Below are 56,397 nucleotides of genomic sequence, written 5' to 3' on the forward strand. Positions count from 1 at the left end.
CACGCTCACCACCTCGACCCTGCTCACCATCCCCTCGCTCGCCCTGATCGGTCTGCTGATCCCGATCGTGGGCCTGGGGGTGCCGCCGACCGTGATCGCGCTGACCTTGTACGGGCTGCTTCCGATCGTGCGGAACGCGATCGTGGGGCTGCGCGGGGTGGACCCGGCGCTGGTGGACGCGGCCAAGGGCATCGGGATGTCGCGTACCGCCCGGCTGTTCAAGGTGGAGCTGCCGCTCGCCTGGCCGCCCATCCTCACCGGCATCCGCGTCTCCACGCAGATGCTGATGGGCATCGCCGCGATCGCCGCGTACGCCTCCGGGCCCGGGCTCGGCAACGAGATCTTCCGCGGGATCGGCTCCCTCGGCAGCAAGAACGCGCTCAACCAGGTACTCGCCGGCACGCTCGGGATCGTCGTCCTCGCGCTGCTCTTCGACGCCGCTTACGTACTGATCGGACGGCTGACCATCTCTAGGGGTATCCGTGTCTGAGGCCACGACGACCACCGCGTCGAACGCCGCTTCGTCCGCGCCGAAGGCCGCCGCGCGGACCACCGGCGCGACCATCGAGCTGGAGAACCTCACCAAGCGCTATCCGGGCAGCTCCGAACCTGCCGTGGACAGCGTGAACATGGAGATCAAGGCCGGTGAGCTGGTCATCTTCGTGGGGCCCTCGGGCTGCGGCAAGTCCACGACGCTGAAGATGATCAACCGGCTGATCGAGCCGACGAGCGGACGGATCCGGATCGACGGCGAGGACGTCACGGACATGGACCCGGTGAAGCTGCGCCGGAAGATCGGCTACGCGATCCAGTCCTCCGGGCTCTTCCCGCACATGACGGTCGCGCAGAACATCGCGCTGGTGCCGAAGATGATCGGCTGGCCCACGGCGAAGATCAAGGACCGGGTCGAGGAGATGCTCGACCTGGTGGGCCTGGACCCCGGCGAGTTCCGCGGGCGCTATCCGCGGCAGCTCTCCGGCGGTCAGCAGCAACGCGTCGGTGTGGCACGGGCGTTGGCGGCCGACCCGCCCGTCCTGCTCATGGACGAGCCGTTCGGCGCGGTGGACCCGATCACGCGCGACCACCTCCAGGACGAGCTGATCCGGCTCCAGCACGAGCTGCACAAGACGATCGTGTTCGTCACGCACGACTTCGACGAGGCCATCAAGCTGGGCGACCGGATCGCGGTCCTGCGCGAGCGCTCGCACATCGCGCAGTTCGACACCCCGGAGGCCATCCTCACCAACCCGGCCGACGACTTCGTCTCCGGTTTCGTCGGGGCGGGCGCGGCGCTGAAGCGGCTCAACCTCACGCGCGTACGGGATGTGGAGGTCCGCGACTACCCGACCGTGACCGTGGACGACCCGCTCCAGGAGATCTTCAACAAGCTCCGCGACGGCACGACCAGCGAGCTGCTGCTCCTGGACAAGCGCGGCCGGCCGTACAAGTGGCTCCGGCGCGGGGACCTGATGCGGGCGCGCGGCTCGCTGGCCCGGGCCGGCACCCTCGTGCACGACACGGTGACCCGGGACGCCACCCTGCGCGACGCGCTCGAAGCCGTGCTCACCGAAAGCGCGGGACGGGTCGCGGTGACCGGGCGGCGCGGCGAGTACACGGGCGTCGTCGACATGGAGACGCTGATGAACTCCGTGCACGAACTCCTGGAGCAGGACCGGCTCGACGCCATCGAGCACCAGCACGACCTCCAGGACCAGCGCGCCGAGCAGACCCATCGCGCACAGGAGGGCGAGGGGGCCGGGTACGGGGAGGACGCCTCGTGAGCCCGTATCCCCCGCCGTATCCGCCGCCCTCGCCGCACGAGCCGCCGCTCGGCCCGCACCCCGCCGAGCCGCGCCGGCCCGACGGCGAGCACGAGGTCAAGGGCCACACCTTCCGCGACACCGGCGAGGCCGAGCACGAGCCGACCCCGCCGCTCACCCCGGCCGCACGCGAACCGCGCCGGCTGACCTGGCAGAAGCTGACGTTCCTGCCGGTCACGCTACTCGTGGTGCTGCTCGTCACCTGGCTGTGGTTCCGCAACGCGGACCTGGACTCGATCTCGCGGAACGCGCTCGCGGACGGCAACGTGTGGCTGCGGCTGCGCCAGCACATCGAACTGACCGTGATCTCCACGTTCTTCGTGCTCCTGATCGCGATCCCGCTGGGCATCCTGCTGACCCGCAAGCGGCTGCGGCCCGCCGCGCCCTTCGCCATGGCCCTCGCCAACATCGGCCAGGCCACCCCGGCGATCGGCCTCCTCGCGCTGCTCGTCATCTGGATGGGCATCGGCATGAAGGCCGCGCTGATCGGCATGATCATCTACGCGGTCCTGCCGGTCCTGTCCAACACCATCGCGGGACTCAAGGCGAACGACCCGACGCTGCTGGAAGCCGCGCGCGGCATCGGCATGTCCCCCATGGGCGTCCTCGCGAAGGTGGAACTCCCCCTCGCCGTCCCGCTGATCCTCGCGGGCGTGCGCACCGCGCTCGTCCTGAACGTGGGCACCGCGACCCTCGCCACCTTCGGCGGCGGCGGCGGGCTCGGCGACCTGATCTCCACCGGCATCACCACGCAGCGCATGCCGGTCCTGGTCCTCGGCTCGATCCTCACGGTCGCCCTCGCGCTCCTGGTGGACTGGCTGGCCTCGCTGGCCGAACTGCTGCTGCGGCCGCGCGGGTTGGAGGTGCGCTCATGAGGCGCCGGTACGCGTACGCGGGCGCGGGACTTCTGCTCGCCTCCCTGGCGGCCGGCTGCGGTCTGCACAGCGGCAGCCCGCTGGTGGCCGATGTCGCCCCCGGCTCGATCGGCAAGGGCAGGCCGCTCGACGGCGTCGATCTCACCGTCACTTCCAAGGAGTTCACCGAACAGCTGGTGCTCGGCCAGATCATGGGCATCGCCCTGAAGGCGGCGGGCGCGGACGTGCTCGACCGGACCGGGATCCAGGGGTCGATCGGTGCTCGCGAGGCAGTCAAGTCCGGTGACGCGGACGGGATGTACGAGTACACGGGCACCGGCTGGATCACGTATCTCGGCAACACCGAACCGGTCACCGGGCCCGAGGCGCAGTGGAAGGCCGTACGGGACGCGGACGCGAAGAACGGCATCGACTGGCTGCCGCCCGCCGAGCTGAACAACACCTACGCGCTGGCGATCAACCAGGCCAACGAGAAGAAGTACGGCACGAAGACGCTCTCGGACGTCGCCGCGCTGTCGAAGTCGGACCCCTCGGCGGCGACGCTCTGCGTCAACCAGGAGTTCGCCTCGCGCGACGACGGCCTGCGCGGCATGGAGAAGGCGTACGGGATGCAGATCCCCTCGTCCCAGGTGCAGACGATGGACTCGGGCATCGTCTACACGCAGGTCTCCGAGGGCAAGGCATGCACATTCGGCCTGGTCTTCACGACGGACGGCCGGATCAAGGCGATGGACCTGACGGTGATGGCCGACGACAAGCACTTCTTCCCGTCGTACAACGCCGCTCCGATGATGAACGCCGAGACGATGAGGGAACACCCCGAGATCGCGGACATCCTCGACCCGATCACGAAGAAGCTGACGAACGCGGTGGCCCAGGATCTGAACGCCAAGGTGGATGTGGAGGGGCAGGATCCGCATGATGTGGCGATGGAATGGTTGGTTTCGGAGGGGTTTGTGACGAAGGAGTAGGGCTGCACGCGGGCGGTTCGACGGGCCGCCTCCGCTCGCTCCCGACTTCCAAAGAAGTAGTTGCAAAGAAACCGTTGCAAGGGAGTCTTTGCATCGGTACGGTCGAAGCATGCCCGAACCGAAGAAGGAACCCCGGATCCGCGATCTCGACCCGCGCTCCCTGCGCGGGCTCGCGCACCCCTTGCGGATGCAGCTGCTCGACGCGCTGCGCCGCTTCGGTCCGGCCACCGCGTCCCAACTGGCCGACCGGCTCGGCGAGTCGAGCGGCGCGACCAGCTACCACCTGCGGCAGCTCGCGGCTCACGGGTTCGTCGAGGACGATCCGGAGCGGAACAAGGGGCGGGAGCGGTGGTGGCGGGCGGCGCATGAGGGGACGCGCTCGGGCCCCGACCTGCTCTACAACCCGGATCCTGTGGTGCGCGGTCAGGTGAACTCCCTGATGCACATGGTGGCCGAGCACCACACCAGGGAGCTCTCGACGTTCATGGGCCGCTTCCACGACGTTCCGGAGGCATGGCACGGCGCGTCCAACATCAGCGACTGGCAGATGCGCCTGACCCCCGAGCTCGCCCGGGAGATGAACGAGAAGCTCACCGAAATCATCGAGGCCTATAAGGCCCTCGCGGTGGAGGGACCCGACGCGTCCCCCTACCGCGTCCACCTGCACGCGTTTCCGCGCGACGACGAGGAGAACTCGACATGACCCCCGAAGCGCACCTCTACCTGCACCGGCAGCGCCTTCTCGAACTCCCGCACCCGCAGGCGGAGTTCAGGAACTTCGAGGAGCCGTCCGGCCTCCGCGTCCGCCTCGGCTGGACCCTCGTCCACATAGGCCTGCGTCTGGTCACCCCGGCGCGGACCGCCCCCGCGCTCAGCAGCTAGGCACGTCCCCGCCCGTGTCCAGCGCCCGCAGCGCCTCCACCGTCTGGTCGAGGGTCGTGACCGGGATCAGCCGTAGGTCCTTCGGGAGTTCGGCCTTGGCGTCGGCGCACTCCGCCTTCGGGACCAGGAAGACCGTCGCGCCGTCGCGCTTGGCGGCCTGGGTCTTGAGGGAGACCCCGCCGACCGGGCCCACCTTGCCGTCCGCGTCGATCGTGCCCGTACCCGCGATGACGCGCCCGCCCGTCAGATCACCGCCCGCACCGTTGCCGTCGAGCTTGTCGACGATGCCGAGGGCGAAGAGCAGGCCCGCGCTCGGGCCGCCGATGCCGGCGAGCTGGAGGTCGACCTGCACCTCGGCGGGGTCCTTGTCCAGGTGGTTCAGGGCCGCCTCGACCGCCGCGTTCTGCGACTTCCGCATCTCGGCGACGTTGTGCTGCTCGACCTCCTCGACGTTGTCACCCGAGGGGTAGACCGCGTCGCGCGGCATCACCGCTCGGTCGGTGCGGAACCAGCCGTCCACCACGTCGGCGAGGTCCACGTCCGCGTCGGGTCCGGTCGCGAGGATCGTGGTCATCCGCAGCTCGCCGTCGGTGTCCCGGGTCGGCGCACCCTTGACGGTGATCACCGGCTTGCCGTCGTGCTCGCCGAGCACGTCCGAGGTCCCGCCGGGCTGCGCCACCGTGAACGGCAGCGGGGCGAGGGCGGCGACGGCGAACAGGGCGGCCACGGGGACGGCGCTGACGGCGAGGGCGGTGCGACGGCTGAGGCTCTTGAGCACGGGCTCAATCTAACGTGACGGTCCGAGTGCGGCGGGCCGGGGGCGCGGCGCAGCCGGCGCCTTCAGGGGCGCGGGGAACTGCGCGGCAGGTGGCCACCGGGCCCGGGCCGCGAACGAGACCCCGCCCTCGCGGCGAGTGGGCGCCGCAAGGCAAGGGGTCCGCCCCTCACCGCAGCAGTCAGCGGACCGACAAGGCTCACCCCACGTACAAGTCCCGCCGCCCCCGAGTGAAGCGCCGCAGGGCCTCCGGTAGCGGGGTGACCCCGATGCCGGGGCCGGTCGGAACCGGGAGGTGGCCGTCCGCCAGGACGAACGGCTCCGTGATGTCCTCCGCGAAGTAGCGGCTCGACGCCGAGGTGTCGCCCGGCAGCGTGAAGCCGGGCAGCGCGGCGAGCGCGAGGTTCGGGGCGCGGCCGATGCCGGTCTCCAGCATGCCGCCGCACCACGCCGGCACCCCGTGCGCGGCGGCGACGTCGTGGATGCGGCGGGCCTCCAGGTAGCCGCCGACCCGCGCCGGCTTCACGTTCACGACCCGGCAGGCGTCCATGGCGATGGCGGAGGCCGTGTCGCGCGCGGTGTGCAGCGACTCGTCCAGGCAGACCGGGGTGGAGATGCGCTGCTGGAGGAGGGCGTGGGCGTGGAGGTTGTTCTCCTCCAGGGGCTCCTCGATGAGCAGGAGGCCGAACTCGTCCAGTTTCCGCAGCTGTTCGGCGTCGGCCAGGGTGTACGCGGTGTTCGCGTCGACCTGGAGCGGCAGCGCATCGCCGAAGCGCTCGCGGACAGCCCGTACCGGCTCGACGTCCCAGCCTGGCTCGATCTTCAGCTTGATGCGGACGTAGCCCTCGGCGAGGTAGCGCTCGACGTCGTCGAGCAGGGCCGGGACCGAGTCCTTGATGCCCACGGAGACACCGGCGGGCACGCGGTCGTGCACCGCTCCGAGATAGGTCGCGAGCGACATCCCGTACGCGCGCAGCTCGGCGTCGAGGAAGGCGGTCTCGACCGCCGCCTTGGCCAGTTCGTGCCCCTTGACCTTGTGCATCGCGGGGGCGAGCGCCGCGCTCGTGGGGCTCGGCAGCGCGGCGATCCGCGGGAGCAGGAACTCGCGGATGACGATCTCCGCGCCCGCCAGGAACTCCGAGCAGTAGTCGGGCGTCGGATCGGCCGCGAACTCCGACCAGCCCTCCGCCTCGTCCGTGATCACCCGCAGCAGGAAGGTGTCCTTGGCCGTCATCGTGCCGAAGGAGGTGCGGAAGGGGGTGACCAGGGGGATGGCCACGTGGTGGAGTTCGACGCGTTCGAGCTTCATGCGCACGCTCCTCGGGCGGTCTGTGCAGGGCGGCTCATGCCTGGGCTCCTCGGGCGGTCTGTGCAGGACGGCTCATGCCTGGGCTCCTCGCGGGGTCAGCGTGTACCAGCCGTCGCGGGACATCGCGGTGGCCTCGTATCCCTGTGAGAACGCCTCGGTGAAGACCTCCCGCACGGCGTGCCGCCAGCGCAGCCCGAGCTCCGGGTCGGCGGCGCGCAGCTTCACGATGTCGTCCGGGACGCGGCACCAGAGGGTGGCGGTCTCCGGGTCGCGGTACGCGAGCGGGGCGCCGTCGGGGGCCGTGGTGAGGAGCTCGCCCGCGGGGGCCGGTGGTTCGCCGGCCGGATCGGGGTCCGGGTCCGGGGCGGTCAGGTCCCAGGTGACGGTGAGGCGGTCGCTCTCGTCTCCGTCGTTGAGCCCGTCGGCCATCGGCCCGTAGAAGTCGACGAGGTACTCCGTGCCGCGCCCGCCCAGCTTGACCAGGTTGAAGCGGGCGTTGCGCCCCACCAGCGGGTCGAAGGTCCAGCGCATGCTGCGGGCCCCGCGCTGCACCGCCCAGTCGCGCTGCGCCCGCTTCACCACGAGGCCGGTGCCCCGGTCGCTGGTGCGCGCGGCCGCCACGAAGGAGTACACGTCGCGCTCGGCCGGCTCACCGAACACGGCGACGGCCGCGCCGAGCAGCTGACCGCCCGTGTCGTACGCGGCGTGCACCGCTCCCCCAGCGTGCGCCAGGCTGTGCAGCACCTCGGCGGGGTAGGGCGGCATGGTGCGCGGGGTCTGCCAGACATCGCAGAAGAAGTCGGCGACGGCGGCGATCCCGGCCACGTCGTGGACGGTGCGGACGGTGACGGTCATGCCCCAATTGTGCCGTCGATCATGAACGCACTCTCGCGGGCCCTACGCGTGCGGCCGGACCGGCGCGGGCGCCGGGGCGAACGGGCCGTCCAGGGCCGCCCATTGCAGGAGCATGATCGTCTTGCCGTCGGCGATCCGTCCGTCCCGGGTCATGGCGAGCGCCTCCGTGAAGGGGAGTTCCAGGACCTCGATGTCCTCGCCGTCCTCCGCCAGACCGCCGCCGGCCCCGGTCCGGTCGGCCGCGCTGTAGGGCGCGGCGAAGAAGTGCAGGCGTTCGGTGACCGAGCCCGGGCTCATGTACGCGTCGAAGACGTGGGTGAGCGGGCCGAGCTCGACCCCGAGCTCCTCGGCGCTTTCTCGGCGGATGGCCGTCACCGGGTCGTCCTCGTCGAGCAGGCCCGCGGCGGCCTCGATCAGAAAGCCGTCGGGGTGGTCGTTCACGTAGGCGGGGTAGCGGAACTGGCGGCTGAGCAGCACGAGCCCGCGTGCGGTGTCGTACGGCAGCACGACCGCGCCGTTGCCCCGGTCGTAGGTCTCGCGCGTCTGGGTCTCCCAGCGGCCGTCGCCGCGCCGGTAGTCGAAGGTGGTGCGGCGCAGGACGTGCCAGCCCTGCGAGGTCAGCTGCACATCGCGGACGCGGACCCGCGGGTTGCGGTCCAGGCCGCGTCCGGCCCGGTCGAGTCCGGTGCGGCCGCGGTGGTCGGGGGTGTCGACGCCGGGGGTGCCGTGGTGCGGGGCGCCGTGGCCGGAGGCTGCCTGGTCGCGTGCCGCCTGGTCGAGGGGGCCGGGGTGCGGGGTGCCGTTCATGGCGCGCTACGATACACGCAGAAACGTGCAAGACCAGGAAAGAATACGGAGTCCTCACGCATGCTGGCTGCTGAACGGCGCGATCACCTGCTCGGTCTGCTCACGAGGGAGGGCAAGATCGTCGCCAAGGATGTGGCGGCCGACCTGGGCATCTCCGAGGACAGCGTGCGCCGCGATCTGCGCGACCTCGCCGCCGAGGGACTGTGCCAGCGGGTGTACGGCGGCGCGCTGCCCGTCTCGCCGGCCGTGGTGGACTACGCCGCGCGGCAGGCCGTGACCCCCGACGGCAAGCGGAAGGTGGCCGCGGTGGCGGCCGCCCTGGTGCCGCCGGGCGGCGCGGTGATCCTCGACGGCGGCACCACCGCGCTCGCCGTGGCCCGCGCCCTGCCGCGCGACCTCGCCTGCACGGTGATCACGCACAGCCCGACCATCACGGCCGCCCTGATCGACCACCCGAAGGCGGAGCTGTATCTGCTCGGCGGCCGGATCTTCAAGCACTCGGCGGTGGCCTGCGGGGCCGCTGCGGTGGAGGCGGCGCAGAACGTGTCGGCCGACCTCTGCCTGCTCGGCGTCACCGGGGTGCACGCCGAGGCGGGCCTGACCACCGGGGACGCCGAGGAGGCCGCGATGAAGCGAGCCCTGGCCGCGCGGGCCGCGGACACGTACGTGCTCGCCTCCTCCGAGAAGATCGGCACGGCCTCGCGGTTCCGCGTGCTGCCCTGGTCCGAGGTCAGCGGCCTGATCACGGACGCCGACCCCGATCACGAGACCGTCGAGGCGGTCAGGGCGCTCGGGGTGGAGATCATGGCGGCCGGTGGGTGACGGAGGCTCGTAGCGGGGCCTGCCCAGCCGTACGACCCGCCCCGCCCCCTACCCGGGTTATGCGCCCTCGGCCCCCAGCCACTCCCCCAACTGCCGCTCGCACGAGCGCAGTTGCTCCACCGGGACGTACTCCCCCGCGGTGTGCGCCAGGGAGGGGTCCCCCGGCCCGAGGTTGAGCGCAGGGATGCCGAGCGCCGTGAAGCGGGCCACGTCGGTCCAGCCCAGCTTGGGACGTGGGGTGACGCCGAGGTGTTCGACCAGAGAGGCCACGGCCGGGCGGTCGAGGCCCGGCAGCGCGCCCGGCGCCACGTCGGTCACGGTGAACTCGTCGTACTCCTCCGGCGGGAACAGACCGCGGACGTACTCCTTGGCCTCCCTCGGTGAACGGTGCGGTGCGAAGCGGGCGTTGACGGTGATGACGCACTCGTCGGGCACGACGTTCCCGGCCACTCCGGCACGTACGGCGACGGCGCTGAGCCCCTCGCGGTACTCGAGCCCGTCGATCAGGACGCGCTCGGGCGTGTGGTCGGCGAGGCGTTGCAGGACCGCGGCCGCGCGGTGGGCGGCGTTCACGCCCATCCAGGCGCGGGCGGTGTGGGCGCGGATGCCGCGGACGGTGATCTCGGCCTCCAGGACGCCCTGGCAGCCGGCCTCCACGCCGGCGTCGGAGGGCTCCATGAGGATCGCGAAGTCGCCCGCGAGCAGGCCGGGGCGGTGGGTGGCGACCTGGTGGAGGCCGTTGCGCTCGCCCTCGACCTCCTCGCATTCGTAGAAGACGTACGTGATGTCCCGTACGGGGGCGGCCAGTTGAGCCGCGAGGCGCAGCGCGACCGCGACGCCGCCCTTCATGTCGCAGGCGCCCAGGCCGTACACGCGTCCGTCCTGCTCGCGGGAGGGCAGGTTGCCCGCGGCCGGGACCGTGTCGAGGTGGCCCGCGATGATCACGCGTTCGGCACGGCCGAGGTCCGTGCGGGCCACGACCGTGTTGCCGAGCCGCTCGACGGTGAGGTGGGGCAGCGCGGTCAGCGCCGCCTCGACCGCGTCGGCGAGCGGGCCCTCGGCGCCGCTCTCGGAGGGGAGGTCGACGAGGGCTCGGGTGAGGGCGACGACGTCGGCGGACAGGTCAAGCGTCACGTGCGGGTGCTCCTGCTGGGTTGTGCCCCCGTGACCGGAGGTCTCGGGGTGGTGCCCCCGTGACCGGTGGTCTCGGGGTGGTGCCCCCGTGACCGGAGGTCTCCGGCCCCGGGCTTACGGCTTCCAGCAGATCACACCGGCGAGGTGGGGTGCGCCGCCTGCCCCACCGCACCCCTGTCGCAGCCCGTCGCGTACCCCACCGCACCGCACCCCTACCGCAGCGCGTCCGCCACCTCGCGGGCCGCGTCGAGGACCCGGGGGCCGACGCGCTCCGGTACGGAGTCCGAGAGCATCACCACGCCCACGCTGCCCTCTATGCCGGTCACACCGAGCAGCGGCGCCGCCGCCCCGCTCGCGCCGGCCTCCAACTCGCCGTGGGTGAGGGTGAAGCCGGGGTCGTCGACCACGCCTTGGCGGGCGGCGAGTATCGCCTTGCCCGCGGCGCCGCGGTCGAGCGGGTGCCGGAACCCCGTGCGGTAGGCGACGTGGTAGTCGGTCCAGGTGGGTTCGACCACCGCGACCGCCAGCGCCTCCGAACCGTCGGCGAGGGTCAGATGTGCGGTGGCGCCGATGTCCTCGGCCAGCGAGCGCAGCGCCGGCAGCGCGGCCTCGCGCACCAGCGGATGCACCTGGCGGCCCAGGCTCAGGACCCCGAGGCCCACCCGGGCGCGGCCGCCCAAGTCGCGGCGCACCAGGGCGTGTTGTTCGAGGGTGGCGAGCAGGCGGTACACGACGGTCCGGTTGACCCCGAGCTTGGTGGACAGCTCGGTGACGGTCAGTCCGTGGTCGGTGTCGGCGAGCAGCTTGAGGACTCTCAGTCCCCGGTCGAGCGTCTGGGAGGTCTCCGCGGTCACGACGCCCTCTCCTTAAGGTGAGTTGCGACGGCCTTGTGCGCGGCGGTGCCCGCTCGCAGCGGGTGACCCCGTCGCCGGTCCCGTCGGCGACGCGCGCCAGAGGCCGCCGGTCATCCGCGCCGCAGAAGGCCTGACTCCTCCGCGGGCTTGGCGCACCGGCTGCGCTCCGCGGCGGCGCTGCCACGGGGCGTGTGCGTTGCCGGGACAGTAGCGAGCGGGTCCGCTCAGCGGAAGACTCCGTCCAGAATCCGGTCACCACGGTTTGTCGGATACGGCGGTACGCGGCGTTTGCGGCGAACGTCCCGCCGCCCGACCGCCATGTCATCCCTGGCCACCGGGTACGCGTGCCCCGCTACCTGCGCCCGATGACCACCATCGCCGCGCCGACACCGAGGAGCATGAGCGCGCCCACGGCGGTCCAAAGTCCCGGCGTCAGGGGCGAGATCAGGAGCACCGCCACGGCGACCGCGGCGCAGAGCGCGAACAGTGCGGTACGGCGGTGCTTCATGGGCGCGGGACCTCGGTCGGCAGGGACGGCCGGGGGCTGCGGGACCGGCCTGACACCAAGGTAATGATCGAATAAGGACCCACGGCCCGGCGGAAGTCCCGGGCCATCGGCCGAAGGTCCCGAAGCCCCGCACCCAAGGTCCCGGATTCGGCGCTACGTGGCACCGGCGGGCGGTCCCACCGACGCGGCGCAGAACCGCACAGCCACACCGGGCGGTACGCGGCACCGCGGCCTCACCGCATCCGCGTGGCCCACTCCTGCACCTTGGCAATGCGCTGCCGCAACTGTCCTGCCGTGGCCTCCGCGCTCGGCGGGCCGCCGCACACCCGGCGCAGCTCCGTGTGGATCACGCCGTGCGGCTTGCCGGACTGGTGCACGTACGCGCCGACCATGGTGTTGAGCTGCTTGCGCAGTTCGAGCATCTCCTTGTGGGAGACCACCGGGCGCCGCTCGGCGGGCAGTTCGAGCAGATCGGCCTCTTCGGCGGGCTTCTTGCGGCTGTGCGCGATCTGCCGCTGCTGGCGCTTCTGGAGCAGGAGCTGGACCTGGTCCGGTTCGAGGAGGCCGGGGATGCCGAGGTAGTCCTGCTCCTCCTCGCTGCCGGGGTGGGCCTGCATACCGAACTCGGCGCCGTTGTACATCACCCGGTCGAAGACCGCGTCCGACTCGAGCGCCTCGAAGGGCAGCATGTCCTGTTCGCCGGTGTCCTCGTCCTGCTCCTTGTTGGCCTCGTCCATCTCGGCCTCGGACTCGGCGTACGGGTCCTCCTCGCCGTCCTTCTTCGGCTTGTCGAGCACGTGGTCGCGCTCGACCTCCATCTCGTTCGCGAAGCCGAGCAGGTCGGGGATGGTGGGCAGGAAGACGGACGCCGTCTCGCCGCGCCGCCGCGACCGTACGAAACGGCCGACCGCCTGCGCGAAGAACAGCGGCGTCGAAATCGTGGTCGCGTACACACCCACCGCGAGACGTGGCACGTCGACACCCTCGGACACCATGCGCACGGCGACCATCCACCGGTCGGTGCTCGCGCTGAAGTCGTCGATCCGCTTCGAGGCGCCCGCGTCGTCGGACAGCACGAGGGTGGCCTTGGTGCCGGTGATCTCGCGGATCAGCTTTGCGTACGCACGCGCCGACTCCTGGTCGGAGGCGATCACCAGACCGCCCGCGTCATGGATGGACTTGCGGACCTCGGTGAGGCGCTGGTCGGCGGCGCGCAGCACGTTGGGCATCCAGTCGCCGCGCGGGTCGAGCGCGGTGCGCCAGGCCTGGCTGATCGCGTCCTTCGTCATCGGCTCGCCGAGCCGGGCCGCGATCTCGTCGCCCGCCTTCGTGCGCCAGCGCATGTTGCCGCTGTACGAGAGGAAGATGACGGGCCGCACGACGCTGTCGGCGAGCGCGTTGCCGTAGCCGTAGGTGTAGTCGGCCGAGGAGCGGCGGATGCCGTCCTTGCCCTCCTCGTACTGGACGAAGGGGATCGGGTTGGTGTCGGAGCGGAACGGGGTGCCGGTGAGGGCGAGGCGGCGCGTGGCCGGCTCGAAGGCCTCCAGGCAGGCCTCGCCCCAGGACTTGGAGTCACCGGCGTGGTGGATCTCGTCGAGGATGACGAGGGTCTTGCGCTGCTCGACCCGGTTGCGGTGCAGCATCGGCCGCACGCCCACGCCCGCGTAGGTCACGGCGACGCCGTGGTACTCCTTGCTGAGCGGACCCGCGCTGTACTCGGGGTCCAGCTTGATCCCTATCCGCGCCGCCGCCTCGGCCCACTGCTTCTTCAGATGCTCGGTGGGCGCCACGACCGTCACCTGCTGCACCACGTGGTGGTGCAGGAGCCAGGAGGCGAGGGTCAGCGCGAAGGTCGTCTTGCCGGCCCCGGGGGTGGCGACGGCGAGGAAGTCCCTCGGCTGCTCCTGCACATACCGCTCGAGGGCCCCCTGCTGCCAGGCGCGCAGCTTGTTGGCGGTACCCCAGGGGGCACGGCCGGGAAAGGCGGGTGAGAGGTGGTGCGAGCTGCTGGTGGCGGTGGTAGTCACGGTCTCCGGTTCGCGGGTCGGCTACGTATGACAGGTCTCGGTCGGCGGGCGCGGCAGGTCCCGGCCGCCTCCGTATGACAACCGGGCCACCTTACCGGTGCGGGTGTTTCGCATCCGGCTGACCGAGCCGGGTCGGGCCTGTGTGCGATATGGGTCACATGGGGTGGGGTGCGGGTCTGGGTGCGTCTCGGGCCGAGTCGGGTGCGGGTCTCGGTAACCGGGGCTCCGCCCCGGACCCCGCATCCGAACTGCGTTCGGATCTGCTCAAACGCCGCAGGGGCTGGAGGGTCGCCTCAAACACCGGCGGGGCTGACGGTACGCAACCGCCCCGCCACCCATATCCCCACCGCCGCCACCAGCACCGACAGTGCGAACACCGAGGCGAATGCCGTTGCCGGGCCGCCCGTCGCCGCCTCCGCGCCGTGGCCCGACAGGGCGCCGCCGCCCAGGGCCGCGAAGGCCGCTCCGCCGCCCGCGAGCAGCAGCGCGTTGGACAGGCCGTCGGATATCTGGAGCGCCGCCGAGTTCGCCCCCGCCTCGGCCGGTGCCGACAGGCTCAGCATCAGGACGCTGGTCGAGGAGATCACCAGGCCCATGCCGAAGCAGCCCCAGGCCCAGGCGACCGCGACGATCCACACCGGGACGGACTCGATCAGGACGGTCGGTGCCGCCGCGATCGCCGCGGCGACGAGCATCATGCCGAGCCGCACCAGCGCTTCACGGCGGTGCTCCAGGCGCGGCCTGGACTGCAGATACGAGCCGAACGCCCAGGTCGCCCCGCCCACCGCGAGGGCGAGCCCGGCCAGGGTCAGGGACAGGCCGCGGCGCGAGACCAGCATCAGCGGGATGAAGGACTCGGCCGCGATGAACGAACCGGCCGCGAGCCCGCGCAGCAGGATCACCGAGGGCAGCCCGCGCCCCGCGCGGAACGTGCCGCGCGGCAGCAGCGCGAGGACGGAGGGCACGAGCACCGCGAGCCCGGCCAGCGCGGGCAGCACCGAGAGCGGCCGCAGGTCCTGGCCCGCGTACTGCAACAGTCCCGCGCCGAGCGAGATGCCGAGCGCGAGGCGGATCCGGCGGGCCTCGAAGCGCGCGGGCTCGCCCTCCGGCGGGCCGCCCGCCATCCTCCGTATCGCCGGCAGGGCGAGCATGAGCGGGACCGCGACGAGTGCGGGGATGCCGATGAACACCCAGCGCCAGCCGAGCTGTTCGGTCACCGTGCCCGCCACCAGCGGGCCCACGATGGCCGGGACCACCCAGCCCGCCGCGAACGCCGCCATGATCGCGGGCCGCAGCCGCTCCGGATACGCCCGGCTCACCACTACGTACAGCGCGACGATCACCAGGCCGCCGCCGAGCCCTTGCACCGCGCGGCCGGCGATGAACAGCCACATCGCCCCCGCCGTGCCGGACAGGAGCAGCCCCGCCGCGAAGGCGCCGATGCCCGCCGCGAGCGCGCCGAGCGGGCCGCGCCGGTCGGCCCACTGGCCGGCGAGGACCATGCCGAAGAGCGAGGTGGTGAAGTACCCGGAGAACGCGAAGCCGTACAGCGCCACGCCGTCCAACTCCCGTGCCGCCACCGGCATCGCGGTGCCGACCGCGGTCGCCTCGAAAGCGATCAGCACGACCACCGAGACGATTCCGATGCTGAGCGCGCGGAACGTCCGCCCCAGGACGCCCTCTTGGGGCACTTCGGGGCTCGGGGTCGCTGCGCTGCGCGATGCGGATTCGACGGCTGCCATGCGAAGAACCGTACGGCCCGCCACTGACAATCGCCCCTGGCCGGGGGCGGGACCTGCCTGGTCCCTTGGTCCTACGCCCGCTCCACAAACCCGGGCCCAAAGGCCCACGCACGGCCGGTCCTCCATGAACGGCGTGTGGCAGTCGTATGGCAGAACCCGCCGCTCCCTTGGCCGCGCGCACACCGCCCGCCTACGGTCGAGGACATGGACGCGGCCGTGTGCCCGAGTGGTTCAGGGGCTTGCCTGCAAAGCAAGTAACGCGGGTTCGATTCCCGCCACGGCCTCCACGGCGAAGGGGCGGCTCCCACAGGGGGCCGCCCCTTCGTCCTTGCCGTCCTCACCCCTCGGCCGCGCTCCGCAACGCCGCCACGTCGATCTTCCGCATCCCGAGCATCGCCTGCATCGCCCGCCCGGCCCGCTCCGGATCCGGGTCGCTCAGGAGCCGCGGCAGCTCCTTGGGGATGATCTGCCAGGACAGGCCCCAGCGGTCCTTGAGCCAGCCGCACTGGCTCTCCTGGCCGCCGTCGGCCGTCAACTTCTCCCACAGCTCGTCGACTTCGGCCTGGTCCTCGCACTCCACGTACAGCGAGACGGCTTCGGTGAAGGTGAACTGCGGGCCGCCGTTGAGCGCGGTGAACTGCTGGCCGGCCAGCTGGAAGCCGACGACCATCGCGGTGCCGGGCGTACCGGGCCCGGCTTCTCCGTAGCGCTGCACCTCGGTGATCTTGGAGTCGGGGAACAGCGAGGTGTAGAACTCCGCCGCCTCCTCGGCCTGCGTGTCGAACCAGAGGAACGTGATGATCTTCTGCGGTGTCGCCATGGCGCCTCCTGGGCGGTACGGGGCCGGCGGACGGCCGGCCCCTGGAGGCGGACCGTCCGCGCCCCGCGAACTCATCGCCCGGCGCCCGGCCCGCCCCCGGTCAGCTCGAGCCGCCACATGATCTCCCCGTCGTGCACGACATCGGTGGAGGCGAGCCCGGCGGCGGCCGCGACGGCCGCGGACGCGTGATGCTCCGGGTGCACATGGGCGATCACGGCGGCGAGCGGCTCCTGCTGCTCCTGCGCGAGGGCGGCGACGAGCGCGCAGGCGGCCTCCCGCGCAAGCCCGCGCCCCTGCCACGGGGTGCCCACGGTCCAGGCGATCTCCGCGATACGGGCCGCGGCCGCGTATCCCGTCAGATGCGCGGGCGGCGGTCCGACCGTCGCCTGCACGGTCCCGACGAGCCGGCGCTCGGCGACCAGCTCGACCACCCAGTTGCACCAGGTGACTTCGGGGTCGGGCGAGCCCGCGGCCCAGCGCTCGTAGCGCGCCCGCAGCTGCTCCTCGGTCTCCGGCTCGCCCCCGATGAAGGTGTGCAGGGCCGGGTCGCCGAGCACCCGCGCCATCTCGGCGGCGTGCTGCGGCTTCAGGGGCAGCAGCCGCAGCCGCGGTGTGCGCAGCTCGCGGGGTATCAAACGGAGGCCCCTGGCGCTTCGTGCAGCCAGCTCGTGAGCAGCACCCGCCGCCCCTTGGACTCGATCCACTCGGCCTCGTCCTCGACCAGGCGGTAGCCGCAGGCTGTCGCGACGGCGCGGCTCCCGGTGTTGTCCTCGTCGATCTGGAGCCGCAGCTCGCGCACCCCGAGGACCTCGTGCGCGTACGAGGTGAGCAGCCGGGTGGCCCGTACGGCCAGGCCCTGACCGCGGTGCTCGGGTCCGATGGCGTAGCCGAGCGCGCAGAGGTTCAGGTTCACCATGACCTCGCCGAGCGGCAGTTCGCCGTCGGTGGTCACGGCGAGGCGCAGATGCGTCCCTGCGGCCCGCTTCTCACGCGCGGCGGCGAGATGGGCCTCGGCCTCGGCGTGCCCGAAGGGCGTGGGCAGCGGCGTGAAACGCGCGACGTCCTCATTGTCGAAGATCTTCACCATCGCGGGCAGATCCTCGTCCCGCCACTCCCGCAGCACGAGCCCGTCACCCTCGATGACCACGGCTTCCCCGCTCACGACAGCCACGCGGCCCCCCTCGCTCTCCTCCATTGCTGCTACGGAGCATACGTGCGCCGGCACCCTGGTGCCCCGGCTCACATCGGGCTCCCTGTCACAGCCGGGGCGCCACCGGCATCCCGTGGTTGTCAGCACCTCATACGAAGCCACGGGAGACCACCATGACCGCACGACTGAACCTCTTCGGCAGCGAGCTCGGCGGAAAGTTCCTCAAGCACCTCGTCTCCGCGGGGAAGATCGTCACCGACTCCTCGCTGCCGACCTCGCTCCAGGAACTCGTCTCGCTCCGCGTCAGCCAGATCAACGGCTGCGCGATGTGCATCGACATCCACACCAAGCACCTCGCCGCCGAGGGCGAGGACGCGGTCCGGATCAACCTGGTCGCCGCCTGGCGCGAGGCCACGGTCTACACCGAACCGGAGCGGGCCGCCCTGGAGTTGGCCGAGCAGGCCACCCGGATCGCGGACGCGGCGGGCGGGGTGCCGGAGGACGTCTGGGCGAACGCCGCCAAGCACTACACGGAGGAGGAGCTCGTGGCCCTGACCGCGCTCATCTCCCTGATGAACGCGATGAACCGGCTGAACGTGACCGTGCAGAACCCCGCGGGGTCGTATGTGATCGGGCAGTTCTGACCGCCGGCCGGTCGCCGGCCGGCAGGCGGGAGAAAGACAGGCCCTAGGCGTTGACCACGGCCGCCTGCGGGCGGATCGGGAGCCGGTTGACCGGGCGGCCCGTCGCCGCCCGCACCGCGCCCGCCACCGCCGCCGGAGCCGTCACGACCGGGACGGCCGAGGCGGCCTTGGCGCCGAACGGGGCCACCACATCGCGCTCCTCCACCAGCTTGACGATCCGGATGTCCGGGGCGTCGAGCGCGGTGGGGAGCGCGTAGCCGGTCAGGTCGGGGTGGCGGACCACACCGCGCGGGGTGCGCAGGTTCTCGGTGAGGGCCGCGCCCACGCCCTGCGTGACACCCGCCTCGATACGGGCCGCCAGCTGGGCCGGGTTGAGGACGCGGCCGACGTCCTGGGCCACGGCGAGTTCGACGACGCGGACCGAGCCGAGCTCCACGTCCACGTCGACCACCGCGCGGATCGCGCAGAACGCGAGCCCCACGAAGGCGTCGCCCTGGCCGGTCTCGTCGAGCGGCTCGGTCGGGTGCGGGCGGCACTGGGCGGTGGCCCAGAGCTCCTTGCCGTCCATGGCCTCGGTGACGGTCGTGGAGAGCACACCGTCGTACGAGGTGATCTTGCCGTCGGCGATCTGGAGCAGCTCCGTGGACATCCCGAACTTGTGGGCCAGCGGCTGGAGAAGCTGCGTACGGACCATCTTGGCCGCGCGCTCGACGGCACCGCCCGAGACCCACGTGTGGCGGCTGCGGCAGCCCGCGCCGGCCGGCGGCTGGTCGGTGTCGACGGCCGCGACGTGGACCTCCTCGATGCCGAGGGTCTCCTGGACGATCTGGCGGGCGAGCGTGGAGAAGCCCTGGCCGGTCTCGACGGCCGCGCAGATCACGGTCGCGACCCCGTCCTGCACCTTCACGGTCGCGGTCGACACCTCGTCCGCACCCTCCGCGCCGAGCATGTGCACCATGCCGAGCGCGTAGCCGACACCGCGCCGCACCGCGCCCGGTTCGCCCGCGCCCTCGGGGCCGCCGGGCAGGATCCACTCCTCCTCCGGGGTGTCCTTGGGCAGCGGCGGAAGGTCGAAGTCCCGTACGGCGCGCAGCAGTTCCGCGACCGGGGCCGGGCACGTGACCGTCTGGCCGGTGGGCAGGATGTCGCCGGTGGCCATGACATTGCGCAGCCGCAGCTCGGCCGGGTCCACGCCCAGCTTCGCGGCCAGCTTGTCCATCTGGGCCTCGTAGGCGGCGCAGACCTGCATCGCGCCCTCGCCGCGCACGTGCCCGGACGGCGGGTTGTTGGTGCGCACCGCCCAGCCCTCGATGAAGGCGTGCGGCACGACGTACGGGCCGCAGGCGAACGCGACCGCGGCGGCCAGGGATTCGGAGGAGGCGTCCGCGTAGGCGCCCGCGTCCAGGAGGATCTGCGCCTCGACCTTGACCAGGCGGCCCTCCGCGTCCGCGTGGTGGCGGTAGCGCAGCAGGGTCGGGTGGCGGTGGGCGTGGCCGAGGAAGGACTCCTCGCGGGTGGCCGTCAGCTTGACCGGGCAGCCGGTCTTCAAAGCGAGCAGCCCGAGCGGCAGTTGGAACCCGGGGTCCTCGCGGTCGGCGGTCGCGCCGGGCACGCCCGTGACCACCACCTTCACACGCTCGGGCTCCAGGCCGTAGCAGGCGGCGGCCAGGTCGCGGTCGGAGTGCGGGTCGGTGGAGGCGACGTACAGCTCGACGCCGCCGTCCGGGCGCGGCACGGCGAGTCCGGCCTCGGCGCCGATGGGCGCGGGGTCCTGGCGGCCGATCCGGTAGAGGCCCTCGACGATGATCTCGCCGCTCGCCTCGGGGTCCCCGTACTGGAGCGGGATGTGCCGGATCAGGTTGCCGTCGGGGTGCAACGGCTCGGCGGAGAAGGCCTGTTCGGGGTCGGTGACCGGTTCGAGCACCTCGTACTCGACGACGATCGCCGCCGCGGCCATCCGGGCCGTGTCCGGGTGGTCGGCGGCGACCGCGGCGATGGGCTCGCCGTGGTGCCGTACCAGCTCGGAGGCGAACATCGGGCGGTCGGCGATCCGCCGCCCGTGCGCCGCGTCCCCGGGCACGTCCTTGTGCGTGACGACCGCGTGCACACCCGGCATCTGCTCGGCGCCGGAGGTGTCGATCGAGGTGATACGGGCGTGCGGGTGCGGCGAGCGCAGGATCGCCGCCCACAGCAGGCCCTCGGCCCACAGGTCGGAGGCGTACGGGAAGGTGCCCTCGGTCTTCGCGCGGGCGTCCGCGGGCGGCAGCGAGGCGCCGAGCCCGTGGCTCTTCTCCTCGGCGGGCGGTGCGGTGACCGTCTCGTTGCTCACGCGCGGCCTCCGTCCTGCGGGTAGTTGACGCCGCCGGCACCGGGGGGCGCCTGATGCGGGATACGGGCCGGATCGTCCTCGTCGGGCACGGCGGCCTGCCGTTCGGCCACCACGTCCTTGACCGCTTCGAGTACGCCCTTGTAGCCGGAGCAGCGGCACAGGTTGCCGCACAGCGCCTGGCGGGTCTCGCGCTCGGTGGGCTGCGGGTTGCCCTCGAGCAGGTCGTGCACGGTCATCGCCATGCCGGGCACGCAGAAGCCGCACTGCACGGCGCAGCTCGCGGCGAGCGCCCGCTGCACGTCGGAGGGCTGTCCGTCCGCGGCGAGGCCCTCGACCGTACGGACTTCGCTGCCGGCGGCCGTCGCGGCGGGCACCAGGCAGGAGGCCACGAGCCGGCCGTCGACCTGCACCGCGCACGCGCCGCACTCGCCCTGCGAGCAGCCGTCCTTGGCGCCCGCGAGGCCGAGGCGCTCGCGCAGCACGTAGAGCAGCGACTCGCCGATCCAGGCGTCGGTGACGGGGCGGTCGGTGCCGTTCACGCGCAGCACGTAGGAGCCGAGGGGGTGTTCGTCGGCGAAGAAGGCGGCGGATTCTTCGGTGTCGCGGCCGGCCTCGGCGCTTTCGGCCGTCTCGTCGGGCTGCTCGGGCCGGTCCGCGGGGTCGGCCTGACGCGCCGGCTCGGTCTGCTCGGTCTGGTCGGTCTGTTCGGTCTGATCCGTCTGCTCAGGAGCCTCGGCAGCCTGCGGCTCCTGGTCCGGTACGGCGGGGTCCTCGGGCTGCGCGGCCACGGGCTCCGGTCCGGCGGCGGCGGCCTCGGCGGGGCCGACCTGCGCGGGCTGCGGTTCCTGTGCGCCGTGCGGCGTCTGCGCGGGCTGCCCGGCCTGTTCCTCGTCCTGCGGCACCAGGTGGGCCCACGGTGCCGGGGCACCGCCCGGCAGCGTCGCGGGGGCGCGGTCCGCCCACTGGTCGGCGAGCGAGGAGGTGAACTCGCCCGATTCGTCCGGAAGATCACCCTGGGCGAGCGGGATCGACCACTGGCCGGTGACGTTCGCGTGGGGACCGCTCGCGTGCGGGCCGTTCCCCTGCGGAGAGTGCGAGGCCTGGGCCGCCTGCCCGTCGGGGACGGGCTCGGGCTGTCCGGCCGGACCGGCCTGCGCGGCCGCCTCCGTGAACGACCACTGCCCGGTCATCCCCGCCTCGTGCGGGGGCGCGGGCTGCTGCGGCGCGTTGGGCTCGGGCCACTGGACGGGGGCGGGCGCGGGAGCCGGAGCGGACGGCACCGGCGACGAAGCGGGCTGCGCGTGGGCGGAGTCGGCGCCCATCTGCGGCACCAGCGAAGGGATCACGAACGTGCCGGTGGCCGCCGGGTCCGCGGCCGCCCCGGGCACCACCGAGATCTGCGGCGGTACGAAGTTGCCGCCGGGCGCCGCGAGCGGGGTGTCGGCGAGCCCTTCGGGCAGCGCGACGAAGGCCGTGGCGTCGCCGTCGTAGTCGCCCTGGCTGGTGGGCTGCCAGCCGCCGTGCCCGTACGCGGCGCCCCCACCGTTCTCATACGGAGCACCCGCGCCGTCGCCGTACGAACCGCCGGTGCCGTCCCCGTACGGACCGCCGGTGCCGTCCCCGTACGAGCCCTCGCCCGTCTGCCCGTTGCTCACGTGCCCGCCGCTTCCGTACCCGTCCCCGGCTCCGTATCCGGGAACGCCGTTGCCGTCCGTACCGCTCATGCCAGCGCCCTCCCCAGAGCCCGCCGGGCCAGCACGGCCACCGTGCGCCGCAGCTGCTGGACCGCGGGCGGCAGCTCCTGCGGGGTGCCGTCCGGCGCCTGGTCGGGGATGCAGGCCGCGGCCACGTAGTCACCGAAGGCGTGCAGCGCCTCGGGCGCGAGCGCGCGCTCCGCGTCCCAGTCGATCAGCGAGGCGATCCAGCGCTCGGCTTCGAGGGGACGCAGCGGCATCGGGGCCACGGCGCCCACCGCGCAGCGCACCCCGCGGCGCGCGGGGTCGAGCACGAGGGCGACGGAGGCGAGGGCGCGTCCGGGGCCGGTGCGCCCGGTCGCCTTCAGGTAGACCTGCGGGGCGTGCAGCAGCGGGACCCGTACGAAACCGATGAGTTCACCGCCGCGCAGCCGCTCCATGCCGGCCAGCAGATGCGAGACCGGCAGCTCGCGGCGCGCACCGCCGGGGCCCGCGACGACCAGCGTGGCTTCGAGGGCGGCGAGCACGGGCAGCGAGTCGCCGGTCGGGGCGGCGGTGGCGATGTTGCCGCCGAGCGTCCCGGCGTTGCGGATCGTGGGCGGTCCGGCCGCGCGCGCGGCGGCGGCAAGGGCCGGCATCAGGGCGGCGAAGTCGGGGCGGCCCATCCGGGCGTGGGTGAGTCCGGCGCCGAGCAGGGCGTGGCCGTCCTGGTACTGCCAGCCGCGGATCTCGGCGATCTTCCCGAGGCCGACCAGACCGGCGGGCCGCAGCAGCCCCTTGTTCACGGCGGCCATCAGATCGGTGCCGCCGGCCACGGGCACGGCGGCGGGCATGGCGGAGAGTGCCGCCACCGCCTCGTCGAGCGAGGTCGGCAACGTCACGGACTGCGCCACCTGCGGTGCGTGCGTGGTCAAGACCGGCTGCCCCTTCCCGTGCCCGACTCATGAGGTGTGTGCCTGCTGCGCCGTACGGTACGTCCTCACAGGCCGGACGTGGCAACTCTGGCACATCTTCCGGGCCTGCCGACGAGCGGGTCCAGTAGGACCCTTTCGCACGGGAATTCGCGTAATGCCCGGATTTCAGGCGCCATTGCTCACAAGGAGCCCGGCCCCACCGGCACCCGCGGGCAGCCGCGGAGACCTCACGCACGCGCCGGGCGCCCACACTCCCAGGGCCGCACCCCCGGGATGTGCGGACCGCCCTCGCCTCACACGTTCGGGGGCGCCCCCTCGATCGGACGTCCGAGTACCCCGGGGCGCTTCTGCCACGGCAACGGACCCGTAGGCGGACGGAAATCGACGCCCAGGGCCTCAAGTCGGCCGTAGTGCGCGGTCATTCGCCGCTCGAATCCGGCGAAGTCGCGCTGCGCCGCGGCGGGCAGGTCGCTCCAGGCCACCTCGGCGAAGGCCGAAAGCCGCGGGAAGGCCTGGTAGTCGACGCGTGCCGCGTTCTCCATCACCTCGGTCCACAGGTTCGCCTGCGTCCCGAGCACGTGCGCGGCCTCTTCCTCGGTGAGCTGCGGCGGTACGGGCTCGAAGCGGTAGACGTCCTCCAGCGTGCGCACGTACCCGATCGGCACCGGCTCGTCCTCGCCGCCGTGCTGCCGGTGGTCCAAGTACACCTGCTGCTCGGGGCACATGACGACGTCGTGGCCCGCCTGCGCGGCGGCGATCCCGCCCGCGTAGCCGCGCCAGCTGGAGACCGCCGCGCCCTCGGCGAGCCCGCCTTCTAGGATCTCGTCCCAGCCGATGAGCCGGCGTCCGCGGGCGCTCAGCCAGCGGTCGAAGTGCCGGATGAACCACGACTGGAGCTCGTCCTCGTCCTTCAGGCCGAGCTCGCGCATCCGCTCCTGCGCGTAAGCGGACTGCTTCCACTGGTCCTTGAGGCACTCGTCCCCGCCGATGTGCACGAAGGGGGCGTCCTGCTCGGGGAAGAGGTCGAGCACTTCCTCGAAGACGCCTTCGTAGAAGCGGAGCACCTCTTCGGAGGGTGCGAGCACGTTGGGGCTCACGCCCCAGTTGTCCCAGACCTCCAGCGCCTCGGTGTCGACGACGTCGCGGTTGCCGAGTTCGGGGTACGCGGCGATCGCGCACTGCGAGTGACCGGGGATGTCGATCTCGGGCACGACCTTGATGTGCCGCTCGCGCGCGTACGCGACGATCTCGCGGATGTCGTCCTGGGTGTAGAACCCGCCGTGCGGCTTCTCCTCCCACAGCGGCGAGGCGCGGTGCCCGAACTTGGTGCGCGCACGCCAGGACCCGACCTCGGTCAGGCGCGGGTGGCGCTTGATCTCGATGCGCCAGCCCTGGTCGTCGGTGAGGTGGAAGTGGAAGACGTTGAGCTTGTGCGCGGCCATCAGGTCGAGGTAGCGCAGGACGCCGCCCTTGGGCATGAAGTGCCGGGAGACGTCGAGCATCATGCCGCGCCAGCCGAAGCGGGGCTTGTCCTCGATCCGGACGGCGGGCAACTGCCAGACGGTGCCGGGCAGTTGGGCGCGGCGGAAGGCGGCGGGGCCGAGCAGCTGGCGCAGGGTCTGCGCACCCCAGAAGAGACCGGCGGGTCCGCCGCCCGTCAGCTGCGCCCCGGCGGAGGTCACCGTGAGCCGGTAGCCCTCCTCGCCGAGTTCGGCGGTGAGCTCCGCATCGAGGGAGAGCCGGACGGTGTTCTCGTCGTCCGGGCCCGCGGGTGCGAGCGCGAGGCCGGTGGCGGCGCCGAGCGTGCTGCGCAGCCAGCGCTCCGTACGCTCCGTGCCCTCACCGGCGGCGATACGGGTCGAGTGGTCGAGGACGAAGGCCGGGCCCTCGTGCTCCTGGACGTGGTGCGGCAGAGGCACCAGATCTGTGTGCGGCATACACGGAGCCTGCCACGGCGCACCCTTACTCAACGAGGCTGCAAAAACAGCCACTTCAGGCGCGGTGCCGCTCCGCGCCGCCCGCCCGGATCAGCGCGCCGCCGGCCCGGATCGGTACGTCGCCCGCCCGGCTCACGCCGCCAAACAGCCGGCTCCGGCGCACGCCTGCGCGCACACCGGAGCCGTACATCCGTCGAACGTCCGTCGAACCGGACGGAGGGGCGGGCTACTTCTTGCCGCCGCCGTTGCCGTCCTTGCCCTTGCCGCCGCCGCTGTCCCCCATGGACTCGTAGATCTCCTTGCACAGGGGGCACACGGGGTACTTCTTCGGGTCACGGCCCGGGACCCAGACCTTGCCGCAGAGCGCGACGACGGGGGTGCCGTCGAGCGCGCTCGCCATGATCTTGTCCTTCTGGACGTAGTGGGCGTAGCGCTCATGGTCACCGTCGCCGTGCGACACCTGGGGTGTCGGCTCTACGAGGGTCCCCGTACCTGTGCCGCGCTCGGGCTCAAGAGTGCTCATACGTCCAAAGGCTACCGAAGCCTTCGGACAAAGGCCCTCGGGCGTCAACCGGCGGCCGCGCAGGGTCGCGCCTGGTCACCGGCACGGTGGGGCGGTCGACTAGTTAAGCGACGGATCATCCGGATATGTCGCAATCATGGCGAGCTCGCTGCGCTGCCTCCTCAGCACCGCGCGCCACAGCTTCTCCGGCGCGGGCGAGGACACGTCCCCCGGCTCGGACTCCACCACGTACCAGGCGCCGTCGGCCAGCTCGTCCTCCAGCTGGCCGGGGCCCCAGCCCGAGTACCCGGCGAAGATCCGCAGCGAGCCGAGCGCCGCGGCCAGCAGCTCCGGCGGCGCCTCCAGGTCCACGAGCCCGATCGCGCCGTGCACCCGGCGCCAGCCGAGCGGCACGCGCTCGGCGGAGTCCCCGGGGATGACGGCTACACCGAGCGCCGAGTCGAGTGAGACGGGTCCGCCCTGGAAGACGACCCCGGGCTCACCGGCCAGCTCGGCCCAGCCTTCGAGGATGTCGCCGACGCCCACGGGGGTGGGCCGGTTGAGGACCACGCCGAGCGAACCCTCCTCGTCGTGGTCGAGCAGGAGGACGACCGCGCGGTCGAAGTTCGGGTCCGCCAGGGCGGGGGTGGCCACGAGCAACCGCCCTGTGAGCGAGGACACCTCGGTCATGGTCCACATGATCCCGCATCTTCGGCCGCGGTGGACAGACACCGGCCTGGTCCGCCCCATATCCGGTGGTGGGAGGGGTAGCTGGGCGGTCACGGGGCAGAAGAGGCCCCGCGTGCGCCGCCCGCGCATCCGGTGACCGTGCGCAGCTGCGAAGACACGGCTCGTGTTGTGGCGGAACCATGACGGTTCCGAAGCGCCTCCGGGCTTCCGGAACAGGGGTGTGAGGCCATTACGCTTGCACCTTCGGACCCCCCTGCCCGACTCATCGGAACGCGAGATACATGACCGTCAACGGCACCGACGACGTCCTCCTTGTCCACGGCGGAACTCCCCTCGAGGGCGAGATCCGTGTCCGCGGGGCGAAGAACCTCGTGCCCAAGGCGATGGTCGCCGCGCTGCTCGGTCACGAGCCGAGCCGGCTGCGCAATGTGCCCGACATCCGCGATGTTCGCGTGGTGCGCGGCCTGCTGCAGCTGCACGGTGTGACCGTCCGCCCCGGCGACGAGCCGGGCGAGCTCGTGATGGACCCCTCCCACGTGGAGAGCGCCAACGTCGCGGACATCGACGCGCACGCGGGATCCTCCCGTATCCCGATCCTGTTCTGCGGCCCGCTCCTGCACCGCCTCGGCCACGCGTTCATCCCGGGTCTGGGCGGCTGCGACATCGGCGGCCGGCCGATCGACTTCCACTTCGAGGTGCTCCGCCAGTTCGGCGCGACCATCGAGAAGCGCGCCGACGGCCAGTACCTGGAGGCCCCGCAGCGCCTGCGCGGCTGCAAGATCCGGCTGCCTTACCCGTCCGTGGGCGCCACCGAGCAGGTGCTGCTCACGGCCGTCCTGGCCGAGGGCGTCACCGAACTCTCCAACGCCGCAGTCGAGCCCGAGATCGAGGACCTCATCTGCGTGCTGCAGAAGATGGGCGCGATCATCGCGATGGACACCGACCGGACCATCCGGATCACCGGTGTCGACAAGCTCGGCGGCTACAACCACCACGCGCTCTCCGACCGCCTGGAGGCGGCCTCCTGGGCCTCCGCCGCGCTCGCCACCGAGGGCAACATCTACGTTCGCGGCGCACAGCAGCGCACGATGATGACCTTCCTCAACACGTACCGGAAGGTCGGCGGCGCCTTCGAGATCGACGACGAGGGCATCCGCTTCTGGCACCCGGGCGGTGCGCTCAAGGCCATAGCGCTGGAGACGGACGTGCACCCGGGCTTCCAGACCGACTGGCAGCAGCCGCTGGTCGTCGCCCTCACGCAGGCCTCGGGCCTCTCGATCGTCCACGAGACGGTGTACGAGTCCCGGCTCGGCTTCACCTCCGCGCTGAACCAGATGGGCGCGCACATCCAGCTCTACCGCGAGTGCCTCGGCGGCTCCGACTGCCGCTTCGGCCAGCGCAACTTCCTGCACTCCGCGGTGGTTTCGGGCCCGACGAAACTCCAGGGCGCGGACCTCGTGATCCCCGACCTGCGCGGCGGCTTCTCGTACCTGATCGCGGCGCTGGCCGCGCAGGGCACGTCGCGGGTGCACGGCATCGACCTCATCAACCGCGGCTACGAGAACTTCATGGAGAAGCTCGTGGAGCTGGGCGCGAAGGTCGAACTGCCGGGCGGTGCGCTCGTCTAGATCTTCTGCCTGTACGTTTCCGGGGCGGCCGCCATCTCGCATGGCAGCCGCCCCGATTCGTTTTCGTACGGGCCCCTTGTCGCGCAGGCCCTTGCCGTGCAGGCCCTTTGTCGTGCAAGCCCCTGGAGGTCGACGTGCCCACGCTGCCCATCCCCGCCGCGCTGCTCTGCGACATGGACGGCACGCTCGTGGACACCGAGCACGCGTGGCTCGATGTCGTACGGGAATTCCTGGCCGCGGAGGGGCGGTTGGCGTCCGCCTCGGTCCTGGCGCCGTTCGCAGGCGCGACGATCGCTGCGGCGGCGGACCTGCTCGTACGGGACCAACTGACCGCGCGCTCGCGGGAGGAGACGGCGCGCGCCCTGGACAAGGCCTTCACGGAGGCCGTGGCGGCGGATCTGCGGGTGCAGCCCGGGGCGTTGGCGCTCCTGGACCGGGTGCGGGAACTGGGCGTCCCCACGGCCCTGGTGACGTCCTCGGAGCGGCACGTGGCGGACGTCGTCCTGTCCGCCCTCGGCCGGCACCGCTTCGATGTCTCCTTCGCGGAGGGCGAGTCGGAGCGGGGCAAGCCGCATCCGGACCCCTACCTGAACGCGGCCTCGGCCCTCGACGTCGCCCCGTCCGCGTGCCTCGCGGTGGAGGACACGCCTACAGGGGCGGCGGCGGCCCTGTCTGCGGGCTGCGCCCTGCTCGCGGTCCCGTCGGTCCCGGGCATCACCCCGGGCCCGCGCACGACGATCGTGTCGTCGCTGACTGAAGTGGCGTTTTGAGGGGGTTGGTTCGGGGGGGCGGGTGCTTCGCGGGGCGGGTGCTTCGCGGGGCGGGTGGGTTCGCGGCTGCCGGGTGGGGGTGGGCTGAGGTGGGGCGCCTGCGGCGGGCGGATTCCCCTACCCGCCCCTTCCCGAAACCGGGGGCCACAGCCCCCCGGACCCCCTGGGTGGGCACCCACGCGGGGGCTTCGCCCCCTGCACCCCCCTTTGGGGCTTCGCCCCTTGCCCCCGTATCGCGCCTGAACGGCGCTCGTCCTCAAACGCCGGACGGGCTGACAGTTGCCCCGCCTGCTGAGGGTTGCCCTCGTCCGCAAACCTCGGACGGGCTGGAGAGTTGTCCGCGCCCTCGAACGCCGGACGGCCTGCCGGGGTGCCCCACGTTCTGAAGAGTGCCCCACCTGCGGGGGTGCAGGGGCGGAGCCCCCGCCGGGGTGCAGGGGCGGAGCCCCGCAGAGGGGCGTGGGGGCGTCAGCCCCGCTACTCACCCACCGCCGCGGAGCGGCGGAGCTACCCGCGGCCGCAGGCCCAACTGCTCGCCGTGGGAACGGCGAAGGGGTCACCGGGCGGACCCGGTGACCCCTTGCGCGCAAAGCCGAAGGATTACTTGCCCTTGGCGGCTTCCTTGAGCTTCGAGCCCGCGGAGACCTTCACGCTGTAACCGGCGGGGATGTTGATCGGCTCGCCGGTCTGCGGGTTGCGGGCGGTACGAGCGGCACGGTGGGTGCGCTCGAAGGTGAGGAAGCCGGGGATGGTGACCTTCTCGTCGCCCTTGGCGACGATCTCGCCGACGGTCTCGGCGAACGCGGCCAGCACGGCGTCGGCGTCCTTGCGGGTCACCTCGGCGCGGTCGGCCAGCGCGGCCACCAGCTCACTGCGGTTCATGTTGTTACTCCCGTGTTCTTCTTGCTGTTGAGGCGGTGCCACGCGGCAAAGCCTGTCGGGCACAGCGAAGCCGATGCTGCCAGGGTCCTCGGCGGTCCCGTGACCCGGGTCCGTCGCCGGACCCTCGCGCCCTCAGGGTGCGCCCCTCGGACGGAGCCCTTGGGGAAGCATCCTGCCCCCACCTCAGGCGGGAAAGCCAATCCGGCGCCCCGTCAGAGGAGCAGTAGTCACACGAAAAGCACCCATCGTAGGCAACGTGCCCCGAAATGGTGACGCTCCGTCGGCTCCCGGCATCGCACCGCAGGGCATAGAAGGCGTGGTTTCCGCCCGCAACCCTAGAGCGCACCCGTGCACGTCGCGTTCCACGACGCGCCGCGTTTCAGGCCGTGGTTCCGGTCACATCGGGCCGCGTTCAGGCCGAGGGGGCCGAACCCGCCGCCGCGCCCGCCGCCTTCGCCGCGTTGCGCACCGCTCCGGCCACCGCGCCCGCGACCTTGTCGTTGAAGACCGACGGGATGATGTAGTTCGGGTTGAGCTCGTCCTCGGAGACCACGTCCGCGAGAGCCGTGGCCGCCGCGAGCATCATCTCCGTGTTCACCGTGCGCGACTGGGCGTCGAGCAGACCGCGGAACACACCCGGGAACACCAGCACGTTGTTGATCTGGTTGGGGAAGTCCGAGCGGCCGGTGGCCACAACTCCGGCGGTCTGGCGCGCGATTGACGGGTCGACCTCGGGGTCGGGGTTCGCAAGCGCGAACACGATCGCGTCGTCCGCCATGGCCGCGACGTCGTTGCCGTCAAGGACGTTGGGCGCCGAGACGCCGATGAACACGTCCGCACCGACGACCGCTTCCTTCAGCGTGCCGGTGACGCCCTCGGGGTTGGTGTTGTCGGCGATCCAGCGCAGCGGCGAGTCGGCGGCGGCGTCGACCAGGTCGGCGCGGTCCGCGTGCACCACGCCGTGGATGTCGGCGACGACGGCGTGCTTGACGCCGGCCGCGAGCAGCAGCTTGAGGATGGCCGTACCGGCGGCGCCTGCACCGGACATGACCACGCGCACGTCGCCGATCGATTTGCCCACCACACGAAGGGCGTTGGTGAGCGCGGCGAGCACCACGATGGCGGTGCCGTGCTGGTCGTCGTGGAAGACGGGGATGTCGAGGGCCTCGCGCAGGCGGGCCTCGATCTCGAAGCAGCGCGGCGCGGAGATGTCCTCGAGGTTGATGCCCGCGAAGCCGGGGGCGATCGCCTTGACGATCGACACGATCTCGTCGGTGTCCTGGGTGTCCAGGCAGATCGGCCAGGCATCGATGTCGGCGAAGCGCTTGAAGAGGGCCGCTTTGCCCTCCATGACCGGCATGGCGGCCATCGGGCCGATGTTGCCGAGGCCGAGCACCGCGGAGCCGTCCGTCACCACCGCAACCGTGTTGCGCTTGATGGTGAGGCGGCGCGCGTCCTCCGGGTTCTCCGCGATGGCCATGCACACGCGGGCCACACCCGGCGTGTAGACCATGGAGAGGTCGTCACGGTTGCGGATGGGGTGCTTCGACGCCATCTCGATCTTGCCGCCGAGGTGCATCAGGAAGGTACGGTCCGAGACCTTGCCGAGGGTGACCCCCTCGATCCCGCGCAGCTGCTCGACGATCTCGTCCGCGTGCGAGGTGGAGGTCGCCGCGATGGTCACGTCGATCCGGAGCTTCTCGTGACCGGATGCGGTCACGTCGAGGCCCGTGACGGAGCCTCCCGAGGATTCGACGGCCGTGGTGAGCTGCGAGACGGCGGTTCCGCTCGCGGGCACCTCGAGTCGGACCGTCATCGAGTAGGAGACGCTGGGCGCCGTTGCCATGCCGACTTCTCTCTTTCACCTGTCTTGCAAAAAAACTGCCATCGCGTGCGTCATCCGATCGTCGCACCTACCTGCCGGTACGAGGTAGCCGTCCCGGGTTTAGAACGTTTTGCTCGCGGACGAGGGGCATTTTCGGAAAACTACTTCCACCATACGAGAAGCGCCGGGCGGCGCGGAACCCCTTTCAGGGGGCACGTACCGACTCTGTGGCTACATACAAAAGAGGTCCACGCCCCGAAGGACGTGGACCTCTGGTGAAGCTCAGTGACACCGACCCGCCATGCTCGCCTCGCGGCAAGTGGTCGCTCGTAGCGACGAAGGTTGGGCCCGGGGGCTTGGATCGAGCCGGTGCCACGTCCAAGGTAACAAACGATCCCCGTAAGGCAATTCCCGTACCAGGCGATACGTTTTCGGTCACTACGCGAACGGCCCAGCGGACCCCTCAGGGGACGAGCACCACCTTGCCGGCCACCGTGCCGGACTCCGCGAGGCGCAGGGCTTCGCCGGCCCGCTCGAGCGGCAGCTCCGCGGCCACGCCCGCGCCGATCTCGCCGCGGCGCAGCGCGTCGAGCACCTGCCCGAGGTCGGCGCGCAGCCGCGCGCGGAAGGCCTTCGGGCCGAACTTCCGGCCGGCCCACACGTTGTAGAAGTACGCCTGCCGCCCGTTGGGCAGCGCGTTCCACGCCCACATGCGGCCGAGGATCTTCAGGACCGGCCACATCTTGCTGCCCTCGGCGTCAAGGGTGGCGGCGCTCCCGTACGAGACGAGGGTGCCGCCGGGCGCGAGCAGCCGCCAGGAGTCGACGACGCTGCGGCCGCCCACGTGGTCGAAGACGGCGTCCACCCCGCCGGGCGCGAGCGCGCGGACCCGCGCGGGCACGTCCCCGGTCCGGTAGTCCACCGGCTCCACACCCCGGGCGCGCAGCGCGGCGTGGTGGCGCGGGGACGCGGTGCCGATGACGCGGACCCCGGCGCCGCGGGCGAGCTGCACGAGCAGGGAGCCGACCCCGCCGCCCGCGCCGTGCACCAGGATCGTCTGCCCGCTGCGGACGCGGGCCTTGCGGTGCAGCATCTGCCAGGCGGTGATCCCGTTGAGCACCGCGGTCTCGGCCTCGGCGGCGCCCACTCCGTCGGGTACCGGCACGGCGTCCTCGGCGTCGACCAGGACATGGCTGGCCCAGGCGCCGGTCTTGGTGAGGGCGGCGATACGGCACCCTTCGAGGTCCCCGGGAACACCGGGCCCCAGGGCGGTGACCCGCCCGACCAGGTCGTAGCCGGGCACGAAGGGGAACGGCGGCTGGTCGAAGTAGCGCCCGCGCCGCATCTGCTGCTCGGCGAAGGAGACGCCGGTGGCCTCGACGGCGACGAGCACCTGGCCCGGCCCCGGCACGGGAACGGGTCCGCGCCGGACCCGCAGGCCCTCGGGCTCGACCTTGCCCGGGAGGACGATCTCGGTGAGCTGCTGCTGGGTGGTGTTCATGGGAGTCCCGCCTCTGCGTCTCGTATGCCGATAGCTCTTCTCGCTTCTGTTATAGGTTGTAACTCAATCGCAGAGTTGGAGTCAATAGCTTCAGTGATAGGGTCTAACGCATGACGACGCCGAGGGAGCGCTACCGGGCCCAGGTCCGGGCCGAGATCAAGGAGAAGGCCTGGGAGCAGATCGCCGCTTCGGGCGCGCCCGGCCTCTCCCTGAACGCCATCGCCAAGCAGCTGGGCATGACGGGCCCCGCCCTCTACCGCTACTTCGCCTCACGCGACGAGCTGATCACCGAGCTGATCAGGGAGGCGTACGGATCCCTGGAGACGGCTGTCGACGCGGCGGGCGAGACCGGTCCGGCAGGCCTGGCGGGGGCGTTGCGGACCTGGGCGCTGGCCGACCGGCAGCGGTACTTCCTGATGTACGGGACGCCGGTGCCTGGGTACCACGCGCCGGAGGACACCCGCGAGACGGCGCGGCGCATCATGGCGCGGCTCGTCGCCGCGTGCGCGCAGGCCGGCCCCGGCGCCGAGGCCCGCGCCCTGCGCTTCTGGACCCGCCTGCACGGGGTGCTCTCGCTCGAACTGGCCGGGCACTTCGCGGGCATGGACCTCGACCCGGCCGAGCTGTACGCGGCCGAGGTGCGGTCACTGGAGCAGCCGGAGCTCCCATAGCGGAGCCCCGGCGAAGTGCGGCGCTCAGTCCCGCAGCAGGTCCGGCACCCCCGCCGCGTCCGGCGCGTCCGCCGCCGTGGAGACCACGGTGAGCTGCTGGGTGGCGCGGGTCAACGCCACGTACAGCACGCGCAGACCGGCCGGTGACTCGTCGGCGATCTCCGCCGGGGAGACCACGACCGTCGCGTCGTACTCCAGGCCCTTGGCTTCGAGGGAGCCGAGCGCGACCACGCGCTCGCCGAGGTCCGCGAGCCAGCGCGCGGCCTCGTCGCGGCGCCGCATGGCGACCACCACGCCGACCGTGCCGTCGACCTGGTCGAGCAGCCGGGCCGCAGCCGCCCGTACGGTCGCGCCGAGACTGCCCCGCGCCCCCGAGCGCTCGTCGTCCACGACCGCGAACCGGGGCTCCAGTCCGGTGGAGCGCACCGCCTTCGGCGAGGGCATGCCCGGCATCGCCAGGGCGAGCACCTTGGCCGCGAGGTCGGCGATCTCGGACGGGTTGCGGTAGTTGACGGTCAGCTCGAAGCGGCGGCGCGGGCGGGTGCCGAGCGCCTCGTCGCGGGCCGCGGCCGCGTCGTCCGGCTCGGACCAGGAGGACTGGGCCGGGTCGCCCACCACCGTCCAGGTGGCGTGCCGGCCGCGGCGGCCGACCATCCGCCACTGCATGGGGGTCAGGTCCTGGGCCTCGTCGACGATCACGTGCGCGTATTCGACCCGCTCCTGCGCGAGCCGTTCGGCCCGCTCGCGCTGGGTCTCCTCGCGCTGCGGCATCAGCTCCTCGAGGCCCGTGAGCTGGTCCAGCGGGTCGAGTTCGCGCTTGCGCTTGGGGCGGGCCGGGGTGCCCAGGATCGAGTTGAGCTCGTCGAGCAGGGCCACGTCGTGCACCGAGTACCCGTCGCGCCGCAGCGAGCGGGCGACCTTGCGGACCTCGCCGGGGTTGAGGACGCGGCGGCCCCAGCGGGACAGGCGCTTCTCGTCGGCCATCGCGGCGAGCACCGCGCGCGGGGTCAGCTCGGGCCACCAGGCGTTCAGGAAGCCGGTGAAGCCGTCCTCGTCGCTGACGTCCTCGTCGAAGGAGGAGCGCAGCTCGGCCGCGAGCTCCGGGTCCGTGTGCCGGGCCCCGGCGCCGGACTTGGCCCACAGGGCGTCAAGGAGCAGCTTGCGGGCGCGCGGGCGCAGCAGGTTGACGGGCGCGGTGCCGCCCAGGGCGATCTGGCGGATCCGGCGCAGCTCGTCCGCGTCGAGTTCGAGGCGGCGGCCGAAGGCCACCACGCGAAGCAGGTCGGTGCGGACCGCGGTGCCTGCCTCCTGTACGGAATCGACGGAATCATCCTCGTCCAGGGACAGCTGACCGCCGGCAGAAGGCTGCGGGGTGTCGAGCACCCCGCGAGCCGCCTTGCGCAGCACCTTCAGCATCCGCGAGGCGCCCTTCACGCGGGCCACCGCCGGGTCGTCGTACAGCGTGGCCTCCACGCCGTCGACCAGCGAGCCGACCGCGCGGATCGCGACCTGGCCCTCCTCGCCGAGCGAGGGCAGCACGCCCTCGGTGTACGCGACGAGCAGCGGGGTCGGCGAGACGATCAGGATGCCGCCGGAGTAGCGGCGGCGGTCCTGGTAGAGGAGGTATGCGGCGCGGTGCAGGGCGACGGCCGTCTTGCCGGTGCCGGGGCCGCCCTCCACGTACGTGACGGAGGCGGCGGGGGCGCGGATGACCAGGTCCTGTTCGGCCTGGATGGAGGCGACGATGTCGCGCATCGAGTGGCTGCGGGCCTGGCCGAGCGCGGCCATCAGGGCGCCGTCGCCGAAGGCAGGGAGCTCCTCGCCGTTCAGGTACGCGGTGAGGGCGGGGCGCATCAGGTCGTCCTCGACGCCGAGCACCTTGCGTCCCTTGGAGCGGATGACGCGGCGGCGGACGACACGGCCCGGGTCGACCGGTGTGGAGCGGTAGAAGGGTGCGGCGGCGGGCGCGCGCCAGTCGATGACCAGCGGCGAGTAGTCCGCGTCGAGCACGCCGATGCGGCCGATGTGCAGGGTCTCGGCGATGTCGGCGGTGTTGTCGGGGCGGATGGCGTCCTCGGCCGGCTCGACCGAGGTGTACGCGCCGTCCGGGCCCTTCTTGCCGTCCTTGCCGAGCAGCAGATCGATGCGGCCGAAGAGGAAGTCCTCGAACTCGTTGTTCAGGCGGTTCAGATGGATGCCCGCGCGGTAGACCTGCGCGTCGCGCTCGGCGAGCGCGCCGGGCGTGCCGACCTGGGAGCGCTTGGCCGCGTCCTGCATCAGGAACTCGGCCTCGTGGATCTTCTCCTCGAGGCGTGCGTAGACCCGGTCGAGGTGGCGCTGCTCGATGGCGAGCTCGCGCTCCCGCGTGCCGGCCGGCTCTCCCGCGCCTGCGGTACCGGACGGCTCTCCTGTACCGGACGGCACTCGCGTGCCTGACGGCGAGGCGGCATTGACGTCGGCCACCGGGGTCCCCTTCTCACGTGCTGCTGCTCGACATGAGCAGCCGTCCACCGTAATCGAAAGGGACCCCCGTGCGCACTACGCCTTCACATCCACCAGCTTCTTCCCCTCGAAGGTACGAACCTCGAAGCGGTCGATCTCCTCCGGCTCCAGGGCCGCTCCGCCGTGCACGTACAGCGGGTTGCTCGCCCACTTGTCCGTGCTGCCCTCGATCCCGTACCCGCGCTCGGGCACGGCCCACGAGGTGACGGTCTCCTCCTCGCCGTTCTTGCCGACCGCGATCAGGGAACACTTGAGCGGTCCCTTGACGTTCTTCAGCTCCAGGACGGTGTGGGTGCCCCAGCCCTTCTTCTCGACCCCGACCGTGGCCGTTACATCGGTGTCCGCGTCGGTGGCCGTGAACTTCTTCTCCATGTGGTGGAAGAAGGCGTCCTCGGCGGGGCTGGTGGAGTGGGCGTGCGGAGTCGTCGTACCACCGCCGTCGTTCACCGCGACCACCGCGAGCGGGCCGCCGATGATCAGCGCCGCCGCGGCCGCCACCAGGTAGAAGCCGCGCCGCCGCTTCATGGCGCGCTTCTGGGCGACCTCGCCGACCAGGTTGTCGAGCAGGCGCGGGCTCGGCTGCGTGGACAGCTGCTCGCCCACCTGCCGTACCGCACCCGGGTCGCGCAGCGGCTGCTGCGGCAGGTCCGCGAGCGCGGCGAGCATCGGCTCCATGCCCGCGAGTTCGTCGAGCTGGGCCGCACAGAAGTCGCAGCCGGCCAGGTGCGCCTCGAAGGCCGTGGCCTCGGCGTCGTCCAGGATCCCGAGGGCGTAGGCGCCGACGGTCTCGTGGATGTCGGGCGTCTCGCGCATCCCCTGTGTGTCCGGTCCGTAGTAGCCGCTCATGCCGACACCCCCCGCTCCTGCAGCGCCAGCTTCATGGAACGAAGTGCGTAGAACACCCGGGAGCGGACGGTGCCGCTGGGTATGCCGAGCACTTCGGCCGCCTCGTTGACCGTACGGCCCTTGAAATACGTCTCGACGAGGACCTCCCGGTGCGCGGGGGTCAGATCGTCGAGCGCGTCCGAAAGTGTCATCAGCCAAAGCGCCTTGTCGATCTCATCCTCCGCGGGGATGACCTCCAGTGGGGCCGGGTCGACCTCCTGCGGCCGGGCCTGCCGGCTGCGGTGTCCGTCGATGACGATACGCCGCGCGACCGTCACCAGCCAGGGGCGGACGGAACCGGTGGCGCGGTTGAGCTGCCCGGCGTTCTTCCACGCCCGGATCAGCGTCTCCTGCACCACGTCCTCGGCGCGCTGCCGGTCCCCGGCGACCAGGCGCAGCACGTAGGCGAGCAGCGGACCCGCGTGCTCTCGGTAGAGCGCGCGCATCAACTCCTCGTCCGGCGCTGGTTGTTCCGAGGGCGAGGGCACCCGGTGCCTGGCCCGCGGAGGTCGTTCGTCGGCCACTGCGGAATCCTTGCGCACGCCTGCCTCCGGTGTCCCCTGGTCGACGGGGCTGCCCCCACTGCTTTTATCACAGGGGAGTTACGGGGCGGGCGGGCCGCGTGTTCAACGCTTCCGGAAGTTTTCTCCTGAACGGCGGTTCAGGAGCGGACCTGAGCGTTTCCGCACCTGCCGGCGCTCATGTCACGGCCGTACGGCGGCGGTGCCGGGCCACGCGCTCCCGGTTGCCGCAGACCTCGCTGGAGCACCAGCGCCGGCGGCGTCCGCGGGAGGTGTCGAGGTAGATCCGCGGGCAGTTGTCGCCCTCGCACTGGCGGATACGCGAGGCGGCGACGGGGTCGGTGAGCAGCTCCACGACATCGCGGGCGATCGCCGCGAGCAGCGCCCCGCAGTCGGGCTCGGTGTGCAGGACGCGCAGCAGCCTGCCGTCCCCGTCGGGCACGGCCCGCGGTGCGGGCGGCGGCAGCGCGGCCGCCTCGTTGACCCGGGCGAGCGCGAGGGCGGCAGGCTTGCCGTCGGGCGAGGGCGCCCCGCCCACCAACTGCCGGATGTCCTCCCGCAATTGACGAAAACGATGAACGCAATCGAGCCCGATCCGCCCGAGACCGGTCCCCGCCGGCACGAGCCCGGCGCCTCTCAGCCACTCCCCCAACGCCTCGGCGCTGTCGAGCCGTTCCTCCGGGTGGGACGTGGCGAGCAGGTCGAGACCGACCCGCCCGGCGTCGAACCGCGGCTCGTACGCGGCCGTACTCGCCACCATGCGCCTGTCACCGCCTTGTGGGGTTGCCGGTGATTCCCTCACAGAGTGCCCGGCCTGGGGCGCGGCCGGAAGACCCCGTGCCTGCGCCGGGGCCGGTCCGGCGGCTCGGCTCTAGAGCGGCGGCGGGTCGTCGTGCAGGATCCGCTGGAACAGGAAGTGGTCCCGCCAGGCGCCGTTGATGTGCAGATACCTGGGCGCGAACCCGATCTTCTCGAAGCCGCACTTGGCGAGAACGCGCTGGGAGGCCACGTTGTCGGTGAGCGTGGAGGCCTCGACCCGGTGCAGTCCGAGGCCGTCACGCGCGTACGCGAGCATCGTCTCGGCGGCACGCACCGCGAGTCCGCGCCCCAGGTACTCGCCGTCCACCCAGTACCCGAGCGAGGCGGTGCAGAAGGGCCCCCGCACGATCCCGGAGAGATCCGCACGCCCGATGACCCTGTCACCGTCGGTGATGACCCAGCGCACGTTCCCGTCGTTCATCCGCGCGATCTGCCCCTCGACGGTGAAGTACGCGTCGGCGCGCGCGGGTTCGGTGCCGGCCAGATGCTCCCTGTTGCGCAGCTGCGCCGCCACGAGCGCGGCGGCGTCGTCCGGGGTCGCGGGCCGGATCTCGAACTTTTCGTCGATCATTGGGGCACGGTACTAGGGGTGGTCGGGGCCGGGCCATAGATCGGCTCCCCAGCTGTGGCATGACCTGGCGCATGGAGCGGGGCCGTTGTCAGACCCGGCTGGCACGCTCGGTGCATGGGATTCTTCGACGATCTGGTGCTCCCCGAGGAGCCCGCTGCCGAGCGGACGGCACTGGTGCGGCTCGGCCCTCCGGGCGAGGACGAGGGACGGTACGCGCCGCCGGTGGACCGCTATGCGCCCGCGTTCGTGCGGCAGTTGGGGGTGGCCGGGGACGGGCCGGAGGCCCGGGTGGTGGTGACCGGGTGGTCGATGTGGCCTCGGTCGGCCACGCTGCACCTGTCGGTGTTCCGGCGGACGCGGTGGCAGGGTTCGGGTCCGCCGCGGAAGTCCGGGCTGCGGGTCGGTCTGCTGTTCTCGGACGGTCGTCGGGTGACGTCGTTGGACCCGACGGTGATGCGGGACGTGTCGTACACCGATACGGAGGGGCAGCAGCGGCGCGTGTTCACTCCCCAGGCGACCGGCCTGATTCCCTTGGACCCGGGCATGGGCCCGCTGCGCCGGTCGACCTTCAAGACCGATGTCGACCTCTACCTGCCGGAGCTTCCGCCGCCAGGGGAAGCCCGGTTGGTGGTCGAGTGGCCGGATGAAGAGATCGGCGAGACGAGCACGGCGGTGGACGTGGCGGCTCTACGGGCCGCGGCATCCACCGCCATGGAGGTGTGGCCCGGGCTTGAACCGCCGGACCCGGCCACGCAGCCGACCACCTTCGTGACAGCGGAGATGAGCGGCCCGCCGAACTTTCTCGCGCCGCCGCTCTCCGAGCATGAGTTGAGCGTCTTGCGGCGCGAGGACGAGGCGCGGCAGCGCTACGTACCGCGGGACGACTGGCAACAACTCGGCTACCACGACTGGGAGGACGCCGCCCTGGTCCGCGTCCGCCTCGAAGAGGGCGCACCGGTCGACGCGCGGGTCGGCTGGCCGGAGGGCACCCCGCTGCACCAGTGCGCGGCACGAGGAGCGGCGGATTCAGTCGCCGTACTCCTGGCCCATGGAGCGGCGGTTGACGCGTCGGACGAATTCGGACACACCCCGCTCTGGCACGCCGTGTGCAGCGGGAGCGAGCAAAGCATCCGCGCGCTGATCGACGCCGGCGCCGATGTGTGGACCGAGCAGACGGGACCGTGGTCGCCCGGCCTCCTTCTGCTCACCACTCCGCTCGCGCCGCTCGTCGCGGGGCTGCCGGGTGCGCGGGAGCTGCCGGCCGAGGACGCCGCCGCGTTCCGGGCGGCCGACGAGCTGATCGCCGCGTTCGGCGAGGAGGAGCTGTGGACCGAGGGGCTGGGCATCGCCTTCGTCCGCGGCCTCGACGAGGACGAGGTGATCCGGCGGCTCGGCGCGGCCCCTGCGGACTGTCCGCTCGCCGACCTCGAGCACGCCCCGTTCGCCGATGAAGACTTCGAGGAGTCCCTGCGCTGGGTCGGCGTGACGAGCCTGCCCGGCGCCCCGGGCGGCTGCGTGATCACGCAGGAGGGATACCTGCCGAGCGACGAGGCCGTCCTCGCGGAGCTCACGCACGGCACCGCCGCGTACGGCATCTACTACAACCCCAAGGGCGGCATCTTCGGGACCCTGGCCCGGGACGGGAGGGCGGTCGGGCACGAGGAGATCGGCCTCACGCCCGACGAGGCGGAACCAGCGGCCGCCTGGCACTTCCGGTGGTGGCAGCGCGGCGCCTTCTCGTACGGCGCGGACACGCTCGCGTACGCCTGCAGCCAGGCCGGCCTCCGCATCACCGACGCCGGCACAGCAGCGGACCGCCACGCACCGCGCCGGTGGGTGCGACTACCGGACCGCCTGCAGCGCTAGGAGCGCCCAACTCCCCGCCTAGCCCGCATACTTCGCATCCGACGAAGGATCCAACGCCAGTCGGTACCCCCGCTTCACCACCGTCTGGATCAGCTTCGGTGTGCCGAGGGCCGAGCGCAGTCGGGCCATCGCCGTCTCCACCGCGTGTTCGTCCTGGCCCGCGCCCGGCAGGACGCGCAGGAGGTCCGCGCGGGAGACCACCCAGCCGGGGCGGCGGGCCAGGGCGCGCAGCAGGGACATGCCCGCCGGGGGGACCGGGCGGAGTTCGCCGTCGAGTACGGCCGCGTGGCCGCGGATCTGGAGGTGGTGGCCCGCTACGGGCAACGTGGGGGTGCGGGCGGGGAGTTCGAGGCAGAGGAGCTGGACCAGGGGGCCGAGGCGGAAGCGTTCGGGCTGGATGGTGGGCAGGCCCTGGGCCTGGAGCGGCAGGGCGGTGACCGGGCCCACGCAGGCCGCGAGCACGTCGTGTTCGAGGGCGGTGAGGAACGCGGCGTCCTGGCCGCGTTCCGTCGCACGGGTCAGGAGCGAGACCGCCGCGGGGGCCGAGGTGAAGGTGAGGGCGTCCACGGTGCGGGCGAGGACGGCGTCGATCAGACGGTCGACGGGGGTGAGGTCCTCCGGGGGCATCCAGCGGTAGACGGGCACACCGACGACTTCGGCGCCCGCGGCCCGCAGCGACTCCACGAAGCCCGGCAGCGGTTCGCCGTGCAGTTGCAGCGCGACCCGGCGGCCCGCGACCCCTTCGACGAGCAGCCGGTCGAGCACCTCGGCCATCGACTCGGAGGCCGGCGACCAGGACTCGGTGAGCCCGGCGGCGCGGATCGCGCCCTTCACCTTCGGTCCGCGCGCGAGGAGTTCGACCTCGCCCAGGCAGGACAGGAGCTCGTCGCCGATGCCCCAGCCGTCGGCCGCCTCGATCCAGCCGCGGAAACCGATCGCGGTGGTGGCGACCACCACGTCGGGCGCGTGGTCGAGCAACTGCTTGGTGGCGGCGAGCAGTTCGCTGTCGTCGGCGAGCGGCACGATCCGCAGCGCGGGCGCGTGCAGCACGTTCGCCCCGCGCCGTTCGAGCAGCGCGCCCAGCTCGTCGGCGCGCCGGGCGGCCGTCACCCCGACGGTGAAGCCCGCGAGCGGCTGCCCGGCGAGGGGGGTCCCCCCTGCTCTGGGGGCACCTCCCTGCTCGAAGAGCTTGGGGGAGAAGTGGAGAGCTTGGGGCGGGGTCTGTGTCTGGTCTGCCATGGCGAAAAGTCCCATCGTGCGGTCGACCGAGCCTGCCAAGGGTGCGTGACAGGCTCGGTTCGCCCTGATTGCGCAGGTGTTACGCGGCCTCCGTGCCGGGTCGTGTGGCTCACACGCCGTACGGGGTCATGCGGCGTGCACCCGCGCCGAGTGGATCACACCTGCGCGTAGCTCGGCTGCGGGGCGGGTTCGGGTTCGCCCGCGGTCGCCGGTGCGGGGGCAGCCGCCGGGGCGCGCAGGTACACCGCCCAGGTCACCACGAAGCAGAGCGCGTAACAGACCAGGAAGGCCGTGAAGGCGGCGGTGCCGGTGCCGGCGGTCAGGAAGGACTGCCGGAAGGCCAGGTTGATGCCGAGTCCGCCCACCGCGCCGACCGCGCCGATCAGGCCGATCGCCGCGCCGGACAGACGGCGGGCCCAGGCGTCGGCGGCCTCGCCGGCCAGGCCCCTGGCCAGTGCCTTGGCCTGGAAGATGCCGGGGATCATCTTGAACGTCGAGCCGTTGCCGAGTCCGCTGAGCACGAACAGCGCGGTGAACCCGACGAGGAAGACCGGCAGCGACTCCCGTACGGAAGCGAAGATCACCACGCCGGTCGCCGCCGCCATCGCCGCGAAGTTCCACAGGGTGATGCGGGCCCCGCCGAAGCGGTCGGCGAGCAGTCCGCCGACGGGCCGGATCAGGGAGCCGAGCAGCGGTCCGATGAAGGTGAGGGATGCGGCCTGGAGCGGGGTGCGGCCGAACTGGGTCTGGAGCACGAGGCCGAAGGCGAAGCTGTATCCGATGAAGGAGCCGAAGGTGCCGATGTAGAGGAAGGACATGATCCACGTGTGCGGGTCGCGCACGGATTCGCGGACGGCCCCGGTGTCGTTGCGTACGGGCGCGAGATTGTCCATCCGTACGGCGGCGAGCGCGGCGGCGATCACGATCAGCGGCAGGTAGATCGCGAGCAGCACCCGCGGGTGCCCGGCGCCCGCCACGCCGATGACGAGCAGACCCATCAACTGCACCACGGGCACACCGATGTTGCCGCCGCCCGCGTTCAGGCCGAGCGCCCAGCCCTTCTTGCGGAGCGGGAAGAAGGCGTTGATGTTGGTCATGGAGGAGGCGAAGTTGCCGCCGCCGACGCCGGTGAGCGCGGCCACCAGCAGGAAGGTGGTGTACGAGGTGCCGGGCTCCATGACCGCGAAGGCCGCCAAGGTGGGCGCGAGCAGCAACAGGGCGCTGATCACCGTCCAGTTGCGGCCGCCGAAGCGCGCCACCGCGAAGGTGTAGGGCACCCGGATCACGGCGCCGACCAGGGTGGCCGTACCGATGAGGAAGAACTTCCCGGCCGGGTCGATGCCGTACTCGGGCCCCATGAACAGCACGAGCACCGACCACAGCGTCCAGATCGAGAAGCCGATGTGCTCGCTGAGGACGGAGTAGAGCAGGTTGCGGCGGGCGGTCTTCTCGCCGGTGCGCGCCCAGAACTCCTCGTCCTCCGGGTCCCACTGCTCGATCCAGCGGCCCCCCTTGCGTCCGCCTGTGGCAGCCGGTGCCGATGTCATCACGCCTCCACTCCCCACGCGTCGTCCGAGTCGTGGACGACGCTAGGGAGCGGTGATTTCGGGGCGGTGCCCGATCTGATGACCGCGGCGCAACCTTGCTCTCACCCGCGGGACGGCGCGCGTGTGAGCGCGCGGCGTCCCGCGGCGAGCAACTGCGCGGCCGGGGCCAGCGGCTGTGCGAGCGGCGTCAGCGGCTGTGCGAGCCGGTCTTCTTCCTGCTGCCGTCGGGCCAGAGGCGAGGCTTGCGTTGGGCGGCGATGTCCTCGACCCAGCCGACGGCCAGGATCATCAGGCCGATCAGCGGCCAGACGAGGACGAACATCCAGATCGTGTACGTGGTCTCGAAGGCGGGGCCGAAGTTCTCCCAGAAGCCGGGGATGTCCCACGCGAGGTCCAGGATCGGGATCGTCGCCATGATCAGCGCGTTGTGCCACAGGTAGATGGTGACGGCACGGTTGTTGGAGAGCGTGATCAGCTTGTCGAAGCTCTTCAGTCGGCCCGGCAGTTCCTGCCACGAAGGGGCGTACTGCAGCAGGATCACCACGCAGCCGAAGGACCAGGTGGCCTGGGCGAGCGGGATGTCGTTGAGGTCCCAGCCGTCCGGGCCGAGGTGGTTCGAGGCCCACCACAGGCCGAACGCCATCAGGAGCGAGGCCAGCGAGACGGTCACGTACCGCGGAAACCTCTTGAGTGTGCCCTCCTGGTGTGCGAAGCCGAGCACCCAGCAGGAGCCGTAGACCGCGAAGTCGGTGACGGCGTTCCCGGTCTCGCCGGGGATCTTCACGATGCCCGTGCCGACGACCGCCGTGAGCGCGAGCGGCGCGAGCAGCGTCACCCAGGGCAGCCTGCGGAAGGCCCACAGGAGCAGGGGCGAGGCGATGACGAACCACAGGTACGCGCGGATGTACCAGAGCGGGCCCGCCGCCTGCACCGCCCAGGTGTCCTCGAGCAGCCCGGAGGGCGAGCCGTTGTGCCACGGGTAGGGCGGGGCCCCCACCGGGAAGAGGTAGTTGAGCACCTGGAGGAACCACGTGCCGCCGAGGTCCTTCGCCGGGTTCCACCCCTGCAGGAACATGAGCGGTACCACCGCGGCGCCGAACAGCCAGACGGGCGGCAGGAGCCGCCGGATACGGCCGCGGATCACACCGAGCGCGGGCCGCTTCAGGGAACGCGCCATGAGCGAGCCGGCGAGCGCGAACATCACGCCCATCGAAGGGAAGACCACCGTCAGCCAGGCCCAGCCGAAGATGTGGTACACGACGACGCGGACCAGCGCGAGCGTGCGCAGCAGGTCCAAGTACCGGTCGCGGCCCGGCTTGTGGGCCGCCTTCGGCGGATCGGTGGGGCCCGGCTCCTGGGGCTGGGCGGGCAGGGTGGCCGTGTGCTGCGGTTCCTGCGCCGCCCACGCCGGCTGCGGGTCCTGCGTCCAGGCCGGCTGGGTGCCGTACACGTCGGTGCCGTGCGTGCCGGCCGCGCGGGCATCGGCGGCGTACGGCTCGGTCCCGTAAGGATCGTTCCCGTACGGGTCACTCCCGTACGGATCGGTCCCGTAAAGCTCCGCGCCCCGCTGCTCCGGCACCCCGTAACCCCTCCACCCCGAAGCCTCGTCCGGCCGCCCGGCGCTCCCCGACGGGTCGTAGCGATGCGTGCTCATCCCACCGGCCTCCGCTCGCCGCTGTACGGCTGGGCGGGGATGCCGGGGGCCGAGCCCACCACGCCGGTGCGGCGCAGCTTCTGCCAGCGCAGGCGGCCGCCGGTGAGGGCGGTGATCCAGGACTGGAGCAGCACCACGTACATCAACTGCCGGTAGAGGATCTGCTGCAGGGGCAGCGAGATCAGATGGGTCATCTTCTCGCGGTCGAGCCGGAAGGCGTACGCCGCGCAGACGGCCTGGATTGCGAGGACGCCCAGCCACGCGATGATCGTCTTCTGGGTCGGGCCGAACACCAGGCCGTACAGGAGGAAGACGTCGATCAGGGGCGCGAGCAGCGGCGCGAGCACCATGAACGCCGAGACCAGCGGCAGGCCGACCCGGCCGAAGCGGCCCGAGGGCCCGCTCTCGATGAAGGCGCGCTTGTGCTTCCAGATCGCCTGCATCGTGCCGTACGACCAGCGGTAGCGCTGGGACCAGAGCTGCTGCACGGTCTCGGGGGCCTCGGTCCACGCGCGGGCGTTCTCCGCGTAGACCACGCGCCAGCCGTCGCGGTGCAGGGCCATCGTGATGTCGGTGTCCTCGGCGAGCGTGTCGTCGCTCATCCCGCCGACCCGCTCCAGGGCGGAGCGGCGGAAGGCGCCGACCGCGCCGGGGATCGTGGGCATGCAGCGCAGCACGTCGTACATGCGCCGGTCGAGGTTGAAGCCCATCACGTACTCGATGTGCTGCCAGGCGCCGATCAGCGAGTCCTTGTTGCCCACCTTCGCGTTGCCCGCGACGGCGCCCACGCGCGGGTCGCCGAAGGGCTGCACGAGCTCGCGGACGGTGGACGGCTCGAAGACGGTGTCGCCGTCCATCATCACGATCAGGTCGTACCGGGCGTTGGCCACGCCGCGGTTGAGGGCGGCGGGCTTGCCCGCGTTGTGCTGGCGGATCACGCGGACGCCCGGCAGGCGCAGGCTCTCCACCAGCCGCGCGGTGCCGTCGGTGGAGCCGTCGTCGATCACGATCACTTCGATGGGGTGGTCGCTGCCGATCAGTGAACGGACCGTGTTCTCGATGCACTTGGCCTCGTTGAACGCGGGCACGAGCACCGAGACGGGCTCGGTCACGGGCGGCCCCCAGCTGAAGCCGCTGCGGCGGGTGCGCCGCGCGTGCATCACCGAGAGCAGCAGCATCAGCCCGAAACGGCCGATGACCAGGGCGCCGATCACGGCGAGACCCACGACCAGGACGCCCGTCACGTGCTCGGAGGCCTGGACGGCGTAGACGAACGCCTTGCCCTTCCACAGGTCGAGGCCGGTCACCGGGCTGTGCGCGCTGGTCACACCGAGGGCGCCGGTCAGGTGCGTGAACTCGTAGCCCTTGTCCTGCAGTTGGGGGATGAACCGGTCGAGGGCCGCCACGGTCTGCGAGCGGTCGCCGCCGGAGTCGTGCATGAGCACGATCGCGCCCTTGCCGCCCTTGGGCGTGGCCCGCTTGATGATCGCGTCGGCGCCGGGGCGCTTCCAGTCCTCGCTGTCGGTGTTGTTGACGACGGTGATGTAGCCGCGGGAGCCGATGTACTCGGTGACCGGCCAGTTCTTGTTGTCGAAGGCGTCGGCGAAGGAGGAGTACGGCGGCCGGAACAGCGTGGTGCGGATGCCCGCCGAGCCGGCGAGCGCCAGCTGGTTCTGCGAGAGCTCCCAGTCGATACGGCTCCTCGACTGGTACGACAGGTCGGGGTGGTTGAAGGTGTGCAGGCCCACCTCGTGGCCCTCGTCGACCATGCGCCGCACGAGGTCGGGGTGGCGCGAGGCCATGGTGCCGGTGACGAAGAAGACGGCGTGCGCGTCATGCTCCTTCAGGACGTCGAGCACGCGGGGCGTCCACGTGGGGTCGGGTCCGTCGTCGAAGGTCAGCACCAGCTTCTTGCGCGGCACTTCGCGGGTGGATATCTGGCCGCCGCGCGCGTCGATCACGGGGCCGCCGCCGAGCACGCGGTGCGGCACCTGGTCGGTGGGCGCGGGCGGGCGCACCCGGTGGTCGGCGAGGATCTCGCTGTGCGTGTAGCCGCGCAGCATGAGCATCGCCATCAGCGCGACGAGGAAGAGCAGCGGCAGCAGGTACCGCAGGGGGACGCGGCGGCGGCGTGCCGCGCCGGTGGTACGGGGGGTCATAGTGCGGCGCCTGCCAGGAGGAGGTGGCTCTCGGCCGGCTCTGCGGGGCCGGATTCGAGGGGTGCGGTGTCGGTTCCGGTGCGGCCCTGGTCCGTGTCGGAGGAGACGGGCTGCTGCTGTCCGCCGCCGACGCCGCCGACCACGTTCCCCTCCGTGGGGTCGACGGGGCCGGTCGGTTCGGGGTCCACCGGGTCGGTCGGCTCGGGGTCCGGGTCGGGGTTCTGCGTGCTCGGGTCCGGGTCCGGGTTCTGCGTGCTCGGATCCGGGTCCGGGTCCGGGTTCTTGGTGGGCTTGCCGGAGGGCTTGCCCGAGGTGGAGGGCTCGGTGGCCGGGTCGCTCGTGGAGGTGCCGGGCAGCAGCGGGTCCTGCGAGCCGACGATGCTCTCGCCGGGGCCGGGGGTCTTCTCCGCCTCGGCGGGGGCGCTGGAGTCGGCGGGGCTGGGCGAGGGCTTCACCTTGGTGGACGAGTTGCTGTCCTTGCCGAGGCCGGGCATCCAGGGTGCTTCGGAGTTGCCGGAGGCGAGGGTGCCGATGAGCACGACGGCGTACACCGCGCATACGGCGCCGAGTATCCAGCCGATCTTGCGCAGCTTTCGCCCGCGACTGCCCGATTCGTCCACGAACACCGGCCGGTCCGCGGCATCGCGGCTCTCCGCGACCGGCAGCTCGCTACCCGACAGACGGCCCAGGCCGTCGATCTGGATGGTGACCTCGTTCGGGTCATGCGTGTGCCCGGACAGGGCGTCTTCCCGCCAATTCTCCACTGCTGTACGCCTATTCCCCCAAGGAACCGGTGGACGCACGCGAGACCGGGCACTCGCCGCCGGACCGGACCCCACCCGGTCCGAGCGCCCCCCTCTTCACTCTGCGCCCGTATGACGAATGTAGCGCAGAAGAGTGACACCCGTCGGTTCAGGTCAGTTCTGCATCAGCGCTGGGGACACGGCGCGCCGCCCAAGTGGTTCCCATTTGGGGTAAAGCTTTGCCCATACGGGCCGGAGCGGCGCCCCGCACCGACTCCGGCCCGCACCTCACTGACCTCAGCAGCCCCTCGACTTGCTCCAGGAACACTCGATGTCGGTACGGCCCTCGGCCGCACGCCGGTTGGCCGGCCGCACGGCCTCGGCGCCGTCGGCGTCCGAGGCCGCGAGTGTGACCACGATCGCATCCTCGATGCTCTTCACGGACGAGGCGAGGTAGTTGTTGAGCACGATCGAGTAGACGAGTTCACGCCCGTCCTTGTCCTTGACATACCCGGACAGACCAGACGCACCGGTCAAAGACCCGGTCTTGGCGCGGGCGTTGAGGGCGGCGGGCGTCCCGCACATCCGGGACCTGAGCGTGCCGCCCACGAACCGGTCGGGGTCGCAGGCCACCGGCAGGGACCGCGCCCAGTCCGCGTACCAGGGTTCCGCGCGCACGGCGAGCAGCAGCTCGACGAGTTGCTCCGCGGGGAAGTTGTTCATCCGCGACAGCCCCGAACCGTCCACCTGCCGCAGCTGCGCGCTGTCCACACCGGCCCGCTTCAGGTACGCGTCGACGGCGGCGAGTCCGGCCTGCCAGGTCCCCTCGCCGGAGGCCTCGTATCCGATCGCCTTGATCAGCGCCTCAGCGTGCATGTTGTTGGAGAGCTTCATGAACGGGACGAGCAGTTCCTTCAGCGGCATCGACCGGTGCACGCCCAACTCCCGTGCCCCGTCCGGGGTCCGCACACCGAGCCGGGTCCCGCCGACGACCCGGACGCCCTCCTGCGCCAGCGCGCGCCGGAAGACGTCGGCCGCGTAGCCGGTGGGCTCCCAGACGGTCACCCACTCCTTGGCGGCGTCCTCGCCGGCCGCGATGCCGCCGCTCACGACGATCTCGTTGGTCCCGTGCCGCCGCTCGACGGTGAGGTCGCCGTCCTGGCCGGCCGGCAGGGTCTCGGCCCGGTTGACGATCTCCACGTACCCGGTGCGCGGCGTCACGGCGACGCGCGGCCGGTCCCCCGCGCCGGCGCCCGGGAACACCTCGACGACCACGGTCCCCGCGTCGTAGTCCGTGTCGGGGGCGACGGTCAGGGCTGAGATCTGCGCCGAGTAGTACGAGGACTCGTCGTCCGCGGCCCAGCTGCGCCCGAGCCGCTGCGCGTCGAACCGGGTGTCGTCGGCGACGAGCCGCCCGGTCACCGTCCGGATACCGCGCTTCGCCACCTCGGCGGCGAGCTTGCGGTAGTCCTCCGCGAGGGCGGTGGGGTCGCCGCTCCCCCGCAGATACAGGTCGCCGCGCAGCACGGAGCCCTGCTGCGCTCCCGCGGTGAGCGCCTCGGTGGTGAACCGGTGGTCGGTGCCGAGCAGTTCGGCCGCCGCCGCGGAGGTGACGAGCTTGGTGTTGGAGGCGGGCATCAGACGGTCCCCCGCCTCGTGCCGGTACAGCACCTCGCCGCTGTCCGCCTCGGCGACGAGGACACTGGCCGCGCCGCCGTCCATCCGCGGATCGGCGAGGATCGTCTCGATGGCCTCGGCGAGGCCGGGCCGGGCGGCCGCGTCCGGGTCCGCACCGGCCGGCGCGCTCCAGGTGAGCACGGTGGCGGCGAGACCGACGACGAGGGGCAGGGCGAGAGCTCGCGTACGCATACGTCCCAGAGGTCTGCTCATGCCACCGCAGCATCCCGGATCCGCCGCGCGGGCAACAGAAGGCGTGCGGGTCCTCCCGTCGGCAGCCCACCCGCAGCCGGACCGCCGCCCCACCGCGCGCCATCCGTTACAAACCGTCCCTATTGCCGCAACAGCCCCTTCCTACGCTGGAAGCACGTCACCGACGGCGCCCCGGCCACCCGGCCCCCGGATATCCGGCCCCCGGACACTCCCGCGCCCCGGCCACCGAAGGACAGCACTACGGAGCACGCCCATGACTACTCACCCCGCCTCCCTGCCCAGGCCCTCCGCACCCGCGATGCCGGACACCTCCGGGGCCCTGTTCAGCCACGCCGCCCACGTGCTGTGCCTGCTGACGGGCTTCCCGTACCTGGCCTGGATCCCGGCCCTGTGCCTGAAGGCCACGGCGAGGGACGCCCACAACCGCGCCCACGCCACGACGGCCCTGAACTTCGCGCTCACGCAGCTGATCGTCTGGAGCGTGTGGGCGGTGTGCCTGGTGGGGGCCCTGGTGACCTCGACGGCCTCGCCGATCGCCATGACGGCGCTGATCGCCCTGGCCGCGGGCGGCCTGCTCTATTTCGCCCTCGGCGCCCGGGCGACTTTCCACGCCCTGTTCCACGCCTATCGCGTCGAGCCGTACACCTATCCCGTATACGTGGCGTTCCGCATGGTGCACTGAAGGCAACCACGGAAAGCGACCACTGAAAGAAACCGCAATGCGGCGTCCGAATTCCGCCAGCACCGATTGCGCCCCGCACGGATGCTGACATCCATGACGACGACGCAGACAGTCGAGATCAGGGCGATCGACGCGACCGTGCTCAAGGAACTCCGCACCCGCGACGACGCCGGGCAGCTCCGCGAGCCGGTCACCGACACCGAAGGCGGCGCACCCCTGCGCTGCTGCCTGCGCCGCAGCACGCCCGGCGAGCGCATCACGCTCGTCTCGTACGCGCCGCTGCGCCGCTGGGCCCGCGAGACCGGCGCCGAGCCCGGGCCCTACGACGAGTGCGGCCCGGTCTTCATCCACGCCGACGACTGCCCCGGCCCGCCGCCCGGCCACAGCTACCCGGCCGCCCTGCACGGCCCGCGCCGCGTCCTGCGCTCCTACGACGCCGACGGCCGCATCCTCGGCGGCCGCCTGATCGAGATCCCGCGCGAGCAGGCCACCGACATGGAACAGGCCCTCACCGAGGCCCTCACGGACCCCGCGGTGGCGGTCGTGCACGTCAGGGCGGTGGAGTTCGGCTGCTTCTTCATGGAGGTGCGGCGTCGCGCGTAGCCACGGTCCTGCGCGGACAGCGCCCGGGAAAATCGAGACAGGCCGACTCCGGGGTTCGGCGCGCATTTGCATCCCGTAGACCGAAGCCGAACCTTCCGGGTGGCCGCCTGTCCGCTGAACCGGTGGCTTTCGCCGGAGGCACGATGGACAGCGGAGGCTACGCGCACGGGTCCTGACAACGTGATCGAATGGTCGATCACCTGGCTTTCGGCACCAGCAGGCCGCGGATCCGGGCGGTGCACTCGCGGACGGTGCGCGGAGCCGTCGCCGTCGCCTGCGCGCTCCTGCTCTCCGCCCCCGCCGTGGCAGACGAAGACCCCGAAATCCGGCGGAGCCCTGTTGTTTCCCTGGCCCCCGGGGAGAGCGACCGGGTACGTGAGGGCAAGGCGGCCCGTGTGGTGCCGAGCGCTACGCAACTGATGTGGCAGCGCCAACAGTTGACAGCATTCGTGCACTTCACGACCCGCACGTTCGTTGACAAGCCTCAGCCCGACGGGCGCCTGTCCCCCACCGTCTTCAATCCGTCGGACCTGGACACGGACCAGTGGGCCCGCGTGCTCCGGGCCGGCGGGTACCGGCACGTGGTCCTCACCGTCAAACACGGGGACGGCTTCCTCCTGTACCCGAGCGCATACAGCACCTACTCGGTCGCGCGCAGCCCGTACCGCAATGGCAAGGGCGACGTACTGCGCGAGTTCACCGACTCCATGCGCCGCGCCGGCCTCTCGGTCGGCTTCTACTTCTCGCCTCCCAACCGCCATGAACTCAACGTCGAACGAAGCCGCTGGAAGAAGGGATATCCCCGCTACGGCTACAGCGAGGTCAAGGGCAACCGCGCCTGCCCTGTACCTGAGCGACGGGCCCCGGGGCGGCCCTCCTTCACCTTCCGTACCGACGAGTACAACTGCCTTTTTCTGCGCCAGCTGTACGAGATCTTCACCCAGTACGGGCCGGTTAGCGAGTGGTGGCTCGACGAGTACGTCACCTCGCACACCCCCCGGAACGATTCACGGGACGCATTCGTCCCGCCCCCGGGCGTGACCGGCGACCCGACCCAGCGATTCGACACCACAGCTTGGTGGTCCTTGGCAGAGGCACTCCAGCCCGGCATCCCGGTGTTCAACGGATGGGGCCTCCGGTGGGTCGGCAACGAACAAGGCTTCGCGCGAGTCGGCGGCGAGTGGTCCACCATCGCGGTCCGCAACCAGCCCGGCACCGGAGTTCCTCAGTTCACCGCGGGAGCACCGGGTGACCGCGAGACCTGGGACGGCGCGACCCATCTGGTCTGGATGCCGACCGAGGTGGACGTGCCGATGTCCGCGGGCGGCAACTGGTCCTGGAATCCAGGAGAGCAACAGAAGTCACCGGAACAGCTCTGGCACATCTACGTCGCGTCGGTGGGCCGCAATGCGAACCTGCTCCTGAACTTCGGGCCTGACCGTTCCGGGCGCATCCCCGAGGACCAGGAGGAACGGGCCCTTGGGCTGAGGCAGCGAATCTCCCGGGTCTTCGGGAATGACGTGGCGGGCACCGCCCGCACCTCGGTCTCCGCGGACGGCAGGATCATCGAACGCCGGCTGGCCCGCCCCACCACCTTCAACTGGATCGGTCTGCGTGAGGACGTCGCCCGTCACGGGCAGCGCGTGGAGTCGTACAGGATCGAGGCCTGGGACAGCCGTCAGGGCAGCTGGCGTCGGCTCACCACCACCACATGGAACGAGAAAGGAAGGGTGATCCCTGACATCGACGCCCGGATCGGATTCCAGCGCTACCAGCACCTGGAAGAGCCCACGACGACCCGACGGGTACGTGTCGTGGTCACAGAGTCAAGGAGAGAACCGCATGTCAGCGCACTGACGCTGCACCGGGACTGAAGCTTGGATACGCCCTCGCCCTCGCACCCAAGACACGCAAAAAGCCCCTGACCTATCGACAAAGTCGGAGGTCAGGGGCCACATGGGGTGGTGGAGATGGCGGGAATCGAACCCGCGTCCAACGGTGCAGAATCAGGGCTTCTCCGTGTGCAGTTCGCTGTGATTTTCTCGGCCCCGGCGATCACGCGAACAAGTCGCCGACGGGCCCAGTCACTGTTTGATTTCCCATTTCTCCCCGTGACCGGGAGAAATGGTTTAGTTCCCTAGATTATGCCAGGATCCGGGTCGGGAACATCCCCGGGCTGACACCCATTTAGGGTCCTTCAGTCGCTGTTATCAGGCAGCGAGGGCGAAGGACTGGGAATCGCGCTTGGTGTTGGCGATTATTGGTTGCGACATATGGTTAACGAGATCATTGCCGCTTCCTCGACACGCTTCCCCTGCTTCGACATCCGCTGTCGAAACCGATCATCCCCATGTTGATTTTTCAAGGTGGATCCGGAGATCCGCGCACCCGCTGTGGGGTGCAGACCCATCGTACGTGACCAACGTCGGCCGAGGCCAACTTATTTCCGCGCCCGACGAGCGGTCCCCGGGAGCTACTCCCGCTCCCTGCGCTTCGCCGCCGACATCGCGCGGTCCGCCTCGCGCCGGTCCTGCTTCTCGCGGAGCGTCTGGCGCTTGTCGTACTCCTTCTTGCCCTTGGCGAGCGCGATCTCGATCTTGGCGCGGCCGCCCTTGAAGTACAGGACGAGCGGCACGATCGTGTGCCCCGTCTCCTGCAGCTTGGACGCGAGCTTGTCGATCTCGGCGCGGTGCAGGAGCAGCTTGCGCTTGCGGCGCGCGGCGTGGTTGGTCCAGGTGCCCTGGGCGTACTCGGGGACGTGCACGTTGTGCAGCCAGGCCTCGTGGTCGTCGATCTGCACGAAGCCGTCCACGAGCGAGGCGCGCCCCTGGCGCAGCGACTTCACCTCGGTCCCGGTGAGCACGAGGCCGCACTCGTAGGTGTCGAGGATGTGGTAGTCGTGCCGCGCCTTCTTGTTCTGCGCGACGAGCTTGCGCTCGGGTCCCTTGTCCTTCGCCTCGGACTTCCGGGTCTGCTTCATCTTGGCCATAGTGCTGGCCATTTTCGCACTACGAGGGGGGTCCGAGGCCAGTCAATACTGTGCGGGCCCTCGCCTCCGCGTCCTCGTCCGCGACGAGGTCCGGCGTGATGCCCCGGCCGTCGACGCCGCGGCCGGACGGGGTGCGGTAGTGGCCCACGGTCAGCTCGGCCACGGAGCCGTCGGGCAGCCGGGTCGGCATCTGGACCGACCCCTTCCCGAAGGTGCGCGAACCCACCACGACCGCACGTCCGCGGTCCTGAAGGGCTCCGGCGAGCAGTTCGGCCGCGCTCATCGTGCCGCCGTCGACGAGCACGACCAGGGGTCTGGAGGTCTGTCCGCCGCGGATCGCGTGCAGGGCGCGCTGTTCGCCGCGTACGTCGTACGTGGCCACGAGCCCGCCGTCGAGGAAGGCGGAGGCCGCGTCCACGGCCTCGGCCACCAGGCCGCCGGAGTTGCCGCGCAGGTCGAGCAGGATGCCGTGCCCGGCGGGGGCGGCCTCCACGGCCTTGCGGACCTCGGTGCCCGACCCCTTGGTGAAGGCGGACACCTTCACCAGGCGGGTGCCGTCCTCGAAGTCCCGTACGGACACGGTCTGCTTGGCGAGGGTCGCCCGGCGCAGGGTGCTGGTCCAGGTGCGCTTGCCGCGCTCCAGGCCGAGGGTGACCTCGCTGCCGGGGCCCGCGTCCTCCGCGCCGCGCAGCAGCCGTACGACCTCGGCGGGCGAGCTGCCGTCCACGCGTCGGCCGTCGACGGAGCGCAGCCGGTCGCCCTCGTGGATGCCCGCCTTGTCGGCGGGGCCGCCGTGCTGGACCGCGGCCACTTCGATCCGGCCGCCGTCCCCGCGCCGGGTCCACAGGCCCACGCCCGTGTACTCGCCGTCGAGCGCCTGCTCGAACTCCGCGTACTCCTCCTCGTCGTAGACCTTCCCCCAGCGGTCGCCGCTGCGGCTGACCACCTCGCGGGCGGCATCCGTGGGCGACTTGCCGTCGGCCAGCGCCTCGGCGGCGGCCTCGGAGACGTCCTGGGCTACGGGGGCGGAACGCGCGGGCGGGGCGGGCGGATGGTCCGGCTCGGAGCCGAAGGAGCCGGTCGCGGCGCCGGCGGCGAGCACCCCCGCGAAGAGGAATGTCAGGCCGGCCCCGCGGCGGATGCTGCGGGGCCTCTTGAAGAGGCTCTCGGGGCCGGACATGTCGGCGAGTCTAGGACAACGCAGGGCGCCGTACGGCCGGTTGACCGTACGGCGCCCTGGACATGTCTCACACCTTCAGGTACTTGCGCAGCGCGAGGAACGCGGCCAAGCCGGGCATCAGCAGGCCGATCACGATGACGAACGGCAGGACGGCGAACACGTCGTTCAGACCGACGAAGTTCACCAGCGGCATCTTGTCCGCGAGGTTGAGTCCGTGGTCGATCATGAAGTAGTGGCCGCCGCCCAGGAGCACGCTCGCCAGGAACGCGCCGAGGACGCCCGCGAACGCGGCCTCCATGATGAACGGCAGCTGGATGTAGAAGCTGGAGGCGCCGACCAGGCGCATGATGCCGGTCTCGCGCCGGCGGCTGAACGCCGAGACGCGGACGGTGTTCACGATCAGCATCAGGGCGACGACCAGCATCAGGCCCATCAGCGCGAGCGCCGCCATGTTCATGCCGTTGAGCAGCTCGAAGAGTTTGTCGACGGTGTCTCTCTGGTCCTGCACCGACTGCACGCCCGGGCGGTCGGTGAAGGCGCTGGAGATCACCTTGAACTTCTCCGGGTCGTCCAGCTTCACGCGGAACGACTCCTGCATCTGGTCCGGCGTGAGGCTCTGCGCGAGGGGCGAGTTGCCGTACTGGTCCTGGTAGTGGTTGAAGGCCTCCTGGCTGTCCTCGTGGATGACCTGCTCCACGGGCTCCAGCTTCTTCAGGTCGGTCTCGATGGCCTTCTTCTGCGCCGCGGTGACGGCGCCCTCGGTGCAGTTGGGGTCGGACTCGGCGTCGCCCTTGTTGCACAGGTAGATCGCGACGTTGACCTTGTCGTACCAGTAGCCCTTCATCACGCTGACCTGCTTGAGACCCAGCAGGGCACCGCCGAACAGCGCGAGCGACAGGGCCACCGACACGATCACCGCGATGGTCATCGTGAGATTGCGGCGGAGACCGACGCCGATCTCCGACAGGACGAATTGGGCGCGCATGGCGTCCTTTCAGTGCTCTTCTCAGTGCCCGGGGGGGCGCGTGTGTCTCAGTGCTGGTAGCCGTAGACGCCGCGCGACTGGTCGCGCACCAGGCGTCCGCCTTCCAGCTCGATGACGCGCTTGCGCATCTGGTCGACGATGTTCTGGTCGTGGGTCGCCATCACCACGGTGGTGCCGGTCCGGTTGATGCGGTCGAGCAGCTTCATGATGCCCACGGACGTCTG

51 protein-coding genes, 1 tRNA gene and 1 other RNA gene (2 of these 53 running past the window's edge) are annotated in these 56,397 nt (G+C 71.6%); 16 read left to right on the plus strand and 37 right to left on the minus strand.

The features are described from left to right. The 6 genes from BLT97_RS23730 to BLT97_RS23755 form a co-directional block, all read left to right on the plus strand. Nucleotides 1–490, plus strand: partial view of an ABC transporter permease gene (locus BLT97_RS23730; RefSeq protein WP_093613471.1) — the 3' portion only. Its footprint begins 158 nt before the window's first position; only the last 490 of its 648 coding nucleotides appear in the window; its start codon lies off the left edge, out of view; the stop codon is at nucleotides 488–490. Further along, complete coding sequence (locus BLT97_RS23735) at nucleotides 483–1,781, plus strand: betaine/proline/choline family ABC transporter ATP-binding protein (protein ID WP_093613473.1); 1,299 nt, start codon at nucleotides 483–485, stop codon at nucleotides 1,779–1,781. Before BLT97_RS23730 ends, BLT97_RS23735 begins: the two co-directional genes overlap by 8 nt. Beyond that, nucleotides 1,778–2,695 carry an ABC transporter permease gene (locus BLT97_RS23740; protein ID WP_093613475.1) on the plus strand — a complete coding sequence of 306 codons (918 nt, stop codon included), beginning with the start codon at nucleotides 1,778–1,780 and terminating at the stop codon, nucleotides 2,693–2,695. Before BLT97_RS23735 ends, BLT97_RS23740 begins: the two co-directional genes overlap by 4 nt. After that, nucleotides 2,692–3,666, plus strand: a complete 975-nt coding sequence (locus BLT97_RS23745) for a glycine betaine ABC transporter substrate-binding protein (RefSeq protein ID WP_093613477.1) — start codon at nucleotides 2,692–2,694, stop codon at nucleotides 3,664–3,666. The genes BLT97_RS23740 and BLT97_RS23745 overlap by 4 nt, the downstream gene beginning before the upstream one ends. Before the next feature lie 109 nt (nucleotides 3,667–3,775). Further along, nucleotides 3,776–4,369: an ArsR/SmtB family transcription factor gene (locus BLT97_RS23750; protein ID WP_093613479.1), complete on the plus strand. Its 594-nt coding sequence runs from the start codon at nucleotides 3,776–3,778 to the stop codon at nucleotides 4,367–4,369. Then, the gene (locus BLT97_RS23755) at nucleotides 4,366–4,548 is read left to right on the plus strand and encodes a hypothetical protein (RefSeq protein WP_093613481.1); all 183 of its coding nucleotides are present in this window, start codon (nucleotides 4,366–4,368) and stop codon (nucleotides 4,546–4,548) included. The genes BLT97_RS23750 and BLT97_RS23755 overlap by 4 nt, the downstream gene beginning before the upstream one ends. Here the strand turns inward: BLT97_RS23755 and BLT97_RS23760 are convergent. The 4 genes from BLT97_RS23760 to BLT97_RS23775 all read right to left on the minus strand — a co-directional run bounded on the left by BLT97_RS23760 (nucleotide 4,538) and on the right by BLT97_RS23775 (nucleotide 8,294). Next, nucleotides 4,538–5,326: a S16 family serine protease gene (locus BLT97_RS23760; RefSeq protein ID WP_093613483.1), complete on the minus strand. Its 789-nt coding sequence runs from the start codon at nucleotides 5,324–5,326 to the stop codon at nucleotides 4,538–4,540. The two genes, BLT97_RS23755 and BLT97_RS23760, sit on opposite strands and share 11 nt — an antisense overlap. A gap of 196 nt (nucleotides 5,327–5,522) precedes the next feature. After that, nucleotides 5,523–6,632: an o-succinylbenzoate synthase gene (menC, locus tag BLT97_RS23765; protein WP_093613485.1), complete on the minus strand. Its 1,110-nt coding sequence runs from the start codon at nucleotides 6,630–6,632 to the stop codon at nucleotides 5,523–5,525. A gap of 72 nt (nucleotides 6,633–6,704) precedes the next feature. Continuing rightward, on the minus strand, nucleotides 6,705–7,487 hold the full coding sequence (locus tag BLT97_RS23770) for a chorismate synthase (protein ID WP_093613487.1): 783 nt from the start codon (nucleotides 7,485–7,487) through the stop codon (nucleotides 6,705–6,707). 42 nt (nucleotides 7,488–7,529) lie between these two features. Beyond that, nucleotides 7,530–8,294 carry an NUDIX domain-containing protein gene (locus tag BLT97_RS23775; RefSeq protein WP_093613489.1) on the minus strand — a complete coding sequence of 255 codons (765 nt, stop codon included), beginning with the start codon at nucleotides 8,292–8,294 and terminating at the stop codon, nucleotides 7,530–7,532. 60 nt (nucleotides 8,295–8,354) lie between these two features. On the opposite strand from BLT97_RS23775, the gene BLT97_RS23780 reads away from it, so the two are divergent. Beyond that, nucleotides 8,355–9,116: a DeoR/GlpR family DNA-binding transcription regulator gene (locus BLT97_RS23780; RefSeq protein ID WP_093613491.1), complete on the plus strand. Its 762-nt coding sequence runs from the start codon at nucleotides 8,355–8,357 to the stop codon at nucleotides 9,114–9,116. 57 nt (nucleotides 9,117–9,173) lie between these two features. On the opposite strand, the gene dapE is transcribed toward BLT97_RS23780, so the two are convergent. The 5 genes from dapE to BLT97_RS23800 form a co-directional block, all read right to left on the minus strand. Continuing rightward, the gene (gene dapE / locus BLT97_RS23785) at nucleotides 9,174–10,250 is read right to left on the minus strand and encodes a succinyl-diaminopimelate desuccinylase (protein ID WP_093613493.1); all 1,077 of its coding nucleotides are present in this window, start codon (nucleotides 10,248–10,250) and stop codon (nucleotides 9,174–9,176) included. A gap of 212 nt (nucleotides 10,251–10,462) precedes the next feature. After that, nucleotides 10,463–11,104 carry an IclR family transcriptional regulator gene (locus tag BLT97_RS23790; RefSeq protein ID WP_093613495.1) on the minus strand — a complete coding sequence of 214 codons (642 nt, stop codon included), beginning with the start codon at nucleotides 11,102–11,104 and terminating at the stop codon, nucleotides 10,463–10,465. Between the two features lie 352 nt (nucleotides 11,105–11,456). After that, the gene (locus tag BLT97_RS37970) at nucleotides 11,457–11,612 is read right to left on the minus strand and encodes a hypothetical protein (RefSeq protein WP_176953874.1); all 156 of its coding nucleotides are present in this window, start codon (nucleotides 11,610–11,612) and stop codon (nucleotides 11,457–11,459) included. Nucleotides 11,613–11,845: 233 nt separating this feature from the next. After that, entirely contained in the window at nucleotides 11,846–13,639 is a 1,794-nt protein-coding gene (locus BLT97_RS23795) for a DEAD/DEAH box helicase (protein ID WP_093613497.1), read from the minus strand. Between the two features lie 293 nt (nucleotides 13,640–13,932). Continuing rightward, nucleotides 13,933–15,381 (minus strand): MFS transporter, encoded by a 1,449-nt coding sequence (locus tag BLT97_RS23800; RefSeq protein WP_093613499.1) that lies wholly within the window; start codon nucleotides 15,379–15,381, stop codon nucleotides 13,933–13,935. A gap of 212 nt (nucleotides 15,382–15,593) precedes the next feature. Here BLT97_RS23800 and BLT97_RS23805 point away from each other — a divergent pair. Beyond that, nucleotides 15,594–15,668: transfer RNA gene (locus tag BLT97_RS23805), tRNA-Cys, on the plus strand. Between the two features lie 50 nt (nucleotides 15,669–15,718). On the opposite strand, the gene BLT97_RS23810 is transcribed toward BLT97_RS23805, so the two are convergent. The 3 genes from BLT97_RS23810 to BLT97_RS23820 form a co-directional block, all read right to left on the minus strand. Then, entirely contained in the window at nucleotides 15,719–16,201 is a 483-nt protein-coding gene (locus tag BLT97_RS23810) for a VOC family protein (RefSeq protein WP_093613501.1), read from the minus strand. Between the two features lie 71 nt (nucleotides 16,202–16,272). Continuing rightward, on the minus strand, nucleotides 16,273–16,836 hold the full coding sequence (locus BLT97_RS23815) for a GNAT family N-acetyltransferase (RefSeq protein ID WP_425442754.1): 564 nt from the start codon (nucleotides 16,834–16,836) through the stop codon (nucleotides 16,273–16,275). Further along, nucleotides 16,833–17,372, minus strand: coding sequence for a GNAT family N-acetyltransferase (locus BLT97_RS23820; RefSeq protein WP_218137321.1), 540 nt, complete (start codon nucleotides 17,370–17,372; stop codon nucleotides 16,833–16,835). The genes BLT97_RS23815 and BLT97_RS23820 overlap by 4 nt, the downstream gene beginning before the upstream one ends. A gap of 152 nt (nucleotides 17,373–17,524) precedes the next feature. Between BLT97_RS23820 and BLT97_RS23825 the strand changes: the two genes are divergently transcribed. After that, nucleotides 17,525–17,995 carry a carboxymuconolactone decarboxylase family protein gene (locus BLT97_RS23825; protein ID WP_093613505.1) on the plus strand — a complete coding sequence of 157 codons (471 nt, stop codon included), beginning with the start codon at nucleotides 17,525–17,527 and terminating at the stop codon, nucleotides 17,993–17,995. Between the two features lie 43 nt (nucleotides 17,996–18,038). Here the strand turns inward: BLT97_RS23825 and BLT97_RS23830 are convergent, their stop codons facing one another. From BLT97_RS23830 to BLT97_RS23855, 6 genes are all read right to left on the minus strand, one after another. Next, nucleotides 18,039–20,324, minus strand: coding sequence for a xanthine dehydrogenase family protein molybdopterin-binding subunit (locus tag BLT97_RS23830; protein ID WP_093613507.1), 2,286 nt, complete (start codon nucleotides 20,322–20,324; stop codon nucleotides 18,039–18,041). Continuing rightward, complete coding sequence (locus tag BLT97_RS23835; protein ID WP_093613509.1) at nucleotides 20,321–22,048, minus strand: 2Fe-2S iron-sulfur cluster-binding protein; 1,728 nt, start codon at nucleotides 22,046–22,048, stop codon at nucleotides 20,321–20,323. The genes BLT97_RS23830 and BLT97_RS23835 overlap by 4 nt, the downstream gene beginning before the upstream one ends. Next, a complete protein-coding gene (locus BLT97_RS23840) occupies nucleotides 22,045–22,932 on the minus strand; it encodes an FAD binding domain-containing protein (protein ID WP_093613511.1) in 888 nt (295 codons plus the stop codon). Before BLT97_RS23840 ends, BLT97_RS23835 begins: the two co-directional genes overlap by 4 nt. A gap of 293 nt (nucleotides 22,933–23,225) precedes the next feature. Then, a complete protein-coding gene (locus BLT97_RS23845; RefSeq protein WP_093613513.1) occupies nucleotides 23,226–24,869 on the minus strand; it encodes a beta-N-acetylhexosaminidase in 1,644 nt (547 codons plus the stop codon). A 226-nt stretch (nucleotides 24,870–25,095) separates the two neighbouring features. Next, nucleotides 25,096–25,392: a DUF3039 domain-containing protein gene (locus BLT97_RS23850; RefSeq protein ID WP_093613515.1), complete on the minus strand. Its 297-nt coding sequence runs from the start codon at nucleotides 25,390–25,392 to the stop codon at nucleotides 25,096–25,098. A 99-nt stretch (nucleotides 25,393–25,491) separates the two neighbouring features. Next, nucleotides 25,492–26,061 carry a YqgE/AlgH family protein gene (locus BLT97_RS23855; RefSeq protein WP_093613517.1) on the minus strand — a complete coding sequence of 190 codons (570 nt, stop codon included), beginning with the start codon at nucleotides 26,059–26,061 and terminating at the stop codon, nucleotides 25,492–25,494. Nucleotides 26,062–26,342: 281 nt separating this feature from the next. On the opposite strand from BLT97_RS23855, the gene murA reads away from it, so the two are divergent. Together murA and BLT97_RS23865 are read left to right on the plus strand one after the other, a co-directional pair. After that, entirely contained in the window at nucleotides 26,343–27,689 is a 1,347-nt protein-coding gene (gene murA / locus BLT97_RS23860) for a UDP-N-acetylglucosamine 1-carboxyvinyltransferase (RefSeq protein WP_093613519.1), read from the plus strand. Nucleotides 27,690–27,823: 134 nt separating this feature from the next. Then, nucleotides 27,824–28,459, plus strand: a complete 636-nt coding sequence (locus BLT97_RS23865) for an HAD family hydrolase (RefSeq protein ID WP_245769514.1) — start codon at nucleotides 27,824–27,826, stop codon at nucleotides 28,457–28,459. A 600-nt stretch (nucleotides 28,460–29,059) separates the two neighbouring features. Here the strand turns inward: BLT97_RS23865 and BLT97_RS23870 are convergent. The 3 genes from BLT97_RS23870 to BLT97_RS23880 form a co-directional block, all read right to left on the minus strand. After that, nucleotides 29,060–29,341 carry an HU family DNA-binding protein gene (locus BLT97_RS23870; RefSeq protein WP_016645140.1) on the minus strand — a complete coding sequence of 94 codons (282 nt, stop codon included), beginning with the start codon at nucleotides 29,339–29,341 and terminating at the stop codon, nucleotides 29,060–29,062. Nucleotides 29,342–29,753: 412 nt separating this feature from the next. After that, a complete protein-coding gene (locus BLT97_RS23875) occupies nucleotides 29,754–31,187 on the minus strand; it encodes an NAD-dependent malic enzyme (RefSeq protein WP_093613521.1) in 1,434 nt (477 codons plus the stop codon). Nucleotides 31,188–31,629: 442 nt separating this feature from the next. Then, nucleotides 31,630–32,667 carry a medium chain dehydrogenase/reductase family protein gene (locus BLT97_RS23880; protein ID WP_093613523.1) on the minus strand — a complete coding sequence of 346 codons (1,038 nt, stop codon included), beginning with the start codon at nucleotides 32,665–32,667 and terminating at the stop codon, nucleotides 31,630–31,632. 110 nt (nucleotides 32,668–32,777) lie between these two features. Between BLT97_RS23880 and BLT97_RS23885 the strand changes: the two genes are divergently transcribed. Beyond that, entirely contained in the window at nucleotides 32,778–33,338 is a 561-nt protein-coding gene (locus tag BLT97_RS23885) for a TetR/AcrR family transcriptional regulator (protein WP_093613525.1), read from the plus strand. 24 nt (nucleotides 33,339–33,362) lie between these two features. Here BLT97_RS23885 and BLT97_RS23890 read toward each other — a convergent pair whose 3' ends face one another. From BLT97_RS23890 to BLT97_RS23910, 5 genes are all read right to left on the minus strand, one after another. Further along, nucleotides 33,363–35,762 (minus strand): HelD family protein, encoded by a 2,400-nt coding sequence (locus BLT97_RS23890; protein WP_093613707.1) that lies wholly within the window; start codon nucleotides 35,760–35,762, stop codon nucleotides 33,363–33,365. A 114-nt stretch (nucleotides 35,763–35,876) separates the two neighbouring features. Beyond that, on the minus strand, nucleotides 35,877–36,686 hold the full coding sequence (locus BLT97_RS23895; protein WP_093613527.1) for an anti-sigma factor family protein: 810 nt from the start codon (nucleotides 36,684–36,686) through the stop codon (nucleotides 35,877–35,879). Next, entirely contained in the window at nucleotides 36,683–37,267 is a 585-nt protein-coding gene (locus BLT97_RS23900) for a sigma-70 family RNA polymerase sigma factor (protein WP_093613529.1), read from the minus strand. The genes BLT97_RS23895 and BLT97_RS23900 overlap by 4 nt, the downstream gene beginning before the upstream one ends. 157 nt (nucleotides 37,268–37,424) lie before the next feature. Further along, nucleotides 37,425–38,006, minus strand: coding sequence for a CGNR zinc finger domain-containing protein (locus BLT97_RS23905; RefSeq protein ID WP_093613531.1), 582 nt, complete (start codon nucleotides 38,004–38,006; stop codon nucleotides 37,425–37,427). A 111-nt stretch (nucleotides 38,007–38,117) separates the two neighbouring features. Continuing rightward, the gene (locus BLT97_RS23910; RefSeq protein ID WP_093613533.1) at nucleotides 38,118–38,636 is read right to left on the minus strand and encodes a GNAT family N-acetyltransferase; all 519 of its coding nucleotides are present in this window, start codon (nucleotides 38,634–38,636) and stop codon (nucleotides 38,118–38,120) included. A gap of 114 nt (nucleotides 38,637–38,750) precedes the next feature. On the opposite strand from BLT97_RS23910, the gene BLT97_RS23915 reads away from it, so the two are divergent. Beyond that, entirely contained in the window at nucleotides 38,751–40,502 is a 1,752-nt protein-coding gene (locus BLT97_RS23915; RefSeq protein ID WP_093613535.1) for an ankyrin repeat domain-containing protein, read from the plus strand. An 18-nt stretch (nucleotides 40,503–40,520) separates the two neighbouring features. Here BLT97_RS23915 and BLT97_RS23920 read toward each other — a convergent pair whose 3' ends face one another. From BLT97_RS23920 to dacB, 6 genes are all read right to left on the minus strand, one after another. Next, entirely contained in the window at nucleotides 40,521–41,741 is a 1,221-nt protein-coding gene (locus BLT97_RS23920) for a uroporphyrinogen-III synthase (RefSeq protein ID WP_093613537.1), read from the minus strand. A gap of 155 nt (nucleotides 41,742–41,896) precedes the next feature. Beyond that, nucleotides 41,897–43,288, minus strand: coding sequence for a nitrate/nitrite transporter (locus BLT97_RS23925; RefSeq protein WP_093613539.1), 1,392 nt, complete (start codon nucleotides 43,286–43,288; stop codon nucleotides 41,897–41,899). A 187-nt stretch (nucleotides 43,289–43,475) separates the two neighbouring features. Next, the gene (locus tag BLT97_RS23930) at nucleotides 43,476–44,942 is read right to left on the minus strand and encodes an acyltransferase family protein (protein WP_093613541.1); all 1,467 of its coding nucleotides are present in this window, start codon (nucleotides 44,940–44,942) and stop codon (nucleotides 43,476–43,478) included. Beyond that, the gene (locus tag BLT97_RS23935) at nucleotides 44,939–47,101 is read right to left on the minus strand and encodes a bifunctional polysaccharide deacetylase/glycosyltransferase family 2 protein (protein WP_093613543.1); all 2,163 of its coding nucleotides are present in this window, start codon (nucleotides 47,099–47,101) and stop codon (nucleotides 44,939–44,941) included. Before BLT97_RS23935 ends, BLT97_RS23930 begins: the two co-directional genes overlap by 4 nt. Further along, nucleotides 47,098–47,865 (minus strand): hypothetical protein, encoded by a 768-nt coding sequence (locus BLT97_RS23940; protein ID WP_093613545.1) that lies wholly within the window; start codon nucleotides 47,863–47,865, stop codon nucleotides 47,098–47,100. Before BLT97_RS23940 ends, BLT97_RS23935 begins: the two co-directional genes overlap by 4 nt. 276 nt (nucleotides 47,866–48,141) lie before the next feature. Further along, entirely contained in the window at nucleotides 48,142–49,734 is a 1,593-nt protein-coding gene (dacB, locus tag BLT97_RS23945) for a D-alanyl-D-alanine carboxypeptidase/D-alanyl-D-alanine endopeptidase (protein WP_093613547.1), read from the minus strand. A gap of 253 nt (nucleotides 49,735–49,987) precedes the next feature. Here dacB and BLT97_RS23950 point away from each other — a divergent pair, with 253 nt between their 5' ends. The 3 genes from BLT97_RS23950 (at nucleotide 49,988) to BLT97_RS23960 (ending at nucleotide 52,893) form a co-directional block, all read left to right on the plus strand. Further along, nucleotides 49,988–50,416 (plus strand): magnetosome magnetite crystal formation protein family, encoded by a 429-nt coding sequence (locus tag BLT97_RS23950; protein WP_093613549.1) that lies wholly within the window; start codon nucleotides 49,988–49,990, stop codon nucleotides 50,414–50,416. 93 nt (nucleotides 50,417–50,509) lie between these two features. Next, nucleotides 50,510–51,019 carry a DUF1203 domain-containing protein gene (locus tag BLT97_RS23955; protein WP_093613551.1) on the plus strand — a complete coding sequence of 170 codons (510 nt, stop codon included), beginning with the start codon at nucleotides 50,510–50,512 and terminating at the stop codon, nucleotides 51,017–51,019. Nucleotides 51,020–51,468: 449 nt separating this feature from the next. Further along, nucleotides 51,469–52,893, plus strand: coding sequence for an alpha-L-fucosidase (locus BLT97_RS23960; RefSeq protein WP_176953876.1), 1,425 nt, complete (start codon nucleotides 51,469–51,471; stop codon nucleotides 52,891–52,893). A gap of 88 nt (nucleotides 52,894–52,981) precedes the next feature. On the opposite strand, the gene ssrA is transcribed toward BLT97_RS23960, so the two are convergent. The 5 genes from ssrA to ftsE all read right to left on the minus strand — a co-directional run. Next, nucleotides 52,982–53,369, minus strand: a transfer-messenger RNA (tmRNA) gene (gene ssrA / locus BLT97_RS23965). Between the two features lie 123 nt (nucleotides 53,370–53,492). After that, on the minus strand, nucleotides 53,493–54,008 hold the full coding sequence (smpB, locus tag BLT97_RS23970; protein WP_093613555.1) for an SsrA-binding protein SmpB: 516 nt from the start codon (nucleotides 54,006–54,008) through the stop codon (nucleotides 53,493–53,495). Nucleotides 54,009–54,027: 19 nt separating this feature from the next. Beyond that, complete coding sequence (locus BLT97_RS23975) at nucleotides 54,028–55,188, minus strand: S41 family peptidase (RefSeq protein WP_093613557.1); 1,161 nt, start codon at nucleotides 55,186–55,188, stop codon at nucleotides 54,028–54,030. Between the two features lie 67 nt (nucleotides 55,189–55,255). Further along, a complete protein-coding gene (ftsX, locus tag BLT97_RS23980) occupies nucleotides 55,256–56,173 on the minus strand; it encodes a permease-like cell division protein FtsX (protein ID WP_093613559.1) in 918 nt (305 codons plus the stop codon). Nucleotides 56,174–56,220: 47 nt separating this feature from the next. Continuing rightward, nucleotides 56,221–56,397, minus strand: the 3' end of a protein-coding gene (gene ftsE, locus BLT97_RS23985) for a cell division ATP-binding protein FtsE (RefSeq protein ID WP_093613561.1). 513 nt of this gene lie beyond the right edge of the window; only the last 177 of its 690 coding nucleotides appear in the window; its start codon lies beyond the right edge, outside the window; the stop codon is at nucleotides 56,221–56,223.

This window comes from Streptomyces indicus (assembly GCF_900100315.1).
In the GTDB taxonomy this organism is placed as follows: domain Bacteria; phylum Actinomycetota; class Actinomycetes; order Streptomycetales; family Streptomycetaceae; genus Streptomyces; species Streptomyces indicus.

Coding starts and splice junctions, on each gene's coding strand:
- murA (WP_093613519.1), top strand. CDS start 26,343: ATGACCGTCAACGGCACCGACGACGTCCTCCTTGTCCACGGCGGAACT.
- BLT97_RS23780 (WP_093613491.1), top strand. CDS start 8,355: ATGCTGGCTGCTGAACGGCGCGATCACCTGCTCGGTCTGCTCACGAGG.
- BLT97_RS23835 (WP_093613509.1), bottom strand. CDS start 22,048: ATGAGCGGTACGGACGGCAACGGCGTTCCCGGATACGGAGCCGGGGAC.
- BLT97_RS23880 (WP_093613523.1), bottom strand. CDS start 32,667: ATGAACACCACCCAGCAGCAGCTCACCGAGATCGTCCTCCCGGGCAAG.
- smpB (WP_093613555.1), bottom strand. CDS start 54,008: ATGGCCAAGATGAAGCAGACCCGGAAGTCCGAGGCGAAGGACAAGGGA.
- BLT97_RS23855 (WP_093613517.1), bottom strand. CDS start 26,061: ATGACCGAGGTGTCCTCGCTCACAGGGCGGTTGCTCGTGGCCACCCCC.
- BLT97_RS23935 (WP_093613543.1), bottom strand. CDS start 47,101: ATGACCCCCCGTACCACCGGCGCGGCACGCCGCCGCCGCGTCCCCCTG.
- BLT97_RS23895 (WP_093613527.1), bottom strand. CDS start 36,686: ATGAGCGGCTACTACGGACCGGACACACAGGGGATGCGCGAGACGCCC.
- BLT97_RS23955 (WP_093613551.1), top strand. CDS start 50,510: ATGACGACGACGCAGACAGTCGAGATCAGGGCGATCGACGCGACCGTG.
- BLT97_RS23975 (WP_093613557.1), bottom strand. CDS start 55,188: ATGTCCGGCCCCGAGAGCCTCTTCAAGAGGCCCCGCAGCATCCGCCGC.
- BLT97_RS23905 (WP_093613531.1), bottom strand. CDS start 38,006: ATGGTGGCGAGTACGGCCGCGTACGAGCCGCGGTTCGACGCCGGGCGG.
- BLT97_RS23810 (WP_093613501.1), bottom strand. CDS start 16,201: ATGGCGACACCGCAGAAGATCATCACGTTCCTCTGGTTCGACACGCAG.
- ftsX (WP_093613559.1), bottom strand. CDS start 56,173: ATGCGCGCCCAATTCGTCCTGTCGGAGATCGGCGTCGGTCTCCGCCGC.
- BLT97_RS23770 (WP_093613487.1), bottom strand. CDS start 7,487: ATGACCGTCACCGTCCGCACCGTCCACGACGTGGCCGGGATCGCCGCC.
- menC (WP_093613485.1), bottom strand. CDS start 6,632: ATGAAGCTCGAACGCGTCGAACTCCACCACGTGGCCATCCCCCTGGTC.
- dacB (WP_093613547.1), bottom strand. CDS start 49,734: ATGAGCAGACCTCTGGGACGTATGCGTACGCGAGCTCTCGCCCTGCCC.
- BLT97_RS23800 (WP_093613499.1), bottom strand. CDS start 15,381: ATGGCAGCCGTCGAATCCGCATCGCGCAGCGCAGCGACCCCGAGCCCC.
- BLT97_RS23875 (WP_093613521.1), bottom strand. CDS start 31,187: ATGGCAACGGCGCCCAGCGTCTCCTACTCGATGACGGTCCGACTCGAG.
- BLT97_RS23825 (WP_093613505.1), top strand. CDS start 17,525: ATGACCGCACGACTGAACCTCTTCGGCAGCGAGCTCGGCGGAAAGTTC.
- BLT97_RS23915 (WP_093613535.1), top strand. CDS start 38,751: ATGGGATTCTTCGACGATCTGGTGCTCCCCGAGGAGCCCGCTGCCGAG.
- BLT97_RS23950 (WP_093613549.1), top strand. CDS start 49,988: ATGACTACTCACCCCGCCTCCCTGCCCAGGCCCTCCGCACCCGCGATG.
- BLT97_RS23750 (WP_093613479.1), top strand. CDS start 3,776: ATGCCCGAACCGAAGAAGGAACCCCGGATCCGCGATCTCGACCCGCGC.
- BLT97_RS23925 (WP_093613539.1), bottom strand. CDS start 43,288: ATGACATCGGCACCGGCTGCCACAGGCGGACGCAAGGGGGGCCGCTGG.
- BLT97_RS23920 (WP_093613537.1), bottom strand. CDS start 41,741: ATGGCAGACCAGACACAGACCCCGCCCCAAGCTCTCCACTTCTCCCCC.
- BLT97_RS23885 (WP_093613525.1), top strand. CDS start 32,778: ATGACGACGCCGAGGGAGCGCTACCGGGCCCAGGTCCGGGCCGAGATC.
- BLT97_RS23755 (WP_093613481.1), top strand. CDS start 4,366: ATGACCCCCGAAGCGCACCTCTACCTGCACCGGCAGCGCCTTCTCGAA.
- BLT97_RS37970 (WP_176953874.1), bottom strand. CDS start 11,612: ATGAAGCACCGCCGTACCGCACTGTTCGCGCTCTGCGCCGCGGTCGCC.
- BLT97_RS23745 (WP_093613477.1), top strand. CDS start 2,692: ATGAGGCGCCGGTACGCGTACGCGGGCGCGGGACTTCTGCTCGCCTCC.
- BLT97_RS23910 (WP_093613533.1), bottom strand. CDS start 38,636: ATGATCGACGAAAAGTTCGAGATCCGGCCCGCGACCCCGGACGACGCC.
- BLT97_RS23930 (WP_093613541.1), bottom strand. CDS start 44,942: ATGAGCACGCATCGCTACGACCCGTCGGGGAGCGCCGGGCGGCCGGAC.
- BLT97_RS23845 (WP_093613513.1), bottom strand. CDS start 24,869: ATGCCGCACACAGATCTGGTGCCTCTGCCGCACCACGTCCAGGAGCAC.
- BLT97_RS23850 (WP_093613515.1), bottom strand. CDS start 25,392: ATGAGCACTCTTGAGCCCGAGCGCGGCACAGGTACGGGGACCCTCGTA.
- BLT97_RS23870 (WP_016645140.1), bottom strand. CDS start 29,341: ATGAACCGCAGTGAGCTGGTGGCCGCGCTGGCCGACCGCGCCGAGGTG.
- BLT97_RS23775 (WP_093613489.1), bottom strand. CDS start 8,294: ATGAACGGCACCCCGCACCCCGGCCCCCTCGACCAGGCGGCACGCGAC.